This window comes from Streptococcus sp. 23.2, assembly GCF_016648665.1.
Lineage (GTDB): Bacteria > Bacillota > Bacilli > Lactobacillales > Streptococcaceae > Streptococcus > Streptococcus salivarius_E.
Map to the genome: position 1 here is coordinate 1 of NZ_JACLQJ010000001.1, position 56980 is coordinate 56980.

Annotated in this window: 60 protein-coding genes and 2 tRNA genes (1 of these 62 cut by a window edge); 46 read left to right on the top strand and 16 right to left on the bottom strand. The window is 40.2% G+C overall.

Features of this window, described 5'->3' with window-relative positions:
* The first annotated feature begins 2 nt into the window (after window positions 1-2).
* The 3 genes from H7T98_RS00005 to H7T98_RS00015 all read left to right on the top strand — a co-directional run bounded on the left by H7T98_RS00005 (window position 3) and on the right by H7T98_RS00015 (window position 955).
* A tRNA-Asn gene (locus H7T98_RS00005) sits at window positions 3-76 on the top strand.
* Window positions 77-188: 112 nt separating this feature from the next.
* Window positions 189-524 carry a conjugal transfer protein TraF gene (gene traF, locus H7T98_RS00010; protein ID WP_201060955.1) on the top strand — a complete coding sequence of 112 codons (336 nt, stop codon included), beginning with the start codon at window positions 189-191 and terminating at the stop codon, window positions 522-524.
* Between the two features lie 17 nt (window positions 525-541).
* Window positions 542-955: an acyl-CoA thioesterase gene (locus tag H7T98_RS00015; protein WP_201060957.1), complete on the top strand. Its 414-nt coding sequence runs from the start codon at window positions 542-544 to the stop codon at window positions 953-955.
* 31 nt (window positions 956-986) lie between these two features.
* Here H7T98_RS00015 and H7T98_RS00020 read toward each other — a convergent pair whose 3' ends face one another.
* On the bottom strand, window positions 987-1769 hold the full coding sequence (locus tag H7T98_RS00020) for a protein-ADP-ribose hydrolase (protein WP_201060959.1): 783 nt from the start codon (window positions 1767-1769) through the stop codon (window positions 987-989).
* A gap of 194 nt (window positions 1770-1963) precedes the next feature.
* On the opposite strand from H7T98_RS00020, the gene trxA reads away from it, so the two are divergent.
* The 5 genes from trxA (at window position 1964) to rsmA (ending at window position 5157) form a co-directional block, all read left to right on the top strand.
* On the top strand, window positions 1964-2278 hold the full coding sequence (trxA, locus tag H7T98_RS00025; protein ID WP_002884315.1) for a thioredoxin: 315 nt from the start codon (window positions 1964-1966) through the stop codon (window positions 2276-2278).
* Window positions 2279-2343: 65 nt separating this feature from the next.
* Window positions 2344-2775, top strand: a complete 432-nt coding sequence (locus H7T98_RS00030; protein ID WP_201060961.1) for a CoA-binding protein — start codon at window positions 2344-2346, stop codon at window positions 2773-2775.
* A 53-nt stretch (window positions 2776-2828) separates the two neighbouring features.
* Window positions 2829-3605, top strand: a complete 777-nt coding sequence (locus H7T98_RS00035; RefSeq protein ID WP_155213464.1) for a TatD family hydrolase — start codon at window positions 2829-2831, stop codon at window positions 3603-3605.
* On the top strand, window positions 3598-4158 hold the full coding sequence (gene rnmV, locus H7T98_RS00040; protein WP_155213462.1) for a ribonuclease M5: 561 nt from the start codon (window positions 3598-3600) through the stop codon (window positions 4156-4158). The genes H7T98_RS00035 and rnmV overlap by 8 nt, the downstream gene beginning before the upstream one ends.
* 126 nt (window positions 4159-4284) lie before the next feature.
* On the top strand, window positions 4285-5157 hold the full coding sequence (gene rsmA, locus H7T98_RS00045) for a 16S rRNA (adenine(1518)-N(6)/adenine(1519)-N(6))-dimethyltransferase RsmA (RefSeq protein WP_155213460.1): 873 nt from the start codon (window positions 4285-4287) through the stop codon (window positions 5155-5157).
* 39 nt (window positions 5158-5196) lie between these two features.
* On the opposite strand, the gene H7T98_RS00050 is transcribed toward rsmA, so the two are convergent.
* Window positions 5197-5279 (bottom strand) — tRNA-Leu (locus H7T98_RS00050).
* Between the two features lie 134 nt (window positions 5280-5413).
* On the opposite strand from H7T98_RS00050, the gene rsgA reads away from it, so the two are divergent.
* From rsgA to gap, 10 genes are all read left to right on the top strand, one after another.
* The gene (gene rsgA / locus H7T98_RS00055; protein ID WP_201060963.1) at window positions 5414-6286 is read left to right on the top strand and encodes a ribosome small subunit-dependent GTPase A; all 873 of its coding nucleotides are present in this window, start codon (window positions 5414-5416) and stop codon (window positions 6284-6286) included.
* A 7-nt stretch (window positions 6287-6293) separates the two neighbouring features.
* A complete protein-coding gene (gene rpe / locus H7T98_RS00060) occupies window positions 6294-6953 on the top strand; it encodes a ribulose-phosphate 3-epimerase (RefSeq protein WP_002884311.1) in 660 nt (219 codons plus the stop codon).
* Window positions 6946-7578: a thiamine diphosphokinase gene (locus H7T98_RS00065; protein ID WP_201036119.1), complete on the top strand. Its 633-nt coding sequence runs from the start codon at window positions 6946-6948 to the stop codon at window positions 7576-7578. The genes rpe and H7T98_RS00065 overlap by 8 nt, the downstream gene beginning before the upstream one ends.
* A gap of 1 nt (window position 7579) precedes the next feature.
* Window positions 7580-8854, top strand: a complete 1275-nt coding sequence (rmuC, locus tag H7T98_RS00070) for a DNA recombination protein RmuC (protein ID WP_037598490.1) — start codon at window positions 7580-7582, stop codon at window positions 8852-8854.
* Window positions 8844-9785 (top strand): 3'-5' exoribonuclease YhaM family protein, encoded by a 942-nt coding sequence (locus tag H7T98_RS00075; RefSeq protein ID WP_175057809.1) that lies wholly within the window; start codon window positions 8844-8846, stop codon window positions 9783-9785. Before rmuC ends, H7T98_RS00075 begins: the two co-directional genes overlap by 11 nt.
* Before the next feature lie 93 nt (window positions 9786-9878).
* On the top strand, window positions 9879-10694 hold the full coding sequence (purR, locus tag H7T98_RS00080) for a pur operon repressor (protein WP_002891918.1): 816 nt from the start codon (window positions 9879-9881) through the stop codon (window positions 10692-10694).
* 228 nt (window positions 10695-10922) lie between these two features.
* Window positions 10923-11336: a 30S ribosomal protein S12 gene (rpsL, locus tag H7T98_RS00085; protein WP_002884809.1), complete on the top strand. Its 414-nt coding sequence runs from the start codon at window positions 10923-10925 to the stop codon at window positions 11334-11336.
* Window positions 11337-11354: 18 nt separating this feature from the next.
* Window positions 11355-11825 carry a 30S ribosomal protein S7 gene (rpsG, locus tag H7T98_RS00090; protein WP_002884746.1) on the top strand — a complete coding sequence of 157 codons (471 nt, stop codon included), beginning with the start codon at window positions 11355-11357 and terminating at the stop codon, window positions 11823-11825.
* A 211-nt stretch (window positions 11826-12036) separates the two neighbouring features.
* Window positions 12037-14118: an elongation factor G gene (fusA, locus tag H7T98_RS00095; protein WP_002891917.1), complete on the top strand. Its 2082-nt coding sequence runs from the start codon at window positions 12037-12039 to the stop codon at window positions 14116-14118.
* A 187-nt stretch (window positions 14119-14305) separates the two neighbouring features.
* Complete coding sequence (gene gap / locus H7T98_RS00100; protein WP_002884461.1) at window positions 14306-15316, top strand: type I glyceraldehyde-3-phosphate dehydrogenase; 1011 nt, start codon at window positions 14306-14308, stop codon at window positions 15314-15316.
* 111 nt (window positions 15317-15427) lie between these two features.
* Here the strand turns inward: gap and H7T98_RS00105 are convergent, their stop codons facing one another.
* Window positions 15428-16132 carry a hypothetical protein gene (locus H7T98_RS00105; protein WP_175057808.1) on the bottom strand — a complete coding sequence of 235 codons (705 nt, stop codon included), beginning with the start codon at window positions 16130-16132 and terminating at the stop codon, window positions 15428-15430.
* A 141-nt stretch (window positions 16133-16273) separates the two neighbouring features.
* Here H7T98_RS00105 and H7T98_RS00110 point away from each other — a divergent pair, with 141 nt between their 5' ends.
* The 5 genes from H7T98_RS00110 to H7T98_RS00130 all read left to right on the top strand — a co-directional run bounded on the left by H7T98_RS00110 (window position 16274) and on the right by H7T98_RS00130 (window position 20923).
* Window positions 16274-17473, top strand: a complete 1200-nt coding sequence (locus tag H7T98_RS00110; RefSeq protein ID WP_175057807.1) for a phosphoglycerate kinase — start codon at window positions 16274-16276, stop codon at window positions 17471-17473.
* Window positions 17474-17660: 187 nt separating this feature from the next.
* Window positions 17661-18164: an FUSC family protein gene (locus H7T98_RS00115; protein WP_002884568.1), complete on the top strand. Its 504-nt coding sequence runs from the start codon at window positions 17661-17663 to the stop codon at window positions 18162-18164.
* Window positions 18165-18337: 173 nt separating this feature from the next.
* Window positions 18338-18712, top strand: a complete 375-nt coding sequence (locus H7T98_RS00120) for a MerR family transcriptional regulator (protein WP_008535631.1) — start codon at window positions 18338-18340, stop codon at window positions 18710-18712.
* Between the two features lie 48 nt (window positions 18713-18760).
* Window positions 18761-20104: a type I glutamate--ammonia ligase gene (gene glnA, locus H7T98_RS00125; RefSeq protein WP_002884322.1), complete on the top strand. Its 1344-nt coding sequence runs from the start codon at window positions 18761-18763 to the stop codon at window positions 20102-20104.
* A gap of 186 nt (window positions 20105-20290) precedes the next feature.
* A complete protein-coding gene (locus H7T98_RS00130) occupies window positions 20291-20923 on the top strand; it encodes a CHAP domain-containing protein (protein WP_002884730.1) in 633 nt (210 codons plus the stop codon).
* 100 nt (window positions 20924-21023) lie between these two features.
* Here the strand turns inward: H7T98_RS00130 and rnjA are convergent, their stop codons facing one another.
* Complete coding sequence (gene rnjA, locus H7T98_RS00135; protein WP_002884294.1) at window positions 21024-22706, bottom strand: ribonuclease J1; 1683 nt, start codon at window positions 22704-22706, stop codon at window positions 21024-21026.
* A 4-nt stretch (window positions 22707-22710) separates the two neighbouring features.
* Entirely contained in the window at window positions 22711-22941 is a 231-nt protein-coding gene (locus H7T98_RS00140; RefSeq protein ID WP_002884752.1) for a DNA-dependent RNA polymerase subunit epsilon, read from the bottom strand.
* Between the two features lie 260 nt (window positions 22942-23201).
* On the opposite strand from H7T98_RS00140, the gene tsaB reads away from it, so the two are divergent.
* Genes tsaB through H7T98_RS00165 form a run of 5 tightly spaced genes read left to right on the top strand, consistent with a single transcriptional unit; the run spans window position 23202 to window position 26373 of the window.
* Complete coding sequence (gene tsaB / locus H7T98_RS00145) at window positions 23202-23888, top strand: tRNA (adenosine(37)-N6)-threonylcarbamoyltransferase complex dimerization subunit type 1 TsaB (RefSeq protein WP_201060965.1); 687 nt, start codon at window positions 23202-23204, stop codon at window positions 23886-23888.
* Window positions 23848-24303 (top strand): ribosomal protein S18-alanine N-acetyltransferase, encoded by a 456-nt coding sequence (gene rimI, locus H7T98_RS00150; RefSeq protein ID WP_195918151.1) that lies wholly within the window; start codon window positions 23848-23850, stop codon window positions 24301-24303. The genes tsaB and rimI overlap by 41 nt, the downstream gene beginning before the upstream one ends.
* The gene (gene tsaD / locus H7T98_RS00155) at window positions 24303-25316 is read left to right on the top strand and encodes a tRNA (adenosine(37)-N6)-threonylcarbamoyltransferase complex transferase subunit TsaD (protein WP_014635059.1); all 1014 of its coding nucleotides are present in this window, start codon (window positions 24303-24305) and stop codon (window positions 25314-25316) included. The genes rimI and tsaD overlap by 1 nt, the downstream gene beginning before the upstream one ends.
* Window positions 25317-25367: 51 nt before the next feature.
* Complete coding sequence (locus H7T98_RS00160; RefSeq protein WP_014635058.1) at window positions 25368-26060, top strand: AzlC family ABC transporter permease; 693 nt, start codon at window positions 25368-25370, stop codon at window positions 26058-26060.
* Entirely contained in the window at window positions 26047-26373 is a 327-nt protein-coding gene (locus H7T98_RS00165) for an AzlD domain-containing protein (RefSeq protein WP_014635057.1), read from the top strand. Before H7T98_RS00160 ends, H7T98_RS00165 begins: the two co-directional genes overlap by 14 nt.
* Before the next feature lie 51 nt (window positions 26374-26424).
* Here the strand turns inward: H7T98_RS00165 and H7T98_RS00170 are convergent, their stop codons facing one another.
* Genes H7T98_RS00170 through rnhC form a run of 3 tightly spaced genes read right to left on the bottom strand, consistent with a single transcriptional unit; the run spans window position 26425 to window position 30522 of the window.
* Window positions 26425-28929, bottom strand: a complete 2505-nt coding sequence (locus H7T98_RS00170; RefSeq protein WP_201060967.1) for an ATP-dependent RecD-like DNA helicase — start codon at window positions 28927-28929, stop codon at window positions 26425-26427.
* A gap of 60 nt (window positions 28930-28989) precedes the next feature.
* Window positions 28990-29613: a signal peptidase I gene (gene lepB / locus H7T98_RS00175; RefSeq protein WP_013991198.1), complete on the bottom strand. Its 624-nt coding sequence runs from the start codon at window positions 29611-29613 to the stop codon at window positions 28990-28992.
* A gap of 18 nt (window positions 29614-29631) precedes the next feature.
* Window positions 29632-30522, bottom strand: coding sequence for a ribonuclease HIII (gene rnhC / locus H7T98_RS00180; protein ID WP_201060969.1), 891 nt, complete (start codon window positions 30520-30522; stop codon window positions 29632-29634).
* A 316-nt stretch (window positions 30523-30838) separates the two neighbouring features.
* On the opposite strand from rnhC, the gene zapA reads away from it, so the two are divergent.
* Both zapA and H7T98_RS00190 read left to right on the top strand, forming a co-directional pair.
* Window positions 30839-31153: a cell division protein ZapA gene (gene zapA, locus H7T98_RS00185; RefSeq protein WP_004183554.1), complete on the top strand. Its 315-nt coding sequence runs from the start codon at window positions 30839-30841 to the stop codon at window positions 31151-31153.
* Entirely contained in the window at window positions 31150-31692 is a 543-nt protein-coding gene (locus H7T98_RS00190; protein ID WP_156685216.1) for a CvpA family protein, read from the top strand. Before zapA ends, H7T98_RS00190 begins: the two co-directional genes overlap by 4 nt.
* A 102-nt stretch (window positions 31693-31794) precedes the next feature.
* Here the strand turns inward: H7T98_RS00190 and H7T98_RS00195 are convergent, their stop codons facing one another.
* Window positions 31795-34143 (bottom strand): endonuclease MutS2, encoded by a 2349-nt coding sequence (locus H7T98_RS00195; RefSeq protein ID WP_201059680.1) that lies wholly within the window; start codon window positions 34141-34143, stop codon window positions 31795-31797.
* 174 nt (window positions 34144-34317) lie between these two features.
* Between H7T98_RS00195 and polA the strand changes: the two genes are divergently transcribed.
* From polA to H7T98_RS00210, 3 genes are all read left to right on the top strand, one after another.
* Window positions 34318-36957: a DNA polymerase I gene (polA, locus tag H7T98_RS00200; protein WP_201059681.1), complete on the top strand. Its 2640-nt coding sequence runs from the start codon at window positions 34318-34320 to the stop codon at window positions 36955-36957.
* Between the two features lie 416 nt (window positions 36958-37373).
* Window positions 37374-38471: a DUF6287 domain-containing protein gene (locus H7T98_RS00205; RefSeq protein WP_207186142.1), complete on the top strand. Its 1098-nt coding sequence runs from the start codon at window positions 37374-37376 to the stop codon at window positions 38469-38471.
* Between the two features lie 269 nt (window positions 38472-38740).
* Entirely contained in the window at window positions 38741-38941 is a 201-nt protein-coding gene (locus H7T98_RS00210) for a Blp family class II bacteriocin (RefSeq protein WP_021143608.1), read from the top strand.
* A gap of 143 nt (window positions 38942-39084) precedes the next feature.
* Here the strand turns inward: H7T98_RS00210 and mutY are convergent, their stop codons facing one another.
* Window positions 39085-40236, bottom strand: a complete 1152-nt coding sequence (gene mutY / locus H7T98_RS00215; protein ID WP_155213132.1) for an A/G-specific adenine glycosylase — start codon at window positions 40234-40236, stop codon at window positions 39085-39087.
* A 1162-nt stretch (window positions 40237-41398) separates the two neighbouring features.
* Window positions 41399-42367 carry a hypothetical protein gene (locus tag H7T98_RS00220; RefSeq protein ID WP_230318864.1) on the bottom strand — a complete coding sequence of 323 codons (969 nt, stop codon included), beginning with the start codon at window positions 42365-42367 and terminating at the stop codon, window positions 41399-41401.
* A gap of 203 nt (window positions 42368-42570) precedes the next feature.
* Between H7T98_RS00220 and rpsF the strand changes: the two genes are divergently transcribed.
* The 3 genes from rpsF to rpsR are packed head-to-tail and all read left to right on the top strand — an operon-like array spanning window position 42571 to window position 43672.
* Window positions 42571-42861 carry a 30S ribosomal protein S6 gene (rpsF, locus tag H7T98_RS00225; protein ID WP_003093185.1) on the top strand — a complete coding sequence of 97 codons (291 nt, stop codon included), beginning with the start codon at window positions 42571-42573 and terminating at the stop codon, window positions 42859-42861.
* A gap of 11 nt (window positions 42862-42872) precedes the next feature.
* A complete protein-coding gene (locus H7T98_RS00230; protein ID WP_048790101.1) occupies window positions 42873-43391 on the top strand; it encodes a single-stranded DNA-binding protein in 519 nt (172 codons plus the stop codon).
* Window positions 43392-43432: 41 nt separating this feature from the next.
* Window positions 43433-43672 carry a 30S ribosomal protein S18 gene (gene rpsR, locus H7T98_RS00235; RefSeq protein WP_000068665.1) on the top strand — a complete coding sequence of 80 codons (240 nt, stop codon included), beginning with the start codon at window positions 43433-43435 and terminating at the stop codon, window positions 43670-43672.
* A gap of 123 nt (window positions 43673-43795) precedes the next feature.
* On the opposite strand, the gene H7T98_RS00240 is transcribed toward rpsR, so the two are convergent.
* The 3 genes from H7T98_RS00240 to H7T98_RS00250 form a co-directional block, all read right to left on the bottom strand.
* Window positions 43796-44677, bottom strand: coding sequence for a DUF4300 family protein (locus H7T98_RS00240; RefSeq protein WP_201060971.1), 882 nt, complete (start codon window positions 44675-44677; stop codon window positions 43796-43798).
* Between the two features lie 116 nt (window positions 44678-44793).
* Window positions 44794-45465 (bottom strand): DUF1129 domain-containing protein, encoded by a 672-nt coding sequence (locus H7T98_RS00245; RefSeq protein ID WP_048790099.1) that lies wholly within the window; start codon window positions 45463-45465, stop codon window positions 44794-44796.
* 68 nt (window positions 45466-45533) lie between these two features.
* Window positions 45534-46478 carry a magnesium transporter CorA family protein gene (locus tag H7T98_RS00250; RefSeq protein ID WP_004183470.1) on the bottom strand — a complete coding sequence of 315 codons (945 nt, stop codon included), beginning with the start codon at window positions 46476-46478 and terminating at the stop codon, window positions 45534-45536.
* A gap of 296 nt (window positions 46479-46774) precedes the next feature.
* On the opposite strand from H7T98_RS00250, the gene uvrA reads away from it, so the two are divergent.
* The 10 genes from uvrA (at window position 46775) to nusB (ending at window position 55180) form a co-directional block, all read left to right on the top strand.
* Complete coding sequence (gene uvrA / locus H7T98_RS00255; RefSeq protein WP_201060973.1) at window positions 46775-49600, top strand: excinuclease ABC subunit UvrA; 2826 nt, start codon at window positions 46775-46777, stop codon at window positions 49598-49600.
* A 95-nt stretch (window positions 49601-49695) separates the two neighbouring features.
* Window positions 49696-49938, top strand: coding sequence for a DUF3923 family protein (locus H7T98_RS00260; protein WP_073687362.1), 243 nt, complete (start codon window positions 49696-49698; stop codon window positions 49936-49938).
* Between the two features lie 174 nt (window positions 49939-50112).
* Window positions 50113-50262 carry a hypothetical protein gene (locus H7T98_RS00265; protein ID WP_171963640.1) on the top strand — a complete coding sequence of 50 codons (150 nt, stop codon included), beginning with the start codon at window positions 50113-50115 and terminating at the stop codon, window positions 50260-50262.
* A gap of 502 nt (window positions 50263-50764) precedes the next feature.
* The gene (locus H7T98_RS00270) at window positions 50765-51625 is read left to right on the top strand and encodes a thioredoxin family protein (protein ID WP_201060974.1); all 861 of its coding nucleotides are present in this window, start codon (window positions 50765-50767) and stop codon (window positions 51623-51625) included.
* A 42-nt stretch (window positions 51626-51667) separates the two neighbouring features.
* Window positions 51668-51949 (top strand): hypothetical protein, encoded by a 282-nt coding sequence (locus H7T98_RS00275; RefSeq protein ID WP_201041667.1) that lies wholly within the window; start codon window positions 51668-51670, stop codon window positions 51947-51949.
* 132 nt (window positions 51950-52081) lie between these two features.
* Complete coding sequence (locus tag H7T98_RS00280) at window positions 52082-53143, top strand: M24 family metallopeptidase (protein ID WP_073686113.1); 1062 nt, start codon at window positions 52082-52084, stop codon at window positions 53141-53143.
* An 18-nt stretch (window positions 53144-53161) separates the two neighbouring features.
* On the top strand, window positions 53162-53617 hold the full coding sequence (locus H7T98_RS00285; RefSeq protein ID WP_002884736.1) for a deoxycytidylate deaminase: 456 nt from the start codon (window positions 53162-53164) through the stop codon (window positions 53615-53617).
* A 115-nt stretch (window positions 53618-53732) separates the two neighbouring features.
* On the top strand, window positions 53733-54293 hold the full coding sequence (gene efp, locus H7T98_RS00290) for an elongation factor P (RefSeq protein WP_002891830.1): 561 nt from the start codon (window positions 53733-53735) through the stop codon (window positions 54291-54293).
* A 70-nt stretch (window positions 54294-54363) separates the two neighbouring features.
* Window positions 54364-54753, top strand: a complete 390-nt coding sequence (locus H7T98_RS00295) for an Asp23/Gls24 family envelope stress response protein (RefSeq protein ID WP_002884704.1) — start codon at window positions 54364-54366, stop codon at window positions 54751-54753.
* Window positions 54746-55180 (top strand): transcription antitermination factor NusB, encoded by a 435-nt coding sequence (gene nusB, locus H7T98_RS00300; protein WP_201060976.1) that lies wholly within the window; start codon window positions 54746-54748, stop codon window positions 55178-55180. The genes H7T98_RS00295 and nusB overlap by 8 nt, the downstream gene beginning before the upstream one ends.
* 90 nt (window positions 55181-55270) lie before the next feature.
* Here the strand turns inward: nusB and H7T98_RS00305 are convergent, their stop codons facing one another.
* Complete coding sequence (locus H7T98_RS00305) at window positions 55271-56236, bottom strand: LacI family DNA-binding transcriptional regulator (RefSeq protein WP_201060978.1); 966 nt, start codon at window positions 56234-56236, stop codon at window positions 55271-55273.
* Window positions 56237-56244: 8 nt separating this feature from the next.
* Window positions 56245-56980, bottom strand: the 3' portion of a protein-coding gene (locus tag H7T98_RS00310; protein WP_201060981.1) for a sucrose-6-phosphate hydrolase. The gene runs 707 nt beyond the window's last position; the window shows 736 of its 1443 coding nt (coding positions 708-1443); the start codon falls outside the window, past its right edge; the stop codon is at window positions 56245-56247.

Genomic DNA, 56980 nt, shown 5'->3' on the forward strand with positions numbered 1-56980 from the left:
TATCCGCCATAGCTCAGTTGGTAGTAGCGCATGACTGTTAATCATGATGTCGTAGGTTCGAGTCCTACTGGCGGAGTATAATTCCCATTGCTAGACGTAGGTCTAGCTTTTTTTTGTTAAGTTATTTACTTGTTAAAAGTTTAAATTTCAGATATGATTATACTATATTTTAAATTGAGAGGTATTCTATGTCAAATTTTGCATCTGCTTTTACAACTATTTCTGTTTCTTCGGCCAAGGAGAATATTGATACAGCTGATAAATTTATTTTATTTATTGGACGTCCTTCTTGTCCATATTGTCAACTTTTTGAACCTAAATTATCAAATGTGGCACGTAATTCAAATCTTACTATTTTCTATATTAATAGCGAAAATAGTGAAGAATTAGAAGATATTCAAGCTTTACGTAAAAGATATGGTATTGCTACAGTTCCTGCTCTCTTTGTTTCAGAAAATGGTGCTGCTAAGGTTGTATGTGACTCTTCTCTTTCTGAGGATGATATTTTAGATTTTATTTCTTAGTCTTTTTGGAGGTTCTTATGTTTATTTGTAAACACGAGGTCCAGTATTATGAAACAGATCGAATGGGTATTACTCATCATTCTAATTATGTTCGATGGATGGAAGAGGCGAGAACTTTTTTTCTAAGAGAGATAGGTTGGCCTTATGAAAAAATTGAAGAGGAGGGAATTATCTCTCCTGTTACTTCAATTTCCTGTGACTATAAAGCTACTTCTACTTTTGCAGATGTAATTTCTATCGAGATTAATGTTAAAAGAGTTAAATCTGCCAAACTTACTTTTGTATACAATATGGTAAATCAAAACGGAATCCTTGTTTGTACAGCTGTTTCTGAACATAGTTTCTTGTCTAAGGACGGTGGTTTTGTCAATCTTAAAAGAGATTATTCGTCATTTTTTAATCTTTTAAAAGAGCATTCAGTTATGAAATAAAAAAGAAGAAAATTAAATCGATTTTCTTCTTTTATTCGGCAAGGAGTTTTTGATAAATAGCTAAATTTTCATCATCAAATACGTTAAATATTACTTTTTTTATTATACTTGACTCGTCAATAAAGGTTTTGACTGTTTGAATGGCTATTTTGGCAGCTTCTTGTTTTGGAAAATTGAAATCTCCAGTTGATAGACATGGTATAGCAATTGATTCAATGTTATTTTTCTCAGCTAGTGCTAATACTGAAAGATAACTTTTTGCTAAAAGATCTTCATCAATTTGTGTCGGTTGGTCTACTATTTTTGGACCTACTGTATGAATGACAAAGGCAGAAGGAAGATTGTAAGCTGGGGTGATTTTAGCCATGCCAACGGGTTCTTCATATCCTTGTTCTAAGATGAGTTCGAAACAAGCTTGGCGTAACTGAACACCTGCGTATGTATGAATAGCGTTATCTACACAATCATGAAGTGGTTTCATACATCCAAGTAAGGTTTTATTAGCTGCATTTACGATTGCATCTACTTCGAGTCTTGTAATATCCCCTTTCCAGAGGTAGATTCGATCATCTTGTGGAATGTGCTGGAGTGAACTGAGTTGTACAAATCCACGTTCCCCTTTCCTAACTTGTAGGTAAAGGTCTTGTATTGTCAAGAATTGTGTTGATGCTGCCATTGGTTTACGTGTATTAAAGAGCGCTCTGAGAAGCTTTTGCTTTTCCTCGAGTTCTTCTGGGATAATTAAATCATGTAATTCTAGATTTTCTTTTTTGAGTTCACCTATGAGATAGGTAATCATTGCATCTTTATCCATATTTACTCATTTCTATTTTTATAGTTTTTTATTATTATACTCCCAAGATAGGCTGTGAGCAAGTGATGTCTATGATAGGCAATGACTAATATTTGATAAGAATTTTTTATGTATGTGTCAAATTCTTGCAATGGTCTTTAGAATCATATAGAATAGGTCTACAAAAGTTTTATAATGTCTAGGAGGATGAATATATGACACAAGTAGTAACAGATGCTACATTTGAACAAGAAACAGCTGAAGGACTCGTTTTGATTGATTTTTGGGCAACATGGTGTGGGCCTTGCTTGATGCAAGCACCAATTCTTGAGCAACTTTCTGAAGAGATTTCAGAAGATGAACTTAAGATTGTTAAAATTGATGTTGATGAGAACCCAGAAACAGCTCAGAAGTTTGGAATCATGTCTATTCCAACTTTACTCTTCAAAAAAGATGGTGAGGTTGTTAAGCAAGTTGCAGGTGTACATACAAAAGAACAAATTAAAGCTATCGTTGCAGAGCTTAGCTAACTAATCTTCACAGTCCCGTTTAGGGATTTTTATTTTTAATTTATTCGAACGACGAGGAGAGTCTTATGTCTTATTCATTTCAAAATCCTAGTGCTGAGGTTATAGAATCTTATTTAAAATCAGCAAAGACGATTGCAATTGTAGGTCTATCTCATCGCAAGGAGGCAGCATCTTATCAGGTTGCTCATTTTCTACAAGTTGCTGGTTATCGTATCATACCAGTAAATCCTCAACTAGAAGGCCAGGAGCTTCTTGGAGAGCATGTTTATGCTTATCTTAAAGATATCCCATTTTCGATTGATATTGTTGATGTATTTAGACGAAGTGAGTTTTTACCAGATGTTGCTTATGATTTTCTTGAGACGGATGCAAAAGTTTTTTGGAGTCAAATTGGTCTTGAGAATGAGGAGGCTGAGACTATTCTTCGTCAAGCGAATAGACAGGATATTGTAATGAATCGTTGTACAAAGAGAGAATATATGCGACTCTTTGTTTAATAAAATGAAAAGGTGAGTGAGCTATGCTCGCTCGTTTTTGTTATAATAGAACTATGGTTGAAATTTTTGATACGCATACCCATCTTAATGTGGATAATTTTGCAGGAAAAGAACAAGAAGAAATAGATTTTGCAGCTGAACTAGGTGTTGTTAAAATGAATATTGTCGGTTTTGATAAACCAACAATAAATAAATCTTTAGCACTATCAGAGAGTTATGATCAATTATATAGTACGATTGGATGGCATCCTACGGAAGCGGGGTCCTATTCTCAGGAAATTGAGGATATGATTGTATCACAATTGGATAATCCGAAAGTAGTGGCACTTGGGGAAATCGGTTTGGATTATTATTGGATGGAAGATCCTAAAGAAACTCAGATTGATGTCTTTAAGCGTCAAATAGCTTTGTCAAAGGAACACAATTTACCTTTTGTTGTCCATACACGTGATGCACTTGAGGATACTTACGCTGTTATTAAAGAAGTTGGTGTTGGTCCTCGTGGGGGGATTATGCACTCATACTCAGGATCCCTAGAAATGGCTCAAAAATTTGTTGATCTTGGAATGATGATTTCATTTTCAGGTGTTGTAACTTTTAAGAAGGCTTTGGATGTCCAAGAAGCTGCTCAGAAGTTACCTTTAGATAAGATTCTTGTTGAAACGGATGCACCGTATTTGGCACCTGTTCCCAAACGTGGTCGTGAGAATCGTACAGGCTATACACGTTACGTAGTAGACAAGATTGCTGAGCTTCGTGGTTTAACGAGTGAAGAAGTGGCTAGGGCTACTTATGACAATGCGATGAGGATTTTTTGTCTGGATGAATAAAATAAAGATTCAAGAAGTCATCGTCGTAGAAGGTAAGGATGATACGGCAAATTTGAGACGTTTTTATGAGGTGGATACCTATGAGACTAGAGGATCCGCTATTAATGAGGATGACTTAGAGCGTATCGATAAGCTTAATGAATTACATGGAGTGATTGTTTTTACTGATCCAGACTATAATGGTGAACGTATCCGTAAAATCATTATGGAAGCTGTTCCGACAGCAAAACATGCTTTTTTAAACCGTGGGGAAGCAACACCAAAATCTAAGACTAAAGGTCGTTCATTGGGTGTTGAGCATGCGAGTTTTGAGGATCTTCAAAAGGCCTTATCTGGAGTTTTAGGTAGTTACGATGATGATAATCAGTTTGATATTAGTAAATCAAATCTTATGAAGTTAGGGCTACTAATGGGAGCAGATAGTCGAAAGCGTCGAGAATATTTGGGCGAGGTGCTTCGTATTGGTTATTGCAATGGAAAGCAGCTTTTAAAGCGTTTGGAATTGTTTGGAATCACATTAGAGGAGCTAGAAGAGGCTATGTCAAATTACTAGATTACCAGTGATTTTAACATCAAATCGCTACTAAGTAGCTTATTATTGAGGTTGGGATAATTAAGGGTTTGGACCTGTTTTGTGTCCAAATATAAAAATCGAGAAAATAATAAGAAAAGAGAATAAATGAGAATTGCAGATTATAGCGTGACCAAGGCTGTCCTTGAACGCCATGGCTTTACCTTTAAGAAGTCTTTTGGACAGAACTTCTTAACAGATACAAATATTTTACAAAAAATTGTTGATACGGCAGAGATCGATAAAAATGTCAATGTAATCGAAATTGGACCTGGTATCGGAGCATTAACAGAATTCTTAGCTGAAAATGCTGCGGAAGTTATGGCTTTTGAAATTGATGATCGCTTGGTTCCGATTTTAGAGGATACATTACGTGATCATGAAAATGTTAACGTAATTAATGAAGATGTTCTCAAGGCGGATTTACAGACACGTGTCAAAGAGTTTAAAAATCCAGAACTACCAATTAAGGTAGTCGCCAATTTGCCATATTATATTACGACGCCAATTTTGATGCATTTGATTGAGAGTAAGATTCCTTTTGCAGAATTTGTTGTTATGATGCAAAAAGAGGTTGCTGACCGTATTTCTGCAGAGCCTAATAGCAAGGCTTATGGTTCTCTATCAATTGCTGTGCAGTATTATATGACTGCTAAAGTGGCATTTGTTGTCCCTCGTACAGTCTTTGTACCAGCCCCGAATGTTGACTCAGCAATTTTGAAGATGACGCGCCGTGAACAACCGTTGGTTGAAGTTAAAGATGAGGATTTCCTTTTCCGAGTGGCTAAGGCTAGCTTTGTCCATCGTCGTAAGACATTGTGGAATAATTTAACAAATCATTTTGGTAAATCTGAAGAAGTGAAAAGCAAACTTGAGCAGGCTTTGGAAATTGCTGATATAAAACCTTCTATTCGTGGAGAGGCTCTATCTATTTCTGATTTTGCACACTTATCAGATGCTTTGAGTGAAGCAGGTCTATAATTCAAAAATCCCACTGAAATTCAGTGGGATTTTTAGCTATGCGGAGAAAGGGATTTGAACCCTCACGCTTGAAAAAGCACATGCGCCTGAAGCATGCGTGTCTGCCATTCCACCACCTCCGCAGTGATAGGATTATTATACTGCAAATTACTAAAAATGCAAGGAGCTTAAGGAAATGGAAATGTGGTTTGTTTTGGATCAGAAAAGCGTGTTGTTTTGTGGTATAATAGGGCTATTAAACGATTGAGGAGTTCACTTGCAAGGAAGAATTATCAAAGCACTGGCAGGTTTCTATTATGTAGAGCATGATGGTGTTGTATACCAGACGCGTGCGCGAGGAAATTTTAGAAAAAAAGGACAAACACCTTACGTTGGGGATTTTGTCGAATTTTCAGCAGAGGAAAATTCAGAAGGCTATATCCTTAAAATTGATCAACGAATCAATAGCTTAGTGCGTCCACCCATTGTCAATATAGATCAGGCTGTGGTTATTATGTCTGCTAAGGAACCGGACTTCAATAGTAATCTTTTGGACCGTTTTTTGGTTTTACTAGAGCATAAAAATATAAAACCTGTAATCTATATTTCTAAGATGGATTTGGTTGAAGATGATTCAGAAATGAAGGTTATTCAAAAACAGTATCAAAAAATTGGTTTTGATTTTGTCTTCAGTTTGGAAGACCTATTGCCGCTCTTGACTGATAAAATAACAGTCTTTATGGGACAGACAGGTGTTGGAAAATCAACCTTGTTGAACCGTATTGCCCCACAGTTACATTTAGAAACAGGTGAGATTTCAGACAGTTTAGGTCGTGGGCGTCATACTACAAGGGCTGTAAGTCTTTATGATGTTCATGGAGGGAAGATTGCTGATACACCAGGATTCTCTTCGCTAGATTATGAAGTGGATAATGTCGAGGACTTGAGTGAAGCTTTTCCAGAAATCCGTCAAGCTAGTCATGGCTGTAAATTCCGTTCTTGTACTCATACCCATGAGCCTTCTTGTGCTGTTAAGGATGAGGTTGAAGATGGCCAAATATGGCAAGTCCGTTATGATAATTACCTTCAATTTTTAAGTGAAATTGAAAACCGTCGTGAAACATATAAAAAAACTGTAAAAAGAAAGTAGGTCTCTCATGTCTTATAAAATTGCTCCGTCTATCCTAGCTGCTGACTATGCTAATTTTGCTTCAGAACTAGCTCGTATTGATGCATCAGGTGCGGAATATGTTCACATTGATATTATGGATGGTCAATTTGTCCCTAATATCAGTTGGGGAGCAGATGTGGTCGCTAGCATGCGTAAACATAGCAAGTTGGTTTTTGATTGCCACCTTATGGTTGTTGATCCTGAACGTTATGTGGATGCCTATGCACAAGCTGGTGCAGATATCATGACTATTCATGTTGAAGCCACTAAACATATCCATGGTGCCCTCCAGAAAATCAAAGCTGCTGGTATGAAAGCAGGTGTTGTGATTAATCCTGGAACCCCAGTCGAGGCACTTATTCCTGTACTTGATTTAGTGGATCAAGTACTTATTATGACTGTAAATCCAGGTTTTGGTGGTCAGGCGTTCATTCCAGAAATGATGTCTAAAGTAGAGCGTGTTGTGGAGCTTCGCGAAAAAGGTGGCTATTCATTCGATATTGAAGTTGATGGTGGTGTAGATAACAACACTATTGCAGCATGTGCCAAGGCGGGGGCTAATGTTTTTGTAGCGGGCTCTTACCTCTTCAAAAATCCTGATTTGACAGCGCAAGTTCAAACGCTTCGTGATGCTATCGATGCCTAAAATAGCTTTATTTGTCGGTGGTGAGCTAGAGTGGTTCACTACCGATTTTGATTATTTTGTTGGGGTGGATCGCGCGTGCTTACGTTTGTTGGAGTTAGGTTTGCCTCTTGATTTGGCTGTCGGAGACTTTGATTCAGTATCACGGTCAGAGTTAGAGATGATTCAATCAGCTGCCAAAGATTGTAGGCTTGCTCCAGCTGAAAAGGATGACACGGATACAGAGTTAGCCCTAAAAATTATATTTCAATTATATCCTGAGGCAGAAGTAACTATTTTCGGTGCTTTTGGTGGCAGAATTGATCATATGTTATCAAATCTATTTTTGGTCAGCGATCCTGATTTAGTTCCTTTTATGAGGAATATCTGTTTGCGAGATAAGCAAAATAAGATTACTTATTATTCAGAAGGAAGTCATAAAGTTTTACCAGAACCCGGAATGACATATGTTTCTTTTTTACATGAAGGTGATGGAGAACTGACGATTTTGGGAGCAAAATACGAATTAACTAGTATGAATTATTTCCAAAAGAAAATCTATTCTAGCAATGAGTTCGTTGATGGTCCAATTCAAGTGCTTGTGCCAAATGGATATGTGATTGTCATCCAGACTAAAGATAGGAGTTAGTATGATCTATCTACTTACACTTTTAACTTTATTAAGCTTTGGGATTCTTATTGTTCTTTTCTTGAGAAATATGGAGTTAAAAGAACAGATTAATAAGGGTTTGGAAGAAAATGCAGATAATCTTTCAGATCAAATTTCGTTTCAATTGGAAAGTTTTGCTAAGACAAACCAACTGGAAACGACAAAGCAATTGAACCAATTGCAGATGGAACTATATCAACAGTTGACAGATATCCGAGAAGTTTTACATCAAAATTTGTCTGATAATCGAGACCGTTCTGACCAACGTCTTGAGCAAATAAACCAAAGCTTAACCAAAGCTGTTAAAGATATGCAGGATTCCAATGAGAAACGTTTGGAACAAATGCGTCAGACAGTTGAAGAGAAACTTGAGCAAACCCTACAAACACGTTTACAAGCCTCTTTTGAGACAGTTTCAAGACAGTTAGAGTCAGTTAACCAGGGCTTAGGGGAAATGAAAAATGTAGCCAAGGATGTCGGAAGTCTTAACAAGGTCCTTTCAAATACAAAAACACGAGGCATTCTGGGAGAGCTTCAATTAGGACAAATTATTGAAGACATATTGACTGTTAATCAGTACGAACGAGAATTTCCTACGGTATCAGGTTCAAGTGAACGAGTTGAATATGCAATCAAAATGCCAGGAAACCATAAAGACGAATATATCTACCTTCCCATTGATTCTAAGTTTCCTTTGGAAGATTACTATCGTCTGGAAGATGCTTATGAGTCTGGTAATAAAGAGGAAATTGAGAATCACCGTAAGTCTCTTTTGACTAGTATTAAGCGATTTGCCAAGGATATTAACAAGAAGTATCTTAACCCACCTGAAACCACAAATTTTGGTATATTATTTTTGCCGACGGAAGGACTTTATGCTGAGGTAGTACGCCAACCAGCCTTCTTTGACGCCCTTCGTCGCGAGGAGAATATTGTTATCGCAGGGCCGTCAACTTTATCAGCACTCTTGAATTCATTGTCCGTAGGATTTAGAACTTTGAATATTCAAAAGAATGCAGATGATATTAGTAAGGTTTTAGGCAATGTCAAACTAGAATTTAGCAAGTTTGGAGATATGTTAGCTAAAGCTCAGAGACAATTGAATACAGCAAGTAAAACAGTCGATAGTCTTCTCAACACAAGGAGTAGGGCAATTGTTAGAGCTCTTGATACAATTGAAACCTATCAAGACAGTGCGACACAAAGTTTGTTAGATTTACCACGATTAGAAAACGAGGACAAGCATGAAGATTAATCAAATGAAAAAAGACGAGTATTTTGAAGGTTTTTATCTGATTAAGCGTGCAGAGGTACGTAAGACAAGAGCAGGAAAGGATTATATTGCCTTTACTTTTCAGGATGATACTGGAGAGATTTCAGGAAACATGTGGGATGCTCAGCCTTATAATGTCGAAGAATTTACCGCAGGTAAAGTAGTGCATATGGAGGGGCGTCGAGAAGTTTATAATAATACTCCTCAGGTAAACCAAATAACCTTACGCTTGCCTACATTTGGTGAGCCAAATGATCCAGCTGATTTCAAAGAGAAACCACCGGTAAATCCTACTGAAGTACGCGAATACCTAGAGCAAATGATTTTCAAGATTGAGGAAGCAACTTGGCAGCGTGTTGTTCGTGCTCTTTATCGAAAGTATAATAAAGAGTTTTTCACTTTTCCAGCTGCTAAAACAAATCACCATGCTTTTGAAAGTGGACTAGCCTATCATACGGCTACTATGGTTCGCCTAGCGGACAGCATTGGAGATATTTATCCAGAGCTCAATAAGAGTCTACTTTTTGCAGGGATTATGCTTCATGATTTAGCTAAGGTTATTGAACTTACTGGTCCTGAAAACACTGAGTATACGGTTCGTGGGAACTTAATTGGTCATATTGCCTTGATTGATGAAGAAATTACCAAGGTCCTTGTGGAACTTAATATTGACGATACGCGTGAGGATGTCGTTGTTTTGCGTCATGTTATTCTCAGCCACCACGGACAACTGGAGTATGGTAGCCCAGTTCGCCCGCGTATTATGGAAGCAGAAATTATTCATATGATTGATAATCTTGATGCCAGTATGATGATGATGACGACAGCTCTTAACCTAGTAGGACCAGGAGAAATGACAAATCGTCTCTTTGCTATGGATAATCGTTCCTTCTACAAGCCAAAATTTGATTAAAATCGAAATTAAGCGAGCATTTTATATGAAAATGTTCGTTTTTTGCTGTATTATGGTATAATAGTTAAAAAGTACAGAAAATATAGGTAACATATGAAATTAAAACGAAGTGAACGCATGGTAGTGATTTCAAACTACCTAATTAATAATCCCTATCAATTGACAAGTCTCAATACTTTTGCAGAGCGATATGAAGCTGCTAAGTCTTCAATCTCAGAAGATGTTGCTATCATTAAAAAAGCTTTTGAGGAAAGTCAAATAGGAGAAATCGAAACAGTAACTGGTGCATCTGGCGGTGTTATGTTTACACCGACCATTTCTGATGAAGATGCAAGAAGTCTGGTTGAAGATCTTTGTAAACGTCTTTCAGAGAGTGATCGTATCTTACCAGGTGGTTATCTCTACTTATCTGATTTATTGAGTACACCATCTATTTTGAAAAATGTTGGTCGTATCATTGCTAGTGCCTTTAAGGGACAAAAAATTGATGCCGTTATGACTGTAGCAACTAAAGGAGTTCCTTTAGCAAATGCAGTAGCAGATGTCTTGAACATTCCGTTTGTTATTGTTCGCCGTGACTTAAAAATTACAGAAGGTTCAACTGTATCGGTAAACTACGTTAGTGGTTCAAGTGACCGTATTGAAAAGATGTTCCTTTCAAAACGTAGTTTGAAACCCAATAGCCGCGTCCTTATTGTTGACGATTTTCTTAAAGGTGGTGGTACCATTACGGGTATGATTAGCTTGCTTTCAGAATTTGATAGTGAGTTAGTAGGTGTAGCTGTATTCGCAGAAAATGCCAAGGGCGATCGTGATATCCATGAATATAAATCATTACTTACTGTTTCTGACATTGATGTAAAAGCACAGAAGGTAGAAGTTGAAGTCGGTAATATTTTTGACAAGTAATTAATCTACGATATTATTCCTAATTTGATGATTAGGAATTTTTCTTTTTAACAAGAAACTGTTGACAATAACTATCGAAAAATGATATTATACTAGACGGTACTTTTTACTTTTGGTCTCTCAAAAGTGTACAGAGACGTGCTGACATAAGTTGCAAAAGTACACACAGATATGGGCTGTCACCAAGTGCCATATCAACCAAAAATAAAAAAACACAGGAGAATGTAGATGCCTACAATTAACCAATTGGTTCGTAAACCACGTCAATCAAAAGTTGTTAAATCTAAATCACCAGCTTTGAACGTTGGTTACAATAGCCACAAAAAAGTTCAAACTAACGTATCTTCACCACAAAAACGTGGTGTTGCAACACGTGTTGGAACAATGACACCTAAGAAACCTAACTCAGCCCTTCGTAAATTCGCTCGTGTACGTTTGAGCAACCTTATCGAAGTTACTGCTTACATCCCAGGTATCGGACACAACCTCCAAGAACACAGCGTTGTTCTTATCCGTGGTGGACGTGTAAAAGACCTTCCAGGGGTACGTTACCACATCGTCCGTGGTGCACTTGATACTGCAGGTGTAGCTGATCGTAAACAAAGCCGTTCTAAATACGGTGCTAAACGTCCTAAAGGATAAGAAGGGAGATAAGATAAAATGAGTCGTAAAAATAGAGCGCCTAAACGCGAAGTATTGGCAGATCCATTGTACAATTCAAAAATCGTTACACGTCTTATCAACCGTGTAATGCTTGACGGTAAACGTGGTACTGCTGCAACAATCGTATACGATGCTTTCGAGCAAATTAAAGAAGCAACTGGAAACGATGCTCTTGAAGTATTTGAAACAGCTATGGACAACATCATGCCTGTACTTGAAGTACGTGCACGTCGTGTAGGTGGTTCAAACTACCAAGTCCCAGTTGAAGTTCGTCCAGAACGTCGTACAACTCTTGGTCTTCGTTGGTTGGTTAACGCATCACGTGCGCGTGGTGAACACACTATGAAAGATCGTCTTGCAAAAGAAATCATGGATGCTGCAAACAACACTGGTGCATCAGTTAAGAAACGTGAAGATACTCACAAAATGGCTGAAGCAAACCGTGCCTTTGCACACTTCCGCTGGTAATCATAAGTTTCAAGCTGAATTACAGTCATATATTCATAAGATAAGATTATGGATTTGTAATAGGCTGACTTTGAATTCAAATAATATCATTCCTATCATTTGAAAACCAGTTAAATATTAGTGAAAAACGGGTAGGTCCTGCCTATCCGTTTTTTGACAATAATGTTATAATAAATAAGTAAACTAAAATATTTATAGGAGAATAAACCTAATGGCACGCGAATTTTCACTTGCAAAAACTCGTAATATCGGTATCATGGCCCACGTCGATGCCGGTAAAACAACTACAACAGAGCGTATCCTTTACTACACTGGTAAAATCCACAAAATCGGTGAAACTCACGAAGGTGCATCACAAATGGACTGGATGGAGCAAGAACAAGAACGTGGTATCACCATCACATCTGCCGCTACAACAGCACAATGGGATGGTCACCGCGTTAACATCATCGATACACCAGGACACGTGGACTTCACAATCGAAGTACAACGTTCACTCCGTGTATTGGATGGTGCCGTAACCGTTCTTGACTCACAATCAGGTGTAGAACCTCAAACTGAAACAGTTTGGCGTCAAGCAACTGAGTATGGTGTTCCACGTATCGTATTTGCCAACAAAATGGATAAAATCGGTGCAGACTTCCTTTACTCAGTAAGCACACTTCACGATCGTCTTCAAGCAAACGCTCACCCAATCCAATTGCCAATCGGTGCTGAAGATGATTTCCGTGGTATCATTGACTTGATTAAAATGAAAGCTGAAATCTATACTAATGACCTTGGTACAGATATTCTTGAAGAAGATATTCCAGCAGATTACGTTGATCAAGCAAACGAATACCGTGAAAAATTGATCGAAGCAGTTGCTGAAACTGACGAAGATTTGATGATGAAATACCTTGAAGGTGAAGAAATCACTAACGAGGAATTGAAAGCAGCTATCCGTCGTGCAACAATCAATGTTGAATTCTTCCCAGTTCTTTGTGGTTCTGCCTTCAAGAACAAAGGTGTTCAATTGATGCTTGATGCGGTTATCGATTACCTTCCAAGCCCACTTGATATCCCTGCAATCAAAGGTATCAACCCAGATACAGACGAAGAAGAAACTCGTCCAGCATCTGATGATGAGCCATTTGCAGCTCTTGCCTTCAAGATCATGACTGACCCATTTGTAGGTCGTTTGACATTTATCCGTGTTTACTCAGGTATCCTTCAATCAGGTTCATACGTAATGAACACATCTAAAGGTAAACGTGAACGTATCGGACGTATCCTTCAAATGCACGCTAACAGCCGTCAAGAAATTGAACAAGTATACGCCGGTGATATCGCTGCTGCTATCGGTTTGAAAGATACTACAACTGGTGACTCATTGACTGATGAAAAAGCTAAAGTTATTCTTGAGTCAATCGAAGTTCCAGAACCAGTTATCCAATTGATGGTTGAGCCTAAGACTAAAGCTGACCAAGATAAGATGGGTATTGGTCTTCAAAAACTTGCTGAAGAAGATCCAACATTCCGTGTTGAAACTAACCCTGAAACTGGTGAAACAGTTATCTCTGGTATGGGTGAACTTCACCTTGATGTCCTTGTTGACCGTTTGAAACGTGAACACAAAGTTGAAGCAAACGTAGGTGCTCCACAAGTATCATACCGTGAAACATTCCGTGCAGCTACACAAGCACGTGGATTCTTCAAACGTCAATCTGGTGGTAAAGGTCAGTTTGGTGATGTTTGGATTGAATTTACTCCAAATGAAGAAGGTAAAGGTTTCGAATTCGAAAATGCTATCGTCGGTGGTGTGGTTCCACGTGAATTCATCCCTGCAGTAGAAAAAGGATTGGAAGAATCTATGGCTAACGGTGTCCTTGCTGGATACCCAATGGTTGACATCAAAGCTAAACTTTACGATGGTTCATACCACGATGTCGATTCATCTGAAACTGCCTTCAAGATCGCTGCGTCTCTTGCACTTAAAGAAGCTGCTAAGACTGCACAACCAACTATCCTTGAACCAATGATGCTTGTAACAATCACTGTTCCTGAAGAAAACCTTGGTGATGTTATGGGTCACGTTACAGCTCGTCGTGGACGTGTTGATGGTATGGAAGCACATGGTAACAGCCAAATTGTTCGTGCATATGTTCCACTTGCTGAAATGTTCGGTTATGCAACAACACTTCGTTCTGCAACACAAGGACGTGGTACATTCATGATGGTATTTGACCACTATGAAGATGTTCCTAAATCAGTTCAAGAAGAAATCATCAAGAAAAATTCTGGTGAAGCTTAATTAGAACTTATAAAGTTAAGGTACTTATGAAAGTAAGTGCCTTTTCTGTTTGCAATTTTTTGAAAAAAATTATATAATATGACTGTTGAAAGGTTGAGTTGAAAGCGCTCAAGTTAATCTTTTCACAATAGGGAGAGCTTGCTCTCAAAATTATATTTATTTGATTTTCATAAGGAGGAAATCACTAATGGTAGTTAAAGTTGGTATTAACGGTTTCGGTCGTATCGGTCGTCTTGCTTTCCGTCGTATCCAAAATGTAGAAGGTGTTGAAGTTACACGCATCAATGACCTTACAGATCCAGTTATGCTTGCACACTTGTTGAAATACGACACAACTCAAGGTCGTTTCGACGGTACTGTTGAAGTTAAAGATGGTGGATTTGAAGTTAATGGTAAATTCGTTAAAGTTTCTGCTGAACGTGACCCAGAACAAATTGACTGGGCTAACGACGGTGTAGAAATCGTTCTTGAAGCAACTGGTTTCTTTGCTAAGAAAGATGCTGCTGAAAAACACTTGCACGAAGGTGGAGCTAAGAAAGTTGTTATCACTGCTCCTGGTGGAAACGATGTTAAAACAATCGTATTTAACACTAACCACGACATCCTTGACGGTACTGAAACAGTTATCTCAGGTGCTTCATGTACTACAAACTGCTTGGCTCCAATGGCTAAAGCATTGCAAGATAACTTCGGTGTTAAACAAGGTTTGATGACTACTATCCACGCTTACACTGGTGACCAAATGATCCTTGACGGACCACACCGTGGTGGTGACCTTCGTCGTGCACGTGCTGGTGCTGCAAACATCGTTCCTAACTCAACTGGTGCTGCTAAAGCTATCGGTTTGGTTATCCCAGAATTGAACGGTAAACTTGACGGTGCTGCACAACGTGTTCCAGTTCCAACTGGATCAGTTACTGAATTGGTAGCAGTTCTTGAAAAAGACGTTACTGTTGATGAAGTGAACGCAGCTATGAAAGCAGCTTCAAACGAATCATTCGGTTACACTGAAGATCCAATCGTATCTTCAGATATCGTAGGTATTTCTTACGGTTCATTGTTTGATGCAACTCAAACTAAAGTACAAACTGTTGATGGTAAACAATTGGTTAAAGTTGTTTCTTGGTACGACAACGAAATGTCATACACTTCACAACTTGTACGTACTCTTGAATACTTCGCGAAAATCGCTAAATAATTCAATTGTATAAAAAGAAGAGCTTCGGCTCTTTTTTTATTTCTCAAAATAATAAAACAGCCGTATAAATTGGCTGTCATAATCTTAGTAGTATTGTGATTTATGAATAAGCTAGAAGGCATTCCAAATAAGTAGAAAGAGCATGACACAACCCCAGGAGTTTTTATTGTGTTTTTGAATGGCTAGCATACCATAAATTAGTATAAAAACGGTAAGTGCTTCAAATAAGGTATAGATATCAAAACCAATGATTCCATGGATAAGAAGGCAAAAAATCGCACAAGTTATTGCTCCACTATCTAACCAAGAGTAAGGAGATGGAAAACGTATGCGTATCTTTTCAGCGATGACTACATAGTTAAATCCTTCCCAGAATCCCCAAATAAGACAGATGAATAGGTATGCTAGGATATTACTAGGAAATGATTGTATCATTACTTCTTTTGTTAATTGTATTGATTGAAGAGGTAGATAGGAATGAATCTGGTGAGTAACTACTTTCAATATGATAAGTGGTAAGGCTATAAGAAGAGATTGAAAAAGGGTAGGAACTAGATTTTTTGTGATTAATCTAAAGTATCTGAAAGATTCTTTACGATAAAGCATAACAGTGCTGGTTCCCAAGCCTGCAATGGCAAATTGACAACTGGCTAATAAGATTAATCGAAGCCATAGTGGTACTGAGGTTTGCTTAGTGTAGGAAAAAAGAGTTGGTTTAAAAGTAAGAAAGAGTAGAAGAGGAACAAGGGTAAGAATGAGGATTACATTTAGATCATAGTCAGCTTGTTGCTGCCTATTGTTTAGTTGTTTTTTCATAGCTTTTTTACCTTTCTATTTTGATTATATGATAAATGTATTATACTAGCAATAAGCTAGAAATCCTTCTGATTTTGCTATCTCTTTTATGCATTTTGTGATATAATGAAAACGTATTAAAAAATTAAGGAGTCTGATCAAATGGCTAAATTGACTGTTAAAGATGTTGACTTGAAAGGGAAAAAAGTTCTCGTTCGTGTTGACTTCAACGTACCTGTAAAAGATGGCGTGATCACTAACGATAACCGTATCACTGCTGCTCTTCCAACTATCAAGTACATTCTTGAACAAGGCGGACGTGCAATCCTCTTCTCTCACCTTGGACGTGTAAAAGAAGAAGCTGATAAGGAAGGAAAATCACTTGCTCCTGTAGCCGCTGACTTGGCTGCGAAATTGGGTCAAGACGTTAAATTTATCCCAGGCGTTACACGTGGTGCAGAATTGGAAGCAGCTGTTAATGCTCTTGAAGATGGACAAGTTCTCTTGGTTGAAAACACTCGTTTTGAAGATGTTGATGGCAAGAAAGAATCTAAAAACGATCCTGAACTTGGTAAATACTGGGCATCACTTGGAGATGGTATCTTCGTAAACGATGCATTCGGTACAGCTCACCGTGCACACGCATCTAACGTTGGTATCTCAGCAAATGTTGACAAAGCTGCTGCTGGCTTCCTTCTTGAAAACGAAATTGCTTACATCAAAGAAGCAGTTGAAACTCCAGAACGTCCATTCGTAGCTATCCTTGGTGGTTCTAAAGTATCTGATAAGATTGGTGTTATCGAAAACCTTCTTGCAAAAGCTGATAAAGTTCTTATCGGTGGTGGTATGACTTACACGTTCTACAAAGCACAAGGTATCGAAATCGGTAACTCACTTGTAGAAGAAGATAAACTTGATGTTGCTAAAGCTCTTCTTGAAAAATCAAATGGTAAATTGATCTTGCCAGTTGACTCAAAAGAAGCTAATGCATTTGCTGACTACACTGAAGTTAAAGACACTGAAGGTGAAGCAGTAGACCCAGGTTTCCTTGGTTTGGATATCGGTCCTAAATCAATTGCTGAATTCGATAAAGCCTTGACTGGTGCGAAAACAGTTGTATGGAATGGTCCTATGGGTGTATTTGAAAACCCTGACTTCCAAGCTGGTACAATCGGTGTGATGGACGCTATCGTGAAACAACCAGGCGTTAAATCAATCATCGGTGGTGGTGACTCAGCTGCCGCAGCAATCAACCTTGGACGTGCAGATAAATTCTCATGGATTTCTACTGGTGGTGGTGCTTCTATGGAACTTCTTGAAGGTAAAGAACTTCCAGGATTGGCTGCACTTACTGATAAATAAGTCTATTAGAATGAAAAGAGTTGGGAAACCAACTCTTTTTTGTGTCATCTCATTGAGTATTTGATAGAGGCTAAAACTATTATTGGGAAGTAAATTTCTCTCAAAAAATTGCGATTATTAGTTTGAACTTTGCGACATAATACTGTAGAAGTAGCCAAAAGTTTCATAATCATGTTAAAATAGTAAGATGGGATTGAAATTTGAACCGAAAAAATTTAAATTTGGTATGCGTACACTTAAGACGGGGATTGCTGTCTTTCTAGTTTTAGGTCTTTTTTCTGCTTTAGGCTGGGAAGGGCTTCAGATTGGTTGTTTGACAGCAGTCTTTAGTCTTCGAGAAAACTTTGATAGAAGTATTCAGTTTGGTAAGTCACGTATTTTTGCGAATACGGTTGGAGGGCTTTTGTCGCTATTATTTTACTTTGTGAATATGTGGTTTAATCATTCAGTTTGGGTTACCTTGCTATTGGTTCCAATTTTGACCATGCTGACGATTGTCATTAATGTGTCTTTTAATAATGCATCTGGTGTTATTGGAGGGGTGGCTGCACTTCTGATTATTACCTTGTCCATTCCACCTGATAATACCTTTACTTATGTTATTGCTAGAGTCTTTGAAACTTTCTGTGGAGTCTTTATAGCAATCCTTGTCAATTATGATTATGATTGGCTACTTAAACATTTAAAATAAGAATGATAGGGTTCTATTGGACTCTATTTTTTATGATTTTTCGATAAAATCCTTAAATTAGAGCGAATACACAATGTAATGTTCGGGAATTGCTTGTTGTGTAAGAAAAAGTAACATAAACTGTTGACATGTAGAAATATTCAGAATATAATTGTTAGGAAAGGAGGATAATCATGGCAAGAGAGAAAGAATTAAGGCGTTCTCTAGCTGTTTTTCCGATTGGAACAGTTATGAAGTTGACGGATTTAACCGCTCGTCAAATTCGTTACTATGAAGATCAAGGTTTAATTCAACCTGAACGTACAGCTGGAAATCGTCGGATGTACTCATTAAATGATATGGATCGTTTATTGGAAATCAAAGATTTTTTGGATGATGGTTACAATATTGCAGCGATTAAACATGAGTACGAAGAGCGTGAAGTTCGTGCCCAACAAAAACAAGTGGCTTTAACAGATGCGGACGTTCGACGTATCTTGCATGATGAACTCCTTCAGCAAGGCCGTTTTACGACCCCGTCACAACAATTTGGTAACTTGCGTATCTAATTACGCTTTGAACTTTTATTTTTGGTTTTTATAAAGGAGACCCCTATTATGGCAATCACAGCAGCTGATATTCGTCGCGAAGTCAAAGAGAAGAATGTTACTTTCTTGCGTTTAATGTTCTCTGATATCCTTGGTGTTATGAAGAACGTTGAAATTCCTGCGACAGATGAACAGTTGGATAAGGTACTTTCAAATAAAGCTATGTTTGATGGTTCATCAATCGAGGGATTTGTTCGTATCAACGAATCTGATATGTATCTTTATCCAGATCTTGATACGTGGACAGTTTTCCCTTGGGGCGATGAAAATGGTGCAGTAGCTGGTCTTATTTGTGATATCTATACTTCTGCGGGTGAACCATTTGCTGGTGACCCTCGTGGTAACTTGAAAAAAGCTTTGCGTCATATGGAAGAAGTTGGTTATAAATCATTTAACCTTGGACCAGAACCAGAATTTTTCCTTTTCAAATTAGATGAGCAAGGTAATCCTACGCTTGAAGTTAACGATAAAGGTGGTTATTTTGACCTTGCACCAACTGACCTTGCAGACAACACACGTCGTGAAATCGTTAATGTGTTGACAGAAATGGGATTTGATGTTGAGGCATCTCACCATGAAGTGGCGGTTGGTCAACATGAAATCGACTTCAAGTATACAGATGTTTTGAAGGCTTGTGATAATATCCAAATTTTCAAATTGGTTGTTAAGACAATCGCTCGTAAACATGGTCTTTATGCGACATTTATGGCGAAACCTAAATATGGTATTGCTGGTAGCGGTATGCACTGTAACATGTCTCTCTTCACTGAAGAAGGAAATGCATTCTTTGATCCAGAGGATCCACGTGGTATGCAATTGTCTCAAGACGCTTACTACTTCCTTGGTGGTTTGATGAAACATGCATACAACTATACTGCAATTATTAACCCAACAGTTAACTCTTACAAACGTTTGGTTCCTGGATACGAAGCTCCTGTATATATTGCATGGGCAGGTAGCAACCGTTCACCATTAATCCGCGTTCCTGCGTCTCGTGGTATGGGTACACGTTTGGAATTGCGTTCAGTAGACCCAATGGCAAACCCATACTTGGCACTTGCTGTACTTTTGGAAGCAGGTCTTGATGGTATTATCAACAAGATTGATGCTCCAGATCCAGTTGAAACAAATATCTACTCAATGTCTCCTGAAGAACGTAAAGAAGCTGGTATTATTGATTTGCCATCAACACTTCGTAACGCTCTTAAAGCATTGGAAACAGATGAAGTGGTTCGTCAAGCTTTGGGTAATCATATCTATACAAACTTCCTTGATGCGAAACGTATGGAATGGGCAAGCTATGCTACCTTTGTTTCACAATGGGAAATTGATAACTACTTGGACATTTATTAAGAAATTAAATTTGAAAATCAGGTATAACCTGATTTTCTTTTTCTTTTAAATTCATTAAGTTCTTGGACAAATTACGTAGTTTTAACTGAGCTGTTTTCTTTTGTCATATTTCTTTATTCTCCCTTAATCGCATTAAAATATGCGAGTGTTAAACTAATTTTATATTAATCTTATTCAGGGGGAAATATGAAAACTACAAAAAAAGCTGCTTTGGCAGTAGCCTCAAGTGCATTATTGCTCGGTCTTACAGTCGCACAAACAGTTAATGCTGATACTTATACAGTTCAAAATGGAGATTCATTCTTCGGGATTGCTAGTCAGTATGGGGTAGATCCTTATCAATTGGCAGCTGAAAATGGCATGACTATTTGGTCAACAATTGTTCCTGGTGGAAGCTTGGAAGTTTCAGGTGCTACGACAGCAGTTGAGGAAACAACAGAAGCTTCTTCTTCAGAGGTAGCAGCTACTGATTCAGATGCTACTTGGAATCGTTATCCAGTTGGGCAATGTACATGGGGTGTTAAGGAAGTCGCTCCATGGGCAAGTAACTGGTGGGGTAATGGTGGCGATTGGGCAGGAAGCGCTGCTAGCCAAGGTTATGCTGTAGGTTCAACACCTGTGACAGGATCAATTGTATGTTGGACTGATGGTGGTTATGGTCACGTTGGTTATGTAACAGAAGTTGGTCAAGATGGTCAAATTCAAATCTTGGAGTCAAACTATAACAACCAGCAACAAATCAATAACTATCGTGGTTGGTTTGACCCACAAAACTCAACTACACCAGGTTCAGTATCTTACATTTATCCAGGTGCATAAAATGAAAAAAGCGTTATAAGCGCTTTTTTTACTTGCTGGAAGGGTTGTGCTCCAGACTGTATTTAAACTAAAAAATGGTAGCCATCCAGCCACCATTTTTTTATTTATCAGGTGTGAGAATCATTGGAATAATGATTGGTTCACGTTCTGTTTTTTCATACAAGAATGGACGTAAAGCATTGACGATAGCTCCGTTAACGGATTGGATGCTAGCATCCTTATTCTTAAGAGCGATACGAATAGCATTGAATAGAATGCGTTGGCTTTCGCGGATAAGATCGCCAGATTCACGCATGTAGATGAAGCCACGACTGAGGATGTCTGGACCGGCTAGAATCATCTTAGACTTGAAGTCGACAGTTGCTACGGCAAGTACGACACCATCTTCAGAAAGATCACGACGGTCACGAAGAACGGCAGCTCCGATATCCCCAATACCATTACCATCAACATAGATATCTTGAGCATTGAAGTGACCTGCACGACGCGCAGAGTCTTTTGTTAGGGCTAAGACATCACCATTTTCCATGATAAAGATATTATCTTTTGGAACACCACAATCAACAGCAAGGCCTGCGTGGACTTTCTGCATGCGGTATTCACCGTGAACAGGCATAAAGAATTTTGGTTTGATCAAACGAAGCATGAGTTTTTGCTCTTGTTGACCACCGTGTCCAGAGGTATGGATATTGTTGATTTTACCGTGGATAACATCGACGCCAGCTTCTTGAATAGTATTAATCAAGCGGTTAACACTAGTTGTATTTCCTGGGATAGGGCTAGATGAGAAGATAACAGTGTCACCAGGTTGCAGTGTCACTTGGCGGTGCATCCCGTTAGCGATACGTGCAAGGGCTGCCATAGGCTCTCCTTGAGAACCGGTACACATGATAAGAATCTCACTGGCATGGTAGTTTTTCATCTCACTAGGGTCAATGATAGTTCCTTTTGGAACTTTGATGTAGCCTAGTTCAACCCCATTGACGATGGCTTTTTCCATAGAACGTCCGAAGACAACAATCTTACGTCCAGTTTTTACAGCGGCTTCGGCAGCTTGTTGCAGACGGAAAATGTTTGAGGCAAATGAGGCGAAGATAATACGTCCGTGGATGCCTTCAATAATTTTCATGATGGATTGACCAACGACCTTCTCGGAATTTGTGAAAGTTGGTACTTCAGCATTGGTTGAGTCTGAGAGGAGGCAAAGAACGCCTTCTTCACCAAGTGCAGCCATACGGTGAAGGTCTGCTGGCTCACCTACTGGGGTGAAGTCAAACTTAAAGTCACCGGTACACACAATTTTACCTTGAGGTGTATGGATGACAATACCGAGAGGTTCTGGAATTGAGTGAGTAGTGCGGAAGAAGGTCACGCTCATATTTTTGAAAGTAAGCTCTGTATTAGCATTAATTTCATAGAGTTGTGCGTCACGAAGTAGTCCGTGTTCTTCCAATTTTCCTTTGATAAGAGCAAGAGCAAGTGGTCCTGCATAAATTGGGATATTTGCCTGTTTAAGAAGGAAGGGGATCCCACCAATATGGTCTTCGTGACCGTGGGTAATGACAAGTGCCTTTACACGATCAACGTTTTCAACGATGTAAGAATAGTCCGGGATAACATAGTCGATTCCGAGAAGATCATCCTCGGGGAATTTAATACCCGCATCGACGATGATAATCTCATCTTGGTATTCAATACCATAGGTATTTTTACCGATTTCCCCCAAACCACCAATCGCATAAACCCCAACTTCTTCAGGTTTTAGATTGATTTTTGATGCCATGGTCTTAGAACTCCGTTACTTCAAAAACGCCTGTTTCTTTTTCGTATTCAAGGGCTTTTTCTGAGAGGAGCTCGATGAATTCGATGTTATAGGCAGTGTTTTTTTCGATGATTTGACGAGCTTGGATACGTCCCTCAAGTTCAGTTTCTGCATCGATATCTAGGTAGAGTGATTTTGTCTGTTCACGGCGTGGATTACGCTCTTTAGTTTCTTGGTAAAAGACTTTATAAATCATGGTTTTCCTTTCTTTCCAAAAGGCTCTGCCATTCTATAAAAAAACCGGTCAAGTTAATCTTTCTATGATTTACTTGACGTTATGATATTCACTTTATGAGTAATAGCTAGTAGCCTTGATTCGTTTAACAATTACTATTATTGTACCATAAGATAAGGGCTAGATAAAGAAAATGGCGGAAAAAGTTGGAAAATGTTCGTTTCTGGGAAACAGTGACTTGTGTTATAATAGAAAAGCATAAAAGGAAACAAGGAAAAAAGATGAAAATATTAGCATTTGATACTTCTAGCACAGCTTTATCAGTAGCCTTGTTAGAAGATGAGAAACTAGTGGCAGAGTCAACTGTCACAGTAAAAAAGAACCACAGTATTAGTCTAATGCCAACCATTGATTTTTTAGTTGCTCAGGCAGGCTGGCAACCGTCTGATTTAGAACGTATTGTGGTTGCACAGGGGCCTGGATCCTACACCGGGCTTCGTGTGGCTGTCGCAACAGCTAAGACGTTAGCCTATGCGCTTGACATTGATTTAGTGGGGGTTTCAAGTCTACAGGCGCTGACAAACCTTTCGGTTGTCGGTGTTGTGATTCCTATCATGGATGCCCGTCGTAATAATGTTTACGTTGGTTTTTATGAAAATGGTCAGGCTATCGTCCCTGATTGTCATGCTGCCTTTACAGATGTTCTTGAGCAAGCTAAAGTTTATGAAAAGGTGACATTTGTCGGTGAAGTGGCTAATTTTGCGGATCAGATTAAGGAAAATCTTCCAGAGGCAACGATCTTGTCTAGCCTCCCATCAGCTCAGTTAATTGGTCGTTTAGGCTTGTCCTTGCCTTCTGTTGATGTGGATGCCTTTGTTCCACATTACTTGAAGCGGGTTGAGGCGGAAGAGAATTGGCTTAAGACGCATGAGGAGACTAAACGTGACAACTACATCAAGCGCGTCTAGATTGAGTAGCCAAGAGCAAGCTCAACTGATTTATCGGATTTTGTCGGATGTTTATGACAAATCTCCGTGGACGATAGAACAAGTGGTAGCGGACTTGGCTTTGGATACTACTGAGTATTTCTATGTTTATGACCAGGAAGAAGTTGTTGGTTTTTTAGCCCTTCAAAATTTGGTGGGTGAGCTTGAGGTGACCAATATCGCCGTTTTAAAAGCTTATCAGGGGCGTGGTTATGCTAGTCAGCTGATGAATCATTTGGAAGAGCGTAGTGAGCCTATATTTCTAGAAGTGAGGTCTTCAAATCAAGTCGCTCAGGCACTTTATAGAAAATTTGGTTTTGAAAGTCTAGGAATTCGGAAAAATTATTATCATGAGCCTCAAGAAGATGCAGTTATCATGAGGCGAGAGGAAGTCTAATGGCAGATAGATATATTTTGGCAGTGGAGAGCTCATGTGATGAGACTTCAGTTGCCGTTTTGAAAAATGAGAAGGAACTTTTAAGTAATATTATTGCCAGTCAGGTGGAAAGCCATAAACGTTTTGGTGGTGTTGTTCCTGAGGTGGCTAGCCGTCACCATGTGGAAGTGGTAACTCTTTGCATTAAAGATGCCCTTTCTGAGGCGGGAATTACTGCTGAACAACTAGATGCTGTAGCAGTAACCTATGGTCCTGGTTTGGTCGGGGCGCTCTTGGTCGGGATGGCAGCAGCTAAGGCCTTCGCTTGGGCACACGGATTGCCTTTGATTCCAGTTAACCATATGGCTGGACATCTTATGGCGGCGCGTGAGGTTCAAGAATTGGAATATCCCCTCTTAGCGCTTTTGGTGTCTGGAGGGCACACAGAGTTGGTTTATGTGTCAGAACCGGGAAATTACAAGATTGTTGGTGAGACACGTGATGATGCAGTTGGTGAGGCCTATGACAAGGTCGGGCGTGTGATGGGGTTGACCTACCCAGCCGGGCGTGAAATTGATGAATTGGCTCATAAAGGGAAAGATGTTTATGATTTTCCACGCGCTATGATTAAGGAAGACCACTTGGAGTTTTCATTTTCAGGCTTGAAGTCAGCCTTCATCAATTTGCACCATAATGCAGAGCAAAAGGGTGACGTCCTAATTAAAGAAGACCTTTGTGCTTCTTTCCAAGCTGCTGTGTTGGATATCCTTCTAGCTAAGACTAAGAAAGCCTTGGAGCGTTATCCTGTCAAGACACTTGTTGTTGCAGGTGGTGTGGCAGCTAATCAAGGCTTACGTGAACGTTTGGCTGAAGAAATCACAGATGTAGATGTGGTTATTCCGCCTTTACGTCTTTGTGGTGACAATGCTGGCATGATTGCTCTAGCAGCCGCTATTGAATGTGATCAAAAACATTTTGCTGAGTTGGACTTGAATGCAAAACCAAGTCTAGCCTTTGCAGGATTTGAAGAATAAGAAGAACCTCTTACTAGTTTGGTAAGAGGTTCCTTTAGAAAGGAATTGAGTGTGTCTGACTTTCGTTTAGGTGTAAAAGCCGCGGTACCGACAGCTTTAGGCTATGTAGCTATTGGTCTAGCCTTTGGTGTTGTAGCAGCAGCTTCGGGTCTATCAGCCCTTGAGGTTGGCCTCATGTGTGCCTTGGTCTATGGTGGCTCGGCCCAGTTTGCCATGTGTGCCTTAGTAGTTGCAGGAGCTGGTCTAGGTGAGTTAACCTTGACTGTTTTCTTGGTTAATTTGCGTAACATGTTGATGAGTTTACATGCAACGACGATTTTTACAAAAACAAGCCTTTGGAATCAGCTGGGAATTGGTAGTCTGATTACGGATGAAAGTTATGGTGTCTTGTTGGGAGAATATGTGCATTATAAAGATATTCCTGCTAACTGGATGCATGGTAACAATATTTTTAGCTATCTGGTTTGGATTGTATCATCAGTTGTTGGTTGTTTGATTGGTTCCATGATTCCTAATCCTGAGCTATTTGGTTTGGATTTTGCTTTGATTGCCATGTTTATTGGTTTGTTAAGTAGTCAGATTGATGTCTTGTTAGGGGAAGGAGTGCGTAAGCTACTCTTGATTTTACTATCTATTGCTGTGGCTTATCTGAGCTTTAGTGTCATCTTGTCGGAATCTTTGGCTGTTTTAGTGGCTACTTTGGTTGGATGTAGTGTGGGGGTGATGTGTGATGGCCGTCAATAAGTTTATTCTCATTGCTATTCTACTTGGGTTTGTGGTCAGCTGGGTTCCTCGTGTGCTTCCCTTTGTTTTAGTGAAATACAAGGGGCTTCCAGATATCGTTGTTCGATTTTTGCACTATTTACCAGTTTCTATCCTCTTTGCTCTGATTCTCTCTAGTCTCACGACTGAGAAGATTGGTCACTTGCCACAGTTTAAGTGGATGGAAATCCTGGCTACTGTGCCAACGGTAATTGTAGCCTTTAAGAGCAAAAATCTGCTCTATGCAGTAATCGTTGGTATAATATCTATGGCCCTGATTCGTTTCGTATTTTAGCAAATGAAAAGACTTGGAGTTGCTCTTAGTGAGTCGCTTTCCAAGTCTTTTTTAGTTATTGTTAAAAAAGGCAGCAATGTCGTCTTCACTGAGACCAATCATTGGATCTATAGTTGTCCAATTTTCTTCAGTTAAACGATAGTTTTCTTCTGTTTGCACAGGTTTGTTAACAGACTTATCCACAGGTTGTGAATAAGTGTTAACAAGATCTGGGGATGGATTGATATTTCCCGAAAAGTCTTTGTTTTCAAAGGTTTCTGAGGGGTAGTTGTTTTTCGTTTTTGTTTGATTGGGTGCCTCTGTTGTCTCGTTTTTAACAATCTTTTCGACAGACTTATCAACAACTTGTGTATAAGTTTGTTCAAAACGTTGGATGAGATAAGTATTTCGTTTAGCTCCTTCGTTGCGAACGGCATAATCAAAGGCTGCGATTTCCCCTAACATGACTAGCTTACTCTTGGCGCGTGTGATGGCGGTGTAGATGAGGTTACGTTGTAGCATACGTCCACTTTGGCGTGTGATGGGAAGGATAACGACTGGAAACTCACTCCCTTGGGATTTGTGGATTGACATGGCATAGGCCAGAGTAATCTTATTCCATTCGTTACGAGGATAGATAACCTCATTGCCATCAAAGGACATGTAAATTTCGTCCTGCTTGCTTTCAGTATATTTACCAGGGATGAGATCAGTAATGATGCCGATGTCGCCATTGAAGACATTGAGTTCAGTATCGTTGACCAGATGGAGAATCTTGTCGTTCTTACGGAAGAAAATGTCATTAAAGGCAAATTGATTGGCCTTTTCTTGAGGATTAAGTAGGTCCTGCATAATAGTATTGAGATTGTTAATACCAGCCTGTCCTCGATACATGGGAGCTAGAATCTGCACATCCTGAGCAGCAATCCCGCTCTTTATAGCGGCAGAGACAATTTTAGGGACCATCTGTGGAATATGGTTGACATTGGCCTCAAAGTAAGAGCGGTCAGCCTTTTTCTCTGTGAAATCAGCGGGTAGTTGGCCTTGACGCATCTGACTAGCTAGGGTAACGATGGTGGAGTCCTCAGATTGTCTGAAAATTTTGGTCAGAGAAACCTTAGGCAAGTCATCAATCTGCAAAAGGTCAGCCAAGACCTGGCCAGGGCCTACGGAAGGCAGTTGGTCTTGGTCACCCACAATGACGACTTGGGTTGAATCAGAGATACTTTCAAAGAGTTGATTGGCCAACCAAGTATCAACCATAGAAAACTCATCGATGATAATCAAGTCGCAATCGAGATAGTCCTCTAAGGTCTTGAAATCGTCCTCGCTATTGAGTCCCAAATGTCTATGGATAGTGGCACTAGGGAGTTGGGTGAGTTCGTTCATTCGACGAGCAGCCCGTCCTGTTGGTGCCGCTAAAATAATAGGCAAATCAGACTTTTTGAGATCTAGACCATGAAGGTCGGCATAAGTTTTAATGATTCCGTTAATAACGGTGGTTTTACCTGTCCCGGGACCACCTGTCAGGATGAAGACCTTGCTTTGTAGGGCTTTGATAATGGCATCTTTTTGAACCTTATCATAAGTAATACCAAGCTCCTCTTCCACCTCTTCAAGACTTGCTTGGATTTTGTCCTCTGCACTGATGTCAGGTTGGTCTTTCATGATACGAGTTAGGTGGGTATAGATGCCCTGTTCCGCAAAATATAGGGTATTATCAAAGATTTTAGTCTCTATATTTTGCACTTTATCCTCTTGGATGAGATTGGTTAATTCCTTCGCGACTAAGGCGGGGTCAAGTTCAATCTGACGAGCACCTTCCAAAAGAATGATGGTCCGTTCAAGCAAGGCTTTGGCTTCTATGTAGGTATCGCCTTCTTCCATACTGGCTTCTAGTAGACAATGAATCAAGGCAGCTCGTAAACGCTCAGGAGCATCACTAGCAATTCCAAGACGTTCAGCTAGTTGGTCAGCCATTTTAAAACCGATTCCTTGAATCTCCTCTACTAATAGATAAGGGTGTTCCTCAATAAGATTTAGTGACTCTTCCTTATATTGGTTGAAAATTTGTGAGGCGGCCTTTGGTGTGAGTCCATAGCTAGAAAGTTTGGACAGGATTTGCTCGGCTCCATAATTGATTTTTAACTTAGCAACAAAGGCTTCTCGATTGACCTTGGAGAGGTTGGGGATCTGCTCTAACTCGCTAGGATCCTCGAGAATCTTGTCAATAGGGTCTTCTCCGTAAATTTCGACAATACGCTCGGCCGTTTTCTTACCGATTCCTTTGAAATTATCGCTGGCAAAATATTTGATAAGACCGCTGGCAGAAGGTTTTGAACGCTCGTAGCGGGTCATTTGTAGCTGTTCCCCATATTTAGGGTGATTGGTTAGTTGGCCCCAGAAGGTATAGTCTTCACCCTCCATGACATCCCCCATAGTTCCTGTGACAATGATTTCGTAGTCTTCAAAATCACTGTCTGTTTCGTCAATCTCTAAGAGTAAGATACGAAAAAAATTGCTAGCATTTTCGAAAATGACGCGTTCGATAGTTCCTGAAAAATAAAATTCTTGCATGTGTTTTTCCTAGATACATAATAAGGCTGGGTTTCCCCAACCTTATCTTATTTAGTAGTTTTAGTTGTCTTCAACGGTACCAATTTTATTAAGTGGCCAGAAGCGGAATTTGACTTCCCCTACAAGAGCACTCTTGTCAAAGTAACCAACTTCGCGGCTATCTTTTGAAACGATACGGTTATCTCCAAGTAGGAAATATTTGCCTTCAGGAACAGTGACAGAGAAAGTAGTGTTTTTGTCCGCGTTGACAGTGAAGGCCTTAGATTCTTTAGCCAGTTGTTGGAAGTAATCGCGGTATGCATACTCTTTTTGTAGCTTATCTTTGGCAAAGGCAGCCTGGAATTCTTTGAGGTATTCTTCCTTGACTTCTTTACCGTTGACAGTAAGTTTATCGTTTTGATAGGTAATGGTATCACCTGGCATCCCAATGACACGTTTTACGATTTGTTTCGTCTTACCATTTTCAACCTCCTTGGCAACGACAATATCAAAGCGTTCAATGGACGTGTGTTTCAAAACAATAACACGCTGGTTATTGGCGAGAGTTGGATCCATTGAGTGGCCGTCAACCTGAACAGGAAGCCAGAGGAAGAGGCGAGTCAAGAGGAAGAATGTGATAAAGAGGATAAAGAGTCCCCATTCACGAAGGAAAATGAGAAAGTATTGGGTCCATTTGTTTTTCATAGTTAAGGCCTTTCAGGGTTATTTTAAGCGTTGGTAGGCTTTTTTAGTATTGGCGAAATGATATTTAGCAGTAGCTTGGAGAGCCTGATCTCCGTAGGCTTGAAGAAGCTTGGCTGCGATCTGGTCAGACTTAGCACCAGCACCTGAAGGAAGGGTGTAGCCAACCTCTTGGCTGAGTTTGTCCAAATTTTCCAGGAAGAGATTGCGAGCGATGATAGAGCTCACCGCGACAGCTAAGTATTTCCCCTCAGCCTTTTCTTCTAAAGTAATAGGAAAGTCAAAGCGATTGCGTTCATTCTTGAGGTATTTTTGATAATTTTTCTCACTGGTGAAGGCATCAATGACAATCTTATCTGGTTTAGCACCTGATTGTAACAATAGGAAGATAGCCTGATTATGGAGGGCTACTTTAACGGACACAGCATTATGACTCTTACCGTCTCCAACCACTTCATTGTATTTTCTAGGCGAAAGAAGGAGTGCCTTGTGAGGAATTTTCTCCTTCAAAATAGGTGCGATCTGACGAATCTTGATATCGTTAAGATTTTTAGAATCATCAACTCCTAGAGATTTCAAAAAGGCATGGTCAGCTGGGGTAACTAGACTAGCTACAACAGCTAGACCACCAAAATAGGAGCCATTTCCGACTTCGTCTGATCCAATTAGGGCTAGGTTTTGCCCATCAGGTGAATGCTCAGGTTCAGCTTGGTATCCAAAACGGCTAGCTAGGATTTCTGGCTTAGCACCTTGGAAAGTTACCTTTCCTGAAGTATAGGCGATGACACTTATTCCATCGACCTTGGCTGAAAAACTTGCATAAGGATTTTTAGTCGCAGTCGCATAGCTTGAAAGGTCCTTCTGGAGTGTCGAAATCTGTTCTGCTGTCATTTTTAATACGATTGTGCCCATGAAATCTATTTTAGCACAAAAAAGGAGAATTGGTAGATATTTTACAGACTCGGAATCCCTGAAAATTATTTTTCTAGAGAAGTGCAAAGTCTAAAATTTACGAAAGTTAAAATTTAGGATATAATGATTAGAAAGAGAATGCCTAACCTTGCTCTTTTTTCCACAATTAGAAGAAATAGGTTGGCATTTAAGTGTCGAACACGCCTCAGAGTAAGTGTCTGAATCTTGCTAAAACATGGCGATATAAAAGCAATAAAATAAGGAGAAGCTGCGGTGGCGAATCCGTGACCACCATTGATTGGCAGTTAACAAGCAAATGGCAAATAAGAACCGTTACAAATTTCATTTTGGAGAGAAGAACCTCACGCTAACAACTGATAAGGATAACCTATTCATGGAAGAGGTTGAGCGTGTTGCCCACGAGAAATATAAAATTATCAAAGAGCAGATGAAAAATGCTGACAATGAAACGATTGCTATCCTAATGGCTATCAATTCTTTGTCGACTCAGTTGGAACGTGAAATCCAAGTTGAAGATATGGAAAAAGAGTTGGAAACGTTGAGAGCTAAGCAACTTGAACAACTTAAGGTCAAGGCGACAGCTACAAATGACGATGAGGATGACGCATGATTGGATTCCTTGTCTTAGCTATCGTGGCTTGGAATTTCTACATTGGCTACCGTCGAGGCCTTTTTATGCAAGCTTATTACGTGGTTTCAGTCATTATTGCCATGTGTGTGGCGGCCTACTTTTACCGGTCGCTAGGAGAGGCTATCAATCTTTGGGTACCTTATACCAATCCAACCAAAGATGCTAGTATAGCTTTCTTTAAAGATCAGAACATCTTTTCGCTTGACCGTGTCTATTATGCAGGTGTGGCTTATTTTGCCATTTACTGTGTGGCTTATTATGGTTTGCGCTTTCTTGGGATTTTCTTCCATTTTGTGAGAATTGAGCGACTTGATCAGAGACGTTACCAAGTGGTAGGTGGTGTCTTGGCCTCCTTAGTGAGTCTTGTGCCTTTGACTATGTTGGGGAATATTCTTGCGACTGTTCCCATGAATAACATTCAAACGGTCTTGTCATCTAGCTGGGTTTTGCGCCTTTTGATTAATTGGAATTTTCCAGTTAGTCAGATTATCCAGCACTTGTGGACAAGTGTGATATAGAAAATAGAAGTCTTCCTTGATTAAGGGAGGCTTTTTTGTTCTTTGTTTTGGTAACATATGAAAAAAGACTGAACACAAGGTCTCAGTCTTTCTTATCTATTTTTACCCTAAGGTTGCAATGGTACATCCGGAACCACCGGCACTTTGTGGGGCATATTCAAAACTTTTAACATGGCGATGACGGCGGAGATATTTGGTAACAGCATCACGGATGACACCTGTACCAATACCGTGGATGATGTCCACCTGACTCATGTTATTAAGTAGGGCTTGGTCAATAAAGGCATCAAGCTCTTGCATGGCTTCTTCGTAACGTTTCCCACGAAGGTCTAGACGGGCACGAGGACCGCCAGATGTCTTCTTGGCTTTTTTAACCACGTTAATCTGTTTCTTCTTAGGTTGTTGGGCTTCAGCTTGGGCACGAACCAGAGTGAATTCGTCTGCCTTGAGGGTCATCTTGATGAGACCGACCTGAGCTTCCCAGTTACCATTTTTGGTTTGACTGGTAAGGGTACCCCGTTGCCCATAGGCGGTAACGATGATATCATCTCCAACACGAGGGGCACGCGCAGCCTTTTCTTTCTTAGCCTTACGAAGGACCTTATTCTTAGAGAGGTCCACTTGTGGGGCAAGTTTCTTGAGTTTTCCTTTGGCGTCGATAACTTCATGAGGTTTGAGTTGACTCTTATCGTGGAGATTTTTGAGGATACTATCGCTCTCAGCCAAAGCGGTATCAACCATCTCTTGAATTTCTTTTTGAGCCTTTTCGAGTTCCTTGTCGTATTCATGGGAGAATTCGTTATAGAGTTTTTTGACCGCACGGTTGAATTTAAGGTTCTCTTGCTCCACGTCCTTGATGTGTTCCAGACGTTTTTGTGTTTCCACAGTTTGGGCTTCAAGTTGCTCGATGATACGGTTGACATCACTATCAGTATCCGTGAGGTTTTCTGCTTCCTTGACAATAATCTCATTCAAACCGAGGCGTCGAGCAATTTCAAAGGCATTAGAACGACCAGGAACCCCTTGCATAAAACGATAGGTAGGGCTTAAAGTCGCTGTGTCAAACTCCATGCTGGCATTTTCCACATGTTGCGTCTCAATCCCATAGGCCTTAAGCTCAGGATAGTGAGTGGTAGCCATGGTCTTAATCTGACTTAAACGGAGGTGCTCTAAGATTGCCATGGCTAGACTAGCTCCTTCCTGAGGGTCGGTACCAGCCCCAAGCTCATCGACCAAGACCAGGCTGTTACTGTCGGCAGCATTCAGAATCTCAACAATGTGGGTCATGTGACTAGAGAAAGTTGACAAACTTTGTTCGATAGACTGTTCGTCTCCGATGTCCGCAAAAATCTCTTGGAAAATGGCGACACGGCTGCCCTTATCAGCCAAAATTGGAAGACCAGATTGAGCCATTAGTTGTGCTAGTCCTAGCGTTTTAAGCATGACCGTTTTACCACCAGTATTGGGACCTGTGATGACAATGGCCGTGAGGTCCTCATCAAAGTGCAAATCGTTGGCTACAGGATTGGCCAAAAGAGGGTGACGAACGTTAAGTAGTTGTAGTGTTTGGTTGTCACTAATCTTTGGAATAACCGCTTTTTTATCATGGAGATAGAGATATTTTCCTCGAATGAAGTCCATGTGGCCCAAAATCCAAGCGTTGTTGGCAATTGCAGCAGCCTGTGGACGGAGTTGATCAGACAGTTCATGCAGGATACGAGCCATCTCGTGGCGTTCGTCTGCACGTAATTGTGTAATTTCTTCGTTAAGCTGGATAACGGCACGTGGCTCGATATATACTGTGTTTCCAGAGCTTGAGATGTCATGCACAACTCCAGCAATACGGTTACGGTAGGTATTTTTGACAGGAAGCACCGAACGGCCGTTACGACTAGCAATCAAACTTTCAGCCAACATGTGACCAGATTTCTTGAGAATGTCTTGCAAGGTCTGGCGAATGGCATCATCACAAGATTTGAGTTGACGACGGATGTTTTGCAACTCTGGGCTAGCAAAATGCTCAATAAAACCACCGTCATTGATGCTCTGAAGACTGCCTTGTAGACTTGGGAAGGCTTCAATCTTTTCGAAAAGACGTTTAAGAGCGACGAGCTCAACATTTTCAAGGTCAGCGTAGAAGCGACCAAGGTCAGCTGAAGCTTGTAGCACCTTCTTGATGGCAATGAGCTCCTGGATATTGAGATCAGCATCCAGTTCCAAGCGATGTAAGGGCTCAGAAATATCTCTCAGGCTACCAATGGCAAAGCCATGGTGCTCTACGAAAATCTCAGACATTTCTTGGATTTCTGTAAATTGATTTTGAATTCTTTCTGGATTGGTCATAGGCACCAAGTCACGCAACTCCGCCTGAGCCTGTTCAGTCTGCAGGTATTCTGTGAACTGGTCCTTGACCTTGTTAAATTCTAATTGGTCTAAAATCTTTGTGTTCATAGCTTCTATTATAGCACATTTGCCTATGGGGCGTGGAGGAGGGAAATACCTGAGGTCGTTTTATCAGTGAACTTTTGTCATCAGATGTTGACTAGCTATTTTTACAAAAGAGTCTCCCTAAAATAAGAGATTTTCAATTAAAACCAATGCTCCTATCTATGCTATAATAAACCTATGACTAATCAGAAAAAATTACTCCTAATTGACGGTTCATCCGTTGCCTTTCGTGCTTTTTTCGCACTCTATAATCAAATTGACCGTTTTCGTAACAATAATGGCCTTCATACCAATGCCATTTATGGCTTCCACCTCATGTTGGACAACTTGCTTGAGCGTATCCAACCGACTCATGTCTTGGTAGCCTTTGATGCTGGTAAAACAACTTTCCGTACAGAGATGTTTGCGGACTATAAGGCTGGTCGTGCTAAGACACCAGAGGAATTCCGTGAGCAGTTCCCTTATATCCGTGAGATGTTGGCTGCACGTGGTATCGCCTATTATGATCTGGCTCAGTACGAGGCAGATGACATTATCGGTACCTTGGCTAAGATGGCTGAAAATACCAGTGAGGACTATCAAATTACTGTTGTCTCTGGGGATAAAGACTTGATTCAGCTGACTGACGAAAACACAGTTGTTGAGATTTCGAAGAAAGGTGTAGCTGAGTTTGAGGCCTTCACACCTGATTACCTCATGGAGAAAATGGGTATTACTCCAGCGCAATTCATCGACCTCAAGGCCCTTATGGGAGATAAATCTGATAATATTCCAGGGGTTACTAAGATTGGTGAAAAGACTGGTCTCAAGCTCCTCTTGGAACACGGTTCCCTTGAAGGTATCTATAACCACATCGACGAGATGAAGAAGTCCAAAATGAAGGAAAATCTCATCAATGACAAGGAACAAGCCTTCCTTTCTAAGACCCTGGCGACTATTGATACCCAGTCACCTATTGAAATTGGTCTCGATGACACGGCCTTTACGGGACCTGACCTTGAAAAATTGACAGCCTTTTATGATGAGATGGGCTTTGTTCAGTTTAAAAATGCCCTTGGTGGCGAGGCTGTGCCACAAGATTTTGATGTGGCCTATGAAGAGCCTAGCCAAGTAACAGCGGACCACTTCAGCCCTGACGATTTCTTCTATTTTGAAATCCTTGGTGACAATTATCACACTGAGCCTATCATCGGTTTTGCATGGGGTAATGATAAGCAGATTTATGCGTCTACAGATACTGACCTCCTCAAATCAGAAGCCTTCCAAGCAGCTCTTTCTAAAGCTGTTAATATCTACGATTTCAAGCGCAGTAAGGTCCTTTTGAGTCATCTAGGTATTGACTTGCCTACGGCTAATTTTGATGCACGTCTGGCCAAGTATCTCCTCTCAACCGTTGAGGACAATGAATTGTCAACCATTGCCCGTCTCTATACAGACTTGCCGCTTGAAACAGATGAAGTGGTCTATGGTAAGGGGGCTAAACGTGCCGTTCCTGAAAAAGAGGTCTTACTCAACCACCTAGCTAAAAAAGTCAAGGTCCTTCAGGTAGCTAAACCTGTCATGCTTGAAAAATTGGCTGAACACGGCCAATCAGAGCTTCTCTTTGATATGGAGTTACCACTGGCAAATGTGCTAGCTAAGATGGAAATCGCTGGTATTAAGGTTAAGGGACAAACCCTTAACGAGATGGCAGTGGAAAATCAAGTAGTCATCGATAAATTGACCCAAGAAATCTATGAGATGGCGGGCGAAGAGTTTAATATCAACTCGCCAAAACAGTTGGGTGTCATCCTCTTCGAAAAGATGGGACTACCTTTGGAATACACTAAGAAAACCAAGACAGGTTACTCAACGGCTGTGGATGTCCTTGAACGTTTGGCACCAATTGCTCCAATCGTAGCTAAGATTTTGGAGTACCGCCAAATCACCAAGCTTCAGTCTACCTATGTCTTGGGGCTTCAGGATTATATCCTTAAGGATGGCAAAATCCATACCCGTTATGTGCAAGATTTAACACAGACAGGTCGCCTCTCATCAGTGGATCCAAACTTGCAAAATATCCCTGTTCGCTTGGAGCAAGGTCGTCTCATCCGTAAGGCTTTTGTCCCATCGACTGAGGACGCAGTGCTTTTAAGCTCGGATTACTCACAGATTGAGTTGCGCGTGCTTGCCCACATTTCGGGAGATGAGCATTTGATTGCTGCTTTTAAAGAGGGAGCAGATATCCATACCTCTACAGCCATGCGTGTTTTTGGCATTGAAAAGCCAGAGGATGTCACACCTAACGATCGTCGTAACGCCAAGGCTGTTAACTTCGGTATCGTTTATGGCATTTCTGACTTCGGCCTTTCTAACAACCTTGGCATTAGCCGTAAAAAGGCCAAGGAGTATATCGACACCTACTTTGAGCGTTATCCTGGTATCAAGGCTTATATGGATAATGTGGTTCGTGAAGCCAAGGATAAGGGCTACGTAGAAACTCTCTTCCACCGCCGTCGTGAGTTGCCAGATATTAATTCTCGTAACTTTAACGTCCGCAACTTCGCAGAGCGTACAGCTATCAACTCTCCTATCCAAGGAAGTGCCGCTGATATCCTCAAGATTGCTATGATTAACCTAGACAAGGCTCTGGTAGAAGGTGGCTATAAAACTAAGATGCTCCTACAGGTGCACGATGAAATCGTCCTTGAGGTGCCAAACGACGAACTTGTAGCGATGAAAGCCTTGGTTAAAGAAACCATGGAAGCTGCAGTTGAACTCGCTGTCCCTCTCATTGCAGATGAGAATGATGGCCGCACATGGTATGAGGCAAAGTAAAACATGAAAGAAAATTTTCCATTTACCTATTTTCTCTTGCGCTACATGCTAGGATTTCTGGCCGTTGTCCTAGCTATCGTGGCAGTATTGGTGATCATCACCTACTTTATGACTAAATAGAAATAGACAGATGAAAGCTGGACTGAGGTCCGGCTTTTTTTGATGCAGATATTTGTAAATGAAAAAAGAATCACTAATTAATATCTAGATATTTTAATTAAAATTCTAATTTGATTGAGGATGGGATTGTTGGATTATAGTGAAAGTTATGATTATATAAGCGTTCTTGATAAATGAATATAAATTAATTTTTCAAAAAATACTTGACTTATCAACCATACAATTGTTAACATAATGTCAAAGAGATTTAAATGATTTAATATTTATATTAGGTCGTTTCTTATGAAAGGATAGTTATGAAAAAGAAATTAACAGGATTTGCGCTCTTATCAAGTTTGTTCTTGCTGACAGCTTGTAACGCAACAAATACGGGTGCTTCAGGCTCAGGCGACAGCGCTTCTAAGTCTGAACAAGTGAGTGGTGATTCATCTGAAACGGAGGAAGTGAGCTACGATGAGCTCTATGCTTCAGTCTTGGATCTCTATCGCCCTATTGCTCTGAACGGCGATACATCAGCTGTTCCAGGTGATCTTTCGTCTGACGAAGCTTATGCGACTAGCACTATTTTTGATGCTAAAAGAGCAGGAGAAAACGTGCAATATAGCTATGTAGACATCAACGATGATGGTTCAGCTGAGCTTTTGATTGGTACCCCTGACAGTGTTCACGCGCTATATTATCTTGATAATGATGATAAGCCTGTATTTGCAAAAAGTGCTGGAACCTTTGCCAAGGGTGGTTACTTGAGTACCATGAAATTTTATAAAGATGGTACGATTTACTGCCAACAATTCCAGCGTATGAGACCTGAGGCCAAGGCTGAGACCTATGAAATCAAGGATGGCGCCTTTAACCAACTTCAATCGGTTGATTTCAGTATGTCTGAGACAACAGACGGTGCAAGTAAGGTTGGTCTCGGTGACGCTCAGACTCTTGATTTGTCTGTCGAGGATTGGTATGACTTTGACGACTCAAGTAGTGACGAGACAGAAGCAAGCAGTAGCGACAGCAAATCAAATAAAGAGACTGGTATGGACATCAATGCTATTCAGAATGGTGATTTCTCAAGTATCGCTGGAACTTGGAAGAATGGCAAAGGCTATACGATGACCTTTGATAAAAATGGGTTAGTGAGTGATACTGAGAAAGTAGCAATTGAATATGGTAAAATTGCTGATGGCTTTTTTAAAGCAGGACTTGTGCCAAAAGAAGTTGGTCCTGGTGGTGGAATGATTGCATTCTTACCCAAAGGAGTAGCCTTGACCGGTTCTGTAACATCATCACCAAATGAGAAAGCTGATGATCAGTCAGATAAAAGTAAGGACCGCATCTGGAGTGGTCAGTCAATTTATGGAACCACTGACGACAGTTACTTCTTCTATAAAGTCGATTAATAATTTTCAAGCCGAAACTTAAACGTTTCGGCTTTTTTGTCCTCCATAGTGACATTTATGTCACTATTTTTTATTGGCCATCTTACCTATAATAAAAGCATAACTTAAGGATATAACTGAGAGCTAGCGACAGTTGTCTTTAAAATGAAAGGAGATAGAATAGACAGTTAATTTTAGGATATCTCTTAGTGATTAGTGAGGACACTAAGAGATTTGCAACTCACAATTACCATAAATAGAAAAATTAGTATTAATAAGGAGAAAATATATTGAAAACATCAGAAATGACACAACAAGTATTGACACATCAGGAATTATCAGTGGTTGTAGGTGGTGGATGTAGTTGGAACAATGCAGCTAAGGCAGCCCTCGGAACAAGTATCACGGGTCTTATCACTAGTGGCCCAGGAGGAGCTTTATTGGGATTAGCTGGAGGAGCAGTAAGTTACGGAGCGTTGTGTTGGGTATGATTGAATTTTTGATGTCAAAAAATGTGACTTATTTGGAATTGTTTTATATCTTTTTGGGAGTAGTTCTTTCAAAAGTATACCTTGCTTTGCGAGGCCGTAAGCACGATAAACTTGATGTATAAGAAAAAGGGTAGCACACAATGCTATCCTTTTTTACTGTCTTCATAAGTTTTAATCATCTTCTTCTGTGGTGTGGCCATTGGGAACTGGTCAAAGTCTTGACTAGCCACCCAGCGTAGCTCCTTATCGGAAGTAGGTTTACCGTTCTTAACGTTGCCTTCCACCATTTCGATGGTCCATTTTTGATGGCTGAAGGTATGCTTTACGGGTGCAAAATTATTGCTAGACCACTCTGGTTTGAGGGAATAATCTTTCTCAAAAATAGCTTTTTGAGAGACTGTCTCGAGAATACAATCATCCTTTTCAAAAAGGCTGAGTTGTTGGCCAATAAAGTCTGTTTCCACGATAGGGAAGGACCAGAAACCACCTAGCAGACGCCCTTCGATATTTTTTTCGAGCAGAAACTCACCCTTTGCATTTCTGATAATAAAAGCCTGAATTTGCATAGGTTTAGGCTTTTTCTTTGGCAATTTGATGGGGTATTTGTCATAGGTTCCATTGAGATAGGCTGCACAGAAAAAGCGAATAGGGCTTTCGTCGGGTCTTGGATTTTTAGCTGATTCGATATCAGTCCCAAGGTCCATAAGCGCTTGGTTAAAGTCACCTGGACGGTCAGGGTCAATCAAAATGTCCATAATCGCTTGGAAAATCTTACGATTTTTGGCGTCTCCGATATCGTAGTTAACCTCAAAGAGACGAGCCATAACCCGCATAACATTACCATCAACAGCAGGTTCTGGGAGCCCAAAAGCGATGCTAGAAATAGCACCAGCAGTATAGGGTCCGATGCCCTTGAGTTTGGCAATGTTTTCATATGTATCTGGAAGCTGGCCATCAAAGTCATTCATGATTTGTTGCGCAGCCTTTTGCATGTTTCGGACACGTGAATAGTAACCTAGCCCCTCCCAAGCTTTGAGAAGCTTCTCTTCTGGGGCTTCGGCCAAATCCTTAACTGTTGGGAACCAGTCTAAAAAGCGCTCGTAATAGGGAATGACAGTCTGAACCTGGGTTTGTTGTAGCATGATTTCACTGACCCAGATATAGTATGGGTTTCTAGTCCTACGCCAGGGGAGGTCTCGTTTCTCTCGATCGTACCAGTCCAGGAGGGTGCGACGAAAAGACGCGATTTTCTCAGCATCCCACATGACAATGCCGTATTCTTTTAAATCTAACATGCCTCTATTGTAACAAAGAAATCTTTTTTCAAAAAATTATGCGTTTTTCCGACAAAAGGATTGACAAAAGTAAGCGTTTACATTATACTAAAAGTGTAAAGAAGATAAGGATTCATCAAGGAGGTAAGAGCCATGGTGAGAGTAAATATTTCAAGGTACAAAAACGGAGACTAAAATCTCTAAACAAAACAGTAGGCAAAACAAATAACTTTACCAATCATCTCTGAGGAGCGTGACCGCATGACAGTAGGGCGTTACAAGAACGGAGATTAATTCAGTCGCATAAAATAGCTACAAGGGAGTGATACCACCAGAAGTCGAAAACCAAACTCAAATCTGTTAACTTAAGAAAAGTGAGGTAAAGCTCATGAGAAATGTTAGTAGGTATAAAAATGGAGACACATAGGTTGTTGCGTAAAATAGCCTAAGGAGTGATACCCATGCCACACGAAACGTAAATCCTATATTCTTAAGATGAACGAGGTGAGTTCATGAAAAATATGAGTAGGTATAAAAACGGCGATTAATAATGTTGCATAAAATAGCTACAAGGGAGTGATACCACCAGAAATCGAAAGCTAAACTCAAGATTAACGTCAAAAAGTGAGGTAAAGCTCATGAGAAATGTTAGTAGGTATAAAAATGGAGACACTTAAGCTGTTGCGTAAAATAGCTTAAGGAGTGATACCAATGCCAAATGAGTAATCTATCGACAAAAGTTAAATGCTTAAATCTTGTAACAAAGTACCGAGGTGACGCTTATGTTGATGTTTGATGTAAGTCGTTATAAGAACGGCGACAAGTAAACCTCATTGAGTGGTCAATGGGGAGATAGGTCTCAAATCATATGAATCAGAGGTGATTACTATGATGATGAATTTAGGACGTTATAAAAATGGAGACACTTCAAGTTATTGCATAAAATAGCTTAGGGAGTGATACCGATGTAATAGAAAATTTACAATGCTTGAAAGTTGTTTGTAAGTTGATGGAGGTAATCTATGATTGCTAGGTATAAAAATGGTGACACACAATGACTCCTCCTTATGAAAATATTTTTTACAAAATTCCAAAAGGATGTTCTAATGACAATTGAAGAATCTTAAAAGCTCATTCTAGCGTGTAAGAATGAGCTTTTTGATATGTTGAATATTAGTGGATTTTAGTGAGAGACTCTTAGTCCTTTTTGTTCAACCGAACCTTCCGTAGGAGAGCAAGCCTTTTTTTGTTCTTTTACTAGAGTCATAAAGATTTGGTATTGATTTTTAAGATGCGGTAGGAAACTCTTAGGGATTTTACTATCGAAGTTTAGGTTGTTCAGAAATATGGGGGCACTACTGTCTCTATAGATTTGTCCTTGGAAGAAGTAGTTGTCGGTCACGATATCAACTGAGATACGTGATGAGCGCCATCGACGTTTGCGCATGTACTTGGGTTTCCAACGAATCTTAAGTTGCTGGTCCTTGATATACCACCCCATGATGTCTATTTTGGCGGTCTGTTTCGTTTTGTCATCAAAGTAGGTTACTGGTACGCTTAAAACCTGCTGGCTTCTTGGTGAGGTTAAGAAGGGGTGAAAATCAGGAATGAAGTCGTAGTCCTTGCTAGACACTTCCGCTAGACCGTCTTCTTCTCGTATTTTGCCACGGCTGACGTACTTGAAGAAGTCAAAACTCTTACCTTGTCTTTCTAGTCGTTCAGCCTCTAATTGATATCTTGTCACCTGATCACCGGTATTTTTAGTCGTCTTGAGGTAACGCATGATTTCTGCATCCTTGTAGTAAAGAGCAACGAGATTTTTTAGACGTTGACTAGGGTTCAGAGAGTGTAACTTGTCTGGAAAGGACAAGATTTGTATGCTTTGGACAGCGGCTAAAGGAACAGCAGCGATACCAGATAAGAGCTTGTCTAGTTCAAAGAGGGAGACGGTATCAAAATGACTGGTATGACCAAGCTGATGTGTTATGTCAACAACAAAGAGGTTATTGTCCTGTTTGAAAGTGATAATGTAGACGTCACTCGGACCTAAGTTTTTTAAATCATATTCTAGGGAAGTAATAGGAATATTATAGTAGTGGTTAAAGGTTGGAAGCCCTAGTTTTTCTCCTAATTTCTTTTTATGATAAAGCATTCTCTTATTTTAGCATGAAGTTTGGCCGGAGAAAAGACGACTCATAAGGCTTAATTTTTTTCTTAGCGATTCAAATTTCTATCTATTCACTTTTCCCTTGCATTATCCTTCAAACTTTGGTAGAATTATATCTTGTGAGTGCACCTCACTTACTCGTGGCGAAAGACCATGAGTCATTAGACCAAAAGAGGAGGAAAATATCAATGGCTAAATACGAAATTCTTTATATCATTCGTCCAAACATTGAAGAAGAAGCTAAAAACGCTTTGGTAGCACGTTTCGATTCTATCTTGACTGACAACGGTGCAACTGTTGTTGAATCAAAAGATTGGGAAAAACGTCGTCTTGCATACGAAATCCAAGATTTCCGTGAAGGACTTTACCACGTTGTTAACGTTGAAGCAAACGACGATGCAGCTCTTAACGAGTTCGACCGTCTTTCAAAAATCAACGGTGACATTCTTCGTCACATGATCGTTAAACTTGACGCGTAAGAAGGTAAATTATGATTAATAATGTCGTACTCGTTGGTCGCATGACCCGTGATGCGGAACTTCGTTATACACCAAGTAACGTTGCTGTTGCAACATTCAGCCTTGCGGTTAACCGTAACTTCAAGGGTGCTAATGGTGAACGTGAAACTGACTTTATTAACTGTGTTATCTGGCGCCAGCAAGCTGAAAATTTGGCTAACTGGGCTAAGAAAGGCGCATTGATTGGAATTACAGGTCGTATTCAGACTCGTAACTATGAAAATCAACAAGGTCAACGTGTTTACGTAACTGAAGTTGTCGCTGATAATTTCCAAATGTTGGAAAGCCGTGCGGCACGTGAAGGTCACAGTGGTGGTTCTTACAACGCTGGAGGATTTGATAATTCAAGTTCATTCGGTGGAGGAGCTTCAACTGGTGGTTCATTTGGTGGATCACAACCTGCACAATCTACACCAAACTTCGGTCGTGACGAGAGTCCATTTGGTAATTCAAATCCAATGGATATTTCAGATGACGATCTCCCATTCTAAGAATGGACAAAACGAATTAAATATATAAAGGAGAAATAAACATGGCTCAACAACGTCGTGGCGGATTCAAACGCCGTAAAAAAGTTGATTACATCGCAGCTAACAAAATCGAATATGTTGATTACAAAGATACTGAGCTTCTTAGCCGTTTCGTTTCAGAACGTGGTAAAATTCTTCCACGTCGTGTAACAGGAACTTCAGCTAAAAACCAACGTAAAGTAACAACAGCGATTAAACGCGCTCGCGTTATGGCACTTATGCCTTACGTAAACGAAGACTAAAAATAATGCCCTCGACAGAGGGTGTTTTTTTCTGACTAGATTTTGTAGGCTTTTGTCATTTTTAGGCTTGTGTGCTGAGTTTAATTCTATGTTTTAGGAGAAAAGAAAAACCAACTGGTCTTCTCATTTATTTTGAGGAGCTAGTTGGTTGTTTTGTGGTATATAGAGTGTGTTTTCTAAGAAATCATCAAATTTTTGGTCGTTAACGAGGATATCGACATTGTCTTTGAAGACCTTAAAGCGGTTGGATAACCAGTGTGTTTTGATATCCGCCCAATTATTGAAGCGACTCCATCTGTAAGGAAGTGTAGGGTCCTGTTTTTCAAAGACATAGATACTGCTGTTTTTTTCGTAAGCTATAGCCGTGTGGAAATTGCTGACATCACCAGGGCTATTTTGAAAGACCGATAGGAGTTTAACCTTCTCTGGAAACTTGAGTCCAGCTTTTTTCCAAGCTTTAAGGAGATCGTCTGTAGACTGATAGCTGATATTATCACCAAAAAGGAGACTGTAGAGAGCTTGATCCTTGGCAGTTAACTCTTTGTGGTGTGACTTAAGATCTATAAATTCGTTTTGAAGGGGGAGTTCTAATTTGGTGAGGTCCTCTGAGCTTGTAATAAGGTCGTGAAGAAGGAGGAAAGATGTTCGTCGACAGTTTAAGTCATCAGTAAAGTGTGATTTATTCTCTTCAAAAGTTTTTTCCTTAAGGAAGGTGACGAATTGGTTTTGGTCCTTGCCGATTTTACTTTTGGTCCATTTTTTGACAACTGGCTGAAGGTTTGTATTTTCCTGATTGTAACGAGTAATATAAGGGGCTAGATTGTTCCAGTCTTTTGTTGGAATGCCCTTGCTTTTTAAGGCTTTTGCTAGCTGTTTTTCCTGAGTGGAAGTCGTCACATTGTTAAAACTATAGTAAGCTTGATAGTTTTTCTGAGTATTCTTGTGGCTGCATGCCATAAGTAATAGGCAGCAAGCAATGATTAGTAGGGGGAATTTGATACGCATCTATGGGATTTCTTTCTTTTGTCTATTAACTTTAACATTTTAGTATAGAACAACCAACTGTGTCAAGATTTCTGACGTAAAAAAGCACCCTTCTGGGTGCTTAGGAATGAGATTGATTAAGATGCAGGTGCGTAAGTACTTTGAACGTTGTAGTGACGTTTGAAGAAGTATTTGGCAACACCAGCGATGACACCAATGATAAGGATTACAATTGGTGAAAGACCAGGGTTGAGGTAGCTTGGAAGAAGGGCTGTAAGACTAAAGAGGGCAAACCATGCAATAAAAGAGAGAGTGATGATGGTCATGCTGAACCACCATTTTGGACGTTCTTCTTTTGGTTTGTTATTGTGACGGTAGATGTAGTGGTAAGGAGTATACATTGCAAGACCGCCAATGAATGACACTGAAAGAAGGGTTGTGAGGCCGTAGCTGGTTTGTGTACCTGAGAAACCAAAGATTGCGTTCATGATTGCAACGATGGCTAGAAGGAAGAGTGAGGTATCAAGCCACATTTTCCAAGGTGTTTTATCTGTTTCTGGTACTTCTTTGTTAGGTTTACCAGTTTCAGGTTGTTGGTGTTTTTCAGGAGAGAAACTAGCTGCCCAAACAGTTGGCGCACCAAGGAGTCCACGTCCTGTGATTCCTTTTTTCTGGTTTTCGATAAGTTCAGGAATAATATCGCCAAGGATATCTTTGATTTCTTGGTCTGATTTACCATCTTTGATGAGTTGGTTGGTTGCGATGTGGATAAATTCTTGGTTTTTCTTGGTGAGTTTTTGGATGTCCATGAGATGACCTTTCGATAAATAGTATTATTTTTTAGTTTTGTAGTTTAGGGAAAAGAAGAGGCTCTATGTTAGAACCATTTTTTCCTGATAAAGTAGATAACAACGCAGGATGACCCGAAGGCTGCGATGAAAAAGATAACCCAAAAAGCATTATCTAAATCGTTTAGAGGCATAGAATTATTTTTAAAGTTCATGCCGTAGGCGGAGAAGATAACGGTTGGGATGTCCAGAGCCATAGTCATGAGAGCGAGTGTCTTCATGATAGTGTTCTGGTTATTGCCGATGATAGAAGCAGCGGTTTCAGCCATGGCATTCAAGACATTTTCATAGATGCCTGCCATCTCAATGGCCTGTTGGGTTTCGACCAGTGTATCTTCCAAGAGATCCTCGTCCTCGATGTATTTCTTCAAGCTAGAGGCGTTACCTGTTAGCTTTTTGACAATTCGCTCATTCATCTTAAGTGAGGCTTTTAGATAGACAATGGATTTTTCCAATTCCATCATGTCAATCAAGTGCTCGTTTTTAGTCGCATTTTCCAACTGAGCTTCCAATTTATCGCTCTGACGGTCGATAGAACGTAGGGCGGTTAGGAAGAGTTGAGCATTGCGATAGAGAATCTGAAAGACAAAACGGGTCTTCATAAAGGTGTAGAAGTTACGTACACGGTGGTTGAGGAAGTTGTCCATGAGGCTGATGTCCTCGAGACAGGTTGTAACAACCACCTCATCGGTAACGATGATACCCAATGGAATAGTGACGTAGTAGCTTTTGTTATTACGCTCTTCTTGGGTTGGGACGTCGACCAGAATCAGGGTGTAGTCATCTTCGACATCGATACGTGATGTTTCTTCCACGTCCAGAGGGGCACGGAGGTCTTGAATATCAATGTTAAAACGTTCTGCGACCTTCATGGCTTCTTCTTGGGAAGGGTTCACCAAATGAATCCAAGCACCAGGCTCGAATGTTTCAATTTCTTTGAATTCTTTTCCGGTGGATAAGAACATTTGTTTCAATGGGAACCCCTCCTTTGTCATTAGGTAAGCGCTAGCGCCTTGATTACAAAAGGATTTTTACAATCGCTTTTAAGTAAAATAAACACTGCTCTTAGCTTTTTTTAGTGATGTCAATTGAGGCTTGGGATGATGTTCCTTGCCTTTTTTAGACACTTCACCATTATACTACATTTGAAACATTTTTGGGCTGGATAAATTGAAATTTTGTTATAATTATGAGAGAAAGTCGGGATGGATTTTCCATCCGTCTGTAGAAAGGAGCGGCAGTAGCTTTTGGGCTAGGGCCTCTTAAAAATATGCAAGATAAGTTAGTGATTCATGGAGCAAGAGCTCACAATTTAAAAAATATTGATGTGGAGATTCCGCGTGATAAACTGGTGGTGGTGACGGGTTTGTCAGGTTCTGGGAAGTCTTCCTTGGCCTTTGATACCATTTATGCAGAGGGTCAGCGACGCTATGTTGAAAGTCTCTCAGCCTACGCCCGCCAATTTTTGGGAAATATGGAGAAACCTGATGTGGACTCGATTGATGGTTTGAGTCCTGCCATCTCCATTGACCAGAAAACAACAAGTAAAAACCCTCGTTCGACAGTCGGAACAGCGACGGAGATTAATGACTATCTTCGTCTCCTTTATGCGCGTGTGGGTGTCCCTTATTGTCCTAATGGTCATGGGGCCATTCAGTCGTCCTCTGTGGAACAGATTGTGGACGAGGTTCTAGCTCTTCCTGAGCGTACGCGTATGCAGATTTTGGCACCAATTGTTCGTCGTAGAAAAGGGCAACACAAGGCTGTTTTTGAGCGTGTACAAAAGGACGGTTATGTTCGTGTTCGTGTAGATGGTGAGATTTACGATGTCACAGAAGTGCCAGAGTTGTCCAAGTCTAAGATGCATAATATCGAAGTGGTTGTAGACCGCTTGGTAAATAAGGAGGGTATCCGTAGTCGTCTCTTTGATTCGGTGGAGGCGGCCCTTCGTTTAGCAGATGGCTACTTGATTGTGGATACTATGGATGATAATGAGTTGCTTTACTCAGAGCATTATTCTTGTCCAGTTTGTGGCTTCACAGTGCCAGAGTTGGAGCCGCGTCTCTTTTCATTCAATGCACCGTTTGGCTCTTGTCCGACCTGTGACGGTTTGGGTAATAAACTGGAAGTTGATATGGATTTGGTTATCCCTGATGCTAGTAAAACCTTGCGTGAAGGTGCTTTGGCGCCTTGGAATCCTATATCATCCAACTATTATCCAGCTATGCTTGAGCAGGCCATGGAGCAGTTCGGTGTGGATATGGATACACCATTTGAAAATCTGAAAAAAGAAGAACAGGATTTGATCCTCTATGGATCTGGGGACCGCGAATTCCACTTCCATTATGTTAATGATTTTGGTGGGGTGCGTGATATTGACATTCCTTTTGAAGGGGTTGTGACTAATATTAATCGTCGCTACCACGAGACCAATAGTGATTTCACTCGCAATGTCATGCGAGGTTATATGAATGAGTTGTCATGTCCAACTTGTCATGGCTATCGTCTTAACGAAGCAGCTCTCTCGGTTCGTGTTGGTGGTGAGAATGGCCTAAATATTGGTCAAATCTCTGATTTGTCTATTTCAGATCATCTTCAGGAAATTGATAGCCTGGAATTAGGTGAAAATGAAGGAATGATTGCCCGTCCAATTATCAAGGAAATCAAGGATCGCTTGACTTTCCTAAATAATGTAGGTCTTAATTATTTGACCCTCTCTCGTATGGCCGGAACCCTTTCAGGGGGTGAGAGTCAGCGTATCCGTTTGGCGACACAGATTGGCTCTAACCTTTCTGGAGTCCTATATGTTTTGGATGAGCCTTCTATTGGGCTTCATCAGCGTGACAATGATCGCTTGATATCAAGTCTTAAAAAGATGCGTGACTTGGGCAATACCCTGATTGTGGTGGAGCATGATGAAGATACTATGCGTGAGGCTGACTGGCTTATTGATGTGGGACCTGGTGCTGGTGCTTTTGGTGGTCAAATCATGGCCTCAGGAACCCCAGAGGAAGTTGCTAAGAACAAGAATTCAATCACCGGGCAATATCTGTCAGGTGCCAAATCAATTCCTGTTCCTCTGGAACGTCGTGTAGGTAATGGTCGTTTTATCGAGGTTAAAGGTGCTAGCGAGAATAACCTTAAGAATGTATCTGTCAAGTTTCCACTTGGAAAGTTGATTGCAGTCACTGGTGTTTCTGGTTCGGGAAAATCGACTTTGGTTAACGGAATTCTCAAGAAAAAGATTGCCCAAGAGCTCAATCGAAATAGTGAGAAACCTGGTAAACACAAATCAGTGACAGGAATCGAGTATATCGAGCGTTTGATTGATATTGACCAAAGTCCAATTGGGCGTACACCTCGTTCTAATCCAGCGACTTATACGGGCGTCTTTGACGATATTCGTGATCTGTTTGCCCAAACCAATGAGGCCAAGATTCGCGGTTACAAGAAGGGACGTTTCTCTTTCAATGTCAAGGGCGGCCGTTGTGAAGCTTGCTCTGGTGATGGCATTATCAAGATTGAGATGCATTTCTTGCCTGATGTTTATGTCCCTTGTGAGGTTTGTCATGGCACACGCTATAATTCTGAGACTTTAGAGGTTCGCTATAAGGGCAAGAATATTGCTGAAATTTTGGATATGACAGTTGATGACGCAGTTGACTTCTTTGCGGCTATTCCTAAGATTGCTCGTAAGGTTCAGACTATCAAGGACGTGGGGCTCGGGTATGTGACTCTGGGACAACCAGCAACAACCCTATCAGGTGGTGAGGCTCAACGTATGAAACTGGCTAGTGAGTTGCACAAACGCTCTACTGGGAAGTCCTTCTACATTCTGGATGAACCGACGACGGGTCTCCATACAGATGACATTGCTCGTCTTTTGAAGGTGCTTCAGCGTTTTGCGGATGATGGCAACACTGTTCTCGTGATTGAGCACAATCTAGATGTTATCAAGACCGCAGACCACATCATCGATTTGGGTCCTGAAGGCGGTGTCGGTGGAGGTACCATCGTAGCTACAGGAACTCCAGAGGAAGTAGCAGCTGTTCCAGAAAGCTACACAGGACAATATTTGAAAGAAAAATTGACATAAAGGAAAAAGGGCTCTCTGAGTCTTTTTTTGCTTTAGGCTGGTTTAAGTTGAGTTTGCTATTCTATGGTTAAGAAAAAAGATACAGGAGCCAGACTATGGTTAAAAAGCGTTTTTTTATAGGATTTAATGGTATTCTTCTAGCCTTATTTCTAGATATTTGTCTTTTAATTAGCATTCGTACAGTGGATCATCACGGCCATTTTCAATCAGCAACAGATAAATGGGAAACTTTGCTTTATATTTTAGGGCTCTATTTTAGTTTTCTACTTTTTGAAGTTATTTTTTATCTTATTCTGAAACACCGTAGAAATAAACAAGTTTTGGAACAGGTCTTATAAAGGCCTGTCTTTTTGTGTTCAGTGGTAGTGACATTTATGTCACTATTTTTTTGAAAAGGGAGAACTTATAATGACCTTATACCCAAATCCACTAGGTCTCCAAGACGACTAAATCTTTGTATAGTCCAAGTGGTTATTGCTGTATTTATTTTTGAAAAGAAAGGAGAAATAAGAATGCGAACTAAGGTATATGGTGAAGAGCTCAATGCTGAAACCTTAGAAAATGTTACAGGGGGTGGTTTTGTATCTAAACCTCAAACCTTACCTGAACGATTGGGTTGGAACAAATGGTGGTTGAAAAGAAGACCTCCTTATGGCGATTAGAAGTTACCATGAGCACCAGATATGGGAAAGAGGAGTATGGATAAACAGAAGAATAATCTTATTAGAAGCTTAAGCATTGTTATCGTGATTGTCTGGCTATTTATTGTGATCATAAATGCTACACTAAGTTTCACCGAAGGTGTTGCTCTTATTGACCATTGTCTCGTCTGGTCAACACTTTCGCTAGCTTTTTCTTTGTTTGCGCTTAGAGTAGCGAGTAAGGACAAGGAGAAATGATTTTCTCTGCTAATTACTATAGTCTCAGGTTGAGTTTATATACTTAGCCTTTTCTTTTGTCTTTAATCCTATGGAATGGTGACATCTATGTCACTATTTTTTATCTTGTTAAGCTCTTATAATGAAGTCATAGCTTGAACTTAGTTGTTAAAGCGCTAATTAAATAGAAAAAGGAGAGAAACATGGTAATTAGTGTCATGGTACCCTTGCTTTTGTTAATGGGTAAAAAGTAAGATGTCACACAGTAAACAAATAAGGAGAACACATGAAGAAAATACAATTTATTTTGATGGCGAGTTTTGTTTTAGGTACTTGTCAGTTAGCAGTGCTTAGTGGTGCAGCAGATGAGCTAGATGTTAGGGAGGTCGCTACAGAGCTAGCCAGTGATTTTGTTGAAAATGGTGAAGTAGGGAGTGTGCAAGATTCTTCCGAAACAGCTTCCGAACAAGTGGTTGAGAAGGCTGAATCTAATAGTGAGACAAAGGAAAATCCTCTTCTTCCATCATCACAGACAGGAGTGGCTGAGACAGAAGTGAGGTCCGAAGAGGTTTCGGTTGAAACTTATGAAAAGAATCTTGAAAACCTGAAGCAGGTCTCTTATAGTGATGTCACAAATATGTTGACTGAAGATGGTGGGGACCATATCCTTTATGTTGGCCGGCCAACCTGCTATTATTGTCGTCAAAATTCTCCAGTTTTGAAGGATTTCAATACCCTGATTGATGGTCAGCTTCTTTATTACAATACAGATTCAGATCAGTTGGACCGTGAGTCTCGTAAAATACTATTTGATAAGCTAGGAATTCCAGGGACTCCAAGTGTCATTCGTCTCAAAAATGGTCAATTGGTTTCTGGCTATCTTGGCAGTGCTCCAGATGCCCGAGATATTTATCAGGCTGTTTTCAAGGAAGAAACTGAGAAAACAGAGACACCAGAGGGAACAGAAGTAGTAGAGAATGTGGAAAATCCCTTACCTGAGTCCCCTTCTGAAGATACTATCAAGGATAGTGATAAGGATGTAATTAATCATACTGAAGGGTCTGTTACTAGCCTAATGTCTCAAATTAAGCAAGTTTTTAGGAATCTAACAAATCTGCTTATAAGTCTTTTAGGGAAATTTATCTAACAGACTATTTTCTAAGTTGGAGAATAAAAGAATTTATCAAATATGATTTCCTCTTTGCTTGTCTTGTTTGTGAAGAATACCTTAACGGCCTTTGTAACGGCTTATTTTGGAGTAACAGGAATGACTTTCTTTACACTCTATTTGGCTAGTTTAGGGGATACCATGACTAAGCTGATGACTTATGTGCCATTTAGTTTTATGCGAGCAGTCTTTACTAGTGGTCAAGAGTTCTTTAATCTTCGCGAAGCCTTTGTTTTGTTTGTTTGGACTTTGGTTTTGCTCCTTTTTATGCCAACTATCTACGAAAAGCGAGCCTTTGTGTAATGCTAATAAAGTCAGAGTTTAATCTGGCTTTTTCTTTATGACCTCAAAAAAACAATCTAAAATGTCAATTTAATCCTTTAAAATCTGAAAATTTGGTATAATTAACCTAAAATACCAAAGGAGTAATTCATAATGCAACGTAGACTTGAACGATTTGATGCCAAACTTGCCCAATCAGGCCTTGATGCCTTGTTGGTGACAGGACAAAAAAATATCTATTATTTAACAGATTTCTGGGGGACAAATGCGACTGTCTTCATTACTAAGAATCGTCGCCTCTTCTTAACGGATTCACGTTATACTCTCATTGCCAAACAATCTGTACATGGCTTTGATATTATCGAAAGTAAGGATCCACTTAAGGATATTGTTAAAATTATCGAGGCTGATAAACTTGAAATAATCGGTTTTGATAATCAGGTGTCATTTGCTTACTACCAAGGTCTTCAAGCGATTTTTGAAGGCTATACTTTATCACCACAAAGCAACTTCATGGAAGAGTTGCGTATGATCAAGGACGAAAAAGAATTGGCAACTATCCGTAAGGCTTGTTCTATCTCAGACCGTGCCTTTACAGATGTGCTTGATTTCATTAAACCAGGTCAAACAACAGAGCTACAAGTGGCAAACTTCCTAGATTTCCGTATGCGTGAGTACGGAGCTTCAGGGATTTCCTTTGAGTCTATCATTGCTTCAGGTTACCGTTCAGCTATGCCTCACGGGGTTGCTTCAGAAAAGGTTATCCAATCTGGTGAAACCTTAACGATGGACTTTGGTTGCTACTACAACCACTACGTTAGCGATATGACTCGTACTATCCATATTGGTGACACCACTGATGAGGAGCGTGAAATTTATGATATCGTTCTACGTTCTAACCAGGCCTTGATTGACGCAGCTAAGGCTGGTATGACACGTCGTGACTATGATAAGGTTGCGCGTGATGTTATTGTCGAAGCGGGGTACGGTGACTACTTTACACATGGTATTGGACATGGTATCGGTCTTGATATTCACGAGATTCCTTACTTTGGTAACTCTGACGAGACTATCGAAGCTGGTATGGTTTTGACGGACGAGCCAGGTGTTTATTTGGCTGATAAATACGGTGTTCGTATCGAAGATGACATCATTATCACAGAAAATGGTTGTGAATTGATTACCCTTGCGCCTAAGGAATTGATTGTTCTCTAAGATTTGGAGGAATACTTTATGCCAAACCGTTTATCTTGGCAAGATTATTTTATGGCTAATGCAGAGCTGATTTCTAAGCGTTCTACGTGTGACCGTGCCTTTGTTGGAGCTGTTTTAGTCAAGGACAAGCGTATTATCGCTACAGGTTATAACGGCGGAGTTTCTGAGACTGATAACTGTAACGAAGTAGGCCACTATATGGAAGATGGTCATTGTATTCGTACGGTACACGCAGAGATGAATGCCCTTATCCAATGTGCCAAAGAGGGGATTTCTACCAAAAATACAGAGATTTATGTGACTCATTTTCCTTGTATCAACTGCACCAAAGCCCTCTTGCAAGCTGGTATTGTTAAGATTACATACAAGGCCAATTATAGGCCCCATCCCTTTGCGATTGAATTGATGGAACAAAAAGGCGTTTCTTATTTGCAACATGATGTTCCAGAGGTTCACTTAGGAATGGATGACTAGTTTGTTCTTTGAAAAAAGCCTGAGGATTGGGCTTGAATCTATAAAACATTTGAGCCATGCTATCATTTATGGTAAAATAAACTGATAATAATTTTTTACAAAGAGGTATTTAATAATGATTGAAGCAAGTAAACTCCGTGCGGGTATGACTTTCGTAACTAACGATGGCAAATTGATCAAAGTTCTTGAAGCTAGCCACCACAAACCTGGTAAAGGTAACACAATCATGCGTATGAAATTGCGTGATGTTCGTTCAGGTTCAACTTTTGATACTAGCTATCGTCCAGAAGAAAAATTTGAACAAGCAATCATCGAAACAGTACCAGCACAATACTTGTACCAAATGGATGATACTGCATACTTCATGAACACTGAAACATATGACCAATATGAAATCCCAGTAGCCAACGTTCAAGAAGAATTGAAATTTATCCTTGAAAACTCAGACGTAAAAATCCAATTCTACGGAACAGAAGTTATTGGTGTTCAAGTTCCAACAACTGTTGAATTGACTGTTACTGAAACACAACCATCAATCAAAGGTGCAACAGTTACAGGTTCAGGTAAACCTGCAACACTTGAAACTGGTCTTGTGGTTAACGTTCCAGACTTTATCGAAGCTGGTCAAAAATTGGTTATCAACACAGCTGAAGGTACTTACGTATCACGTGCCTGAGCCCAACTAAGTCTTTCAAACCACTGGTTTGAAGGCTTTATTTTCCAAACTAACGGAAAGGAAACATGCGATGACTACAGAAAATATCGGTGAAATTGTAATTGCCCCTCGCGTGCTCGAAGTGATTACAGGTATCGCTGCAACTAAAGTGGAAGGTGTTTATGCCCTTCAAAATAAAAATGTTACGGATAGTCTCAGCAAAACAAGCTTGGGACGTGGTGTTTACCTCCGAACAGAAGAAGATGGTACTGTAAATGCTGATATCTACGTCTCACTTCAGTATGGGGTTAACGTACCAGCAGTTTCAATTGAAATTCAAAAGGCTGTTAAAGCAGCTGTCTATGATATGGCAGAAGTGGCAATTTCAGAAGTCAATGTTCACGTTGAATCTATTGTTACTGAAAAGTCACAAAAACCAGACTTGGCTGAATTGTTTAACGAGGATTTTTTGAATGACTAATATCTTTAAAGATTCACGTCGTGACCTTCGTGAGCGTGCTTTTCAAACGCTTTTTGCCCTTGAATTTGGTGGAGAAGCTCTGGAACAAGCACATTTCGCTTACACTTATGACAAGCCAATTGACGAAGAAATTGAAGTTGATGTACCAGCCTTTCTCCTTAGCCTAGTAACGGGTGTCCGTGAAGAGTTGGCCCAACTTGATAGTCAAATTGAAGAAAAGTTGAAAGAGGGTTGGAGCCTCTCACGTTTGATTGTGACAGATCGTACTCTCCTTCGTTTGGGACTTTATGAAATCACGTCATTTGAAGAAACACCAGGACGTGTAGCTATTAACGAAATCATTGAAATCGCTAAAAAATATTCTGATGAAACATCTGCTAAGTTCATTAATGGTGTACTTAGTCAGTTTGTGATAGATGAAGCATAAGTAAAAGAAGTTGAGCGTTGTTTCAACTTCTTTTTTTCTACAAATGTAACAAGAAAAAAGTCGCAAGCGGAGATTTCTTGCGACTTTCATTTATATACTGCCACCAGCAATCAGACTCACTGGAAGTACATAATCACGATTAACTGTTTTGCCTTTAATTTTCTTGAGAAGAATTTCGACACAAAGCTTAGCAATTTCATCCAAAGGTTGTTGGATAGTTGCTAACTCTGGGTAGAAGTGACGGATAAAGGCGGTACCGTCATAACCGATGATTTTTAGGTCATCTGGGATAGAAAGTCCCAATTGTCTAGCTATCTTCATAACCAAGATAGCTGTTAAATCGTCCGAAACAAAGATGCCATCTGGTTTTTCACGAGAGATAATAGATTTGATTTCTAATTCTCGTCGCATGAGAGACAAATCGTTTGGAACAGGACAAATAATACCTTTCTTGTCCAATTCATAATTAAAACCTAGTTGACGAAGTCCTGTTGGAGAATCCGAATTATCATAGCCTGTAATCATGACAATGCGTTGACAGCCAGCCTTGACCATAGCTCTTGCGGCTAACTTGCCACCTTCAAAGTTGTCAGACGAAACAATAGGAATCTTTGGGGCGAGATTACGGTCGAAGGCAACGATGGGAGCTTCAACCTTCTCATAATCCTCAATACCAAGATTGTGACTAGACGAGATGATGCCGTCACATTGGTTGGCGGCAAGCATCTCCAAATAGTCTCTCTCCTTGTTAGGATCATGCTCACTATTACAAATAATGGTTTTATAGCCTTGCTTAAAGAGTTCATCCTCAAGACGTTCAATAAGTTCGGCATAAAATATATTGGAAATATTTGGGAAAATCAAGCCAATGAGTTTGGCCGACTTTCCTTGAAGACCTCGAGCTAAATTATTTGGTTTATAGTTGAGTTCTTGCATAGCAGCGTGAACTTTGTCAATGGTCTTCTGTGAGAGGTAGCCCTTTTTGTTTATGACGCGAGAAACTGTGGTTGGGCTCACACCAGCCAGTTCGGCAACGTCAGTAAGCTTTGCGACCATAAATCACCTTAGTATTTCAAGTCGAAGTAGTGCCCAGAAACGTTTCCTGATGTTACTTTGATACCAGTTTGTTCTGCACTTGGGAAAACACGACTAGTGAAGACTTTCTCACCTTTGTTGAAGTAAATTTCAACGATTGAGTTATCTACAAAGATGTTTGCGGTTGCAGCTTGACCGGCATCAAGTGTACATTCACGGCTTGTGCCAAAGTCAGTAGCATACTGTTCGCCAGCTTTAGAACGATCAAGGATGACTTTTCCATTTTCAGTGTCAACTGTAAGTGACAAGCCATTTCCTTCTTGGTCTGCGAAGAGGACAAGTTCTGTTTGAGTGTTAGCTTCAAAGTTAAGTTCAAGCTCGTAAGTGTTAGTTGTTGCCGTTTTTTCAGAGAGATCTTCTTGACTAGCACGTAAGCTTGTAATAGCTTCTACTGGGTATTGGTAGAGTTTACCATCTTTGATAGATAATTCTTTAACCAAGCTCATAGCACCTTGGTAGTCGTATTTGTCAGTTGGATAGTCCACGTCTGGGAGACCAATCCAGCTAACAATAAGGGCACGACCATCAGGAGTGTTAAATCCTTGAGTAGCATAAGCTTCGAACCCGTAGTCCAAGTTAATAATTGGTGTGCCATCAACAAGGGCAGGTTTCTCAGGGTCGAAATCTTGGAAAATCTTATAAGTATTAGGGTAAATATTGCCATAGTCAAGTTCTTCTTTATCAAGACCTTGTGGGCTATAAAGA

Bases quoted from the DNA above. Each gene is read 5' to 3' on its own strand.
- rpsL (WP_002884809.1), top strand. From the start codon at position 10,923: ATGCCTACAATTAACCAATTGGTTCGTAAACCACGTCAATCAAAAGTT.
- mutY (WP_155213132.1), bottom strand. From the start codon at position 40,236: ATGTTAGATTTAAAAGAATACGGCATTGTCATGTGGGATGCTGAGAAA.
- zapA (WP_004183554.1), top strand. From the start codon at position 30,839: ATGGCAAATAAGAACCGTTACAAATTTCATTTTGGAGAGAAGAACCTC.
- traF (WP_201060955.1), top strand. From the start codon at position 189: ATGTCAAATTTTGCATCTGCTTTTACAACTATTTCTGTTTCTTCGGCC.
- H7T98_RS00275 (WP_201041667.1), top strand. From the start codon at position 51,668: ATGATTTCCTCTTTGCTTGTCTTGTTTGTGAAGAATACCTTAACGGCC.
- rmuC (WP_037598490.1), top strand. From the start codon at position 7,580: ATGATCTATCTACTTACACTTTTAACTTTATTAAGCTTTGGGATTCTT.
- efp (WP_002891830.1), top strand. From the start codon at position 53,733: ATGATTGAAGCAAGTAAACTCCGTGCGGGTATGACTTTCGTAACTAAC.
- H7T98_RS00295 (WP_002884704.1), top strand. From the start codon at position 54,364: ATGACTACAGAAAATATCGGTGAAATTGTAATTGCCCCTCGCGTGCTC.
- H7T98_RS00260 (WP_073687362.1), top strand. From the start codon at position 49,696: ATGGTTAAAAAGCGTTTTTTTATAGGATTTAATGGTATTCTTCTAGCC.
- rnjA (WP_002884294.1), bottom strand. From the start codon at position 22,706: ATGGCATCAAAAATCAATCTAAAACCTGAAGAAGTTGGGGTTTATGCG.
- nusB (WP_201060976.1), top strand. From the start codon at position 54,746: ATGACTAATATCTTTAAAGATTCACGTCGTGACCTTCGTGAGCGTGCT.
- H7T98_RS00015 (WP_201060957.1), top strand. From the start codon at position 542: ATGTTTATTTGTAAACACGAGGTCCAGTATTATGAAACAGATCGAATG.
- rpsG (WP_002884746.1), top strand. From the start codon at position 11,355: ATGAGTCGTAAAAATAGAGCGCCTAAACGCGAAGTATTGGCAGATCCA.
- H7T98_RS00105 (WP_175057808.1), bottom strand. From the start codon at position 16,132: ATGAAAAAACAACTAAACAATAGGCAGCAACAAGCTGACTATGATCTA.
- lepB (WP_013991198.1), bottom strand. From the start codon at position 29,613: ATGAAAAACAAATGGACCCAATACTTTCTCATTTTCCTTCGTGAATGG.
- H7T98_RS00305 (WP_201060978.1), bottom strand. From the start codon at position 56,236: ATGGTCGCAAAGCTTACTGACGTTGCCGAACTGGCTGGTGTGAGCCCA.
- H7T98_RS00110 (WP_175057807.1), top strand. From the start codon at position 16,274: ATGGCTAAATTGACTGTTAAAGATGTTGACTTGAAAGGGAAAAAAGTT.
- tsaB (WP_201060965.1), top strand. From the start codon at position 23,202: ATGAAAATATTAGCATTTGATACTTCTAGCACAGCTTTATCAGTAGCC.
- H7T98_RS00170 (WP_201060967.1), bottom strand. From the start codon at position 28,929: ATGCAAGAATTTTATTTTTCAGGAACTATCGAACGCGTCATTTTCGAA.
- H7T98_RS00140 (WP_002884752.1), bottom strand. From the start codon at position 22,941: ATGATTTATAAAGTCTTTTACCAAGAAACTAAAGAGCGTAATCCACGC.
- H7T98_RS00075 (WP_175057809.1), top strand. From the start codon at position 8,844: ATGAAGATTAATCAAATGAAAAAAGACGAGTATTTTGAAGGTTTTTAT.
- rpsF (WP_003093185.1), top strand. From the start codon at position 42,571: ATGGCTAAATACGAAATTCTTTATATCATTCGTCCAAACATTGAAGAA.
- H7T98_RS00035 (WP_155213464.1), top strand. From the start codon at position 2,829: ATGGTTGAAATTTTTGATACGCATACCCATCTTAATGTGGATAATTTT.
- rpe (WP_002884311.1), top strand. From the start codon at position 6,294: ATGTCTTATAAAATTGCTCCGTCTATCCTAGCTGCTGACTATGCTAAT.
- rnmV (WP_155213462.1), top strand. From the start codon at position 3,598: ATGAATAAAATAAAGATTCAAGAAGTCATCGTCGTAGAAGGTAAGGAT.
- polA (WP_201059681.1), top strand. From the start codon at position 34,318: ATGACTAATCAGAAAAAATTACTCCTAATTGACGGTTCATCCGTTGCC.
- H7T98_RS00280 (WP_073686113.1), top strand. From the start codon at position 52,082: ATGCAACGTAGACTTGAACGATTTGATGCCAAACTTGCCCAATCAGGC.
- H7T98_RS00020 (WP_201060959.1), bottom strand. From the start codon at position 1,769: ATGGATAAAGATGCAATGATTACCTATCTCATAGGTGAACTCAAAAAA.
- H7T98_RS00120 (WP_008535631.1), top strand. From the start codon at position 18,338: ATGGCAAGAGAGAAAGAATTAAGGCGTTCTCTAGCTGTTTTTCCGATT.
- H7T98_RS00065 (WP_201036119.1), top strand. From the start codon at position 6,946: ATGCCTAAAATAGCTTTATTTGTCGGTGGTGAGCTAGAGTGGTTCACT.
- rimI (WP_195918151.1), top strand. From the start codon at position 23,848: ATGAGGAGACTAAACGTGACAACTACATCAAGCGCGTCTAGATTGAGT.
- H7T98_RS00230 (WP_048790101.1), top strand. From the start codon at position 42,873: ATGATTAATAATGTCGTACTCGTTGGTCGCATGACCCGTGATGCGGAA.
- uvrA (WP_201060973.1), top strand. From the start codon at position 46,775: ATGCAAGATAAGTTAGTGATTCATGGAGCAAGAGCTCACAATTTAAAA.
- trxA (WP_002884315.1), top strand. From the start codon at position 1,964: ATGACACAAGTAGTAACAGATGCTACATTTGAACAAGAAACAGCTGAA.
- glnA (WP_002884322.1), top strand. From the start codon at position 18,761: ATGGCAATCACAGCAGCTGATATTCGTCGCGAAGTCAAAGAGAAGAAT.
- rpsR (WP_000068665.1), top strand. From the start codon at position 43,433: ATGGCTCAACAACGTCGTGGCGGATTCAAACGCCGTAAAAAAGTTGAT.
- H7T98_RS00195 (WP_201059680.1), bottom strand. From the start codon at position 34,143: ATGAACACAAAGATTTTAGACCAATTAGAATTTAACAAGGTCAAGGAC.
- H7T98_RS00030 (WP_201060961.1), top strand. From the start codon at position 2,344: ATGTCTTATTCATTTCAAAATCCTAGTGCTGAGGTTATAGAATCTTAT.
- H7T98_RS00265 (WP_171963640.1), top strand. From the start codon at position 50,113: ATGCGAACTAAGGTATATGGTGAAGAGCTCAATGCTGAAACCTTAGAA.
- gap (WP_002884461.1), top strand. From the start codon at position 14,306: ATGGTAGTTAAAGTTGGTATTAACGGTTTCGGTCGTATCGGTCGTCTT.
- H7T98_RS00205 (WP_207186142.1), top strand. From the start codon at position 37,374: ATGAAAAAGAAATTAACAGGATTTGCGCTCTTATCAAGTTTGTTCTTG.
- H7T98_RS00240 (WP_201060971.1), bottom strand. From the start codon at position 44,677: ATGCGTATCAAATTCCCCCTACTAATCATTGCTTGCTGCCTATTACTT.
- H7T98_RS00270 (WP_201060974.1), top strand. From the start codon at position 50,765: ATGAAGAAAATACAATTTATTTTGATGGCGAGTTTTGTTTTAGGTACT.
- fusA (WP_002891917.1), top strand. From the start codon at position 12,037: ATGGCACGCGAATTTTCACTTGCAAAAACTCGTAATATCGGTATCATG.
- rnhC (WP_201060969.1), bottom strand. From the start codon at position 30,522: ATGGGCACAATCGTATTAAAAATGACAGCAGAACAGATTTCGACACTC.
- rsmA (WP_155213460.1), top strand. From the start codon at position 4,285: ATGAGAATTGCAGATTATAGCGTGACCAAGGCTGTCCTTGAACGCCAT.
- purR (WP_002891918.1), top strand. From the start codon at position 9,879: ATGAAATTAAAACGAAGTGAACGCATGGTAGTGATTTCAAACTACCTA.
- H7T98_RS00165 (WP_014635057.1), top strand. From the start codon at position 26,047: ATGGCCGTCAATAAGTTTATTCTCATTGCTATTCTACTTGGGTTTGTG.
- H7T98_RS00130 (WP_002884730.1), top strand. From the start codon at position 20,291: ATGAAAACTACAAAAAAAGCTGCTTTGGCAGTAGCCTCAAGTGCATTA.
- H7T98_RS00220 (WP_230318864.1), bottom strand. From the start codon at position 42,367: ATGCTTTATCATAAAAAGAAATTAGGAGAAAAACTAGGGCTTCCAACC.
- H7T98_RS00245 (WP_048790099.1), bottom strand. From the start codon at position 45,465: ATGGACATCCAAAAACTCACCAAGAAAAACCAAGAATTTATCCACATC.
- H7T98_RS00285 (WP_002884736.1), top strand. From the start codon at position 53,162: ATGCCAAACCGTTTATCTTGGCAAGATTATTTTATGGCTAATGCAGAG.
- H7T98_RS00190 (WP_156685216.1), top strand. From the start codon at position 31,150: ATGATTGGATTCCTTGTCTTAGCTATCGTGGCTTGGAATTTCTACATT.
- tsaD (WP_014635059.1), top strand. From the start codon at position 24,303: ATGGCAGATAGATATATTTTGGCAGTGGAGAGCTCATGTGATGAGACT.
- H7T98_RS00115 (WP_002884568.1), top strand. From the start codon at position 17,661: ATGGGATTGAAATTTGAACCGAAAAAATTTAAATTTGGTATGCGTACA.